The sequence below is a fragment of the Streptomyces fragilis genome, assembly GCF_003112515.1.
Lineage (GTDB): Bacteria > Actinomycetota > Actinomycetes > Streptomycetales > Streptomycetaceae > Streptomyces > Streptomyces fragilis.
In genome coordinates this window covers 336,010-393,680 of record NZ_BEVZ01000006.1, presented here as the reverse complement: position 1 = coordinate 393,680, position 57,671 = coordinate 336,010, and the positions used below count along the sequence as shown (strand labels likewise).

The window sequence follows — 57,671 nt, the reverse complement described above, 5'->3', positions numbered from 1 at the left end:
GGAACCGATCGCCGGCGACCTGCCCCGGCTGCGGCAGGCCCTCGGTCACCGCTTCGACGAGATGCTCCTGGTCGGGCGCCGGCACCTGCGCTCCAACAACAGCTGGATGCACAACCTCCCCGCCCTCACCGGCGGTTCCAACCGCTGCACCCTGCAGGTCCACCCCGAGGACGCGGCCCTGCACGGGATCGCCGACGGGCAGACGGTCCGCGTCAAGGGAGCCGGCGGCGAGGTCACCGCGCCCGCCGAGCTCACCGACGCCGTGCGCCGCGGCGTGGTCAGCCTGCCGCACGGCTGGGGCCACGACCGGCCCGGCACCCGCACCCGCCACGCCTCCGCCGACCCCGGCGCCAACGTCAACCAGCTCCTCGACGGCACCCTGCTCGACCCGCTCTCCGGCACCGCCGTCCTCAACGGATTCCCCGTCACCCTCTCGCCCGCCGGCTGACCCGCCCCCTGCCGCCCGCGCCGCCGCGATCGGACCAACCGGACGGGCTGCCCACCGCCCCCCGTGCGAGGGTGGAAGCCGTTCGTCCAGGCCGGGGCAGGAGGCGGGGTGTACCGCGCGACACGGGAACAAGGCCGCCGGATGCGCCCGCCGGGGCGCACCGGGAGGCGGGTGCGGTGAGCGAGCAGCAGGACGACGCGGTGCCCTTCGCCGACCTGCGCAAGCGCCTCGACTCCGAGATGGACGAGATCGCGCGGCACCTGCGGGCGCTCGGCTCCACCAAGAACCGGCTCCAGGGACTGCTGGACGCGGTGCTCGCCATCACCGGCGAACTCGAGCTCGACGAGGTCCTGCGGCGCATCGTCGCCACCGCCATGGAGCTGTGCGACACCCGCTACGGCGCCCTCGGCGTGCTCGACGAGACGGGCGAGCGGCTCGAGCGGTTCATCACCGTGGGGCTCACCGACGAGGAGTACGAGGCGCTGGCCGGCATCGAGTTCCCGCACGGCGAGGGCGTCCTGGGCCTGCTCATCCAGAACCCGGAACCCCTGCGCCTGGAGGACATCTCCGGCCACCCCGCCTCGGTCGGGTATCCGCCCGGCCACCCCGCCATGCGCAGTCTCCTGGGCGTCGCCATCAGCGTCCGCGGCGAGATCTACGGCGACCTCTACCTCTCCGAACGCCTCGACGGCCGGCCGTTCGAGAGCGAGGACGAGGAGGTCCTGGTCGCGCTGGCCAGCGCGGCGGGCATCGCCGTCGAGAGCGCCCGCCTCTTCGAGCAGGTCCGCGACAGCGCCGAGACCTTCCAGCGCCTGCTGCTCCCCACCCTGCCCGACCTCAGCCCCTTCTCCGCCGCCACCGTCTACCGTCCCGCCGCCGAGCCCCACCACCTCGGCGGCGACTGGTACGACGCGCTGCGGCTGCCGGACGGCGCGCTGGGCGTCGTCATCGGCGACGTCTACGGCCACGACCTGCACGCGGCCGCCACCATGTCGCAGATCCGCAACATGTTGTGGGCCCTGTTCTACGACCGTCGCAGCCCGCCCAGCGACGTGCTGCGCCAGCTCGACGTCACCCTGGCCGCCGGCACCGTCCAGCCGGTGACCACGGTGATGGTGGCACGGGTGGAACCCGCCGGGGACGCGTGGGACCTGCACTGGTGCGCGGCCGGCCACTTCCCGCCGCTGGTGATCCTGCCCGGCGGGCAGGCCGAGTACCTGCTGCACGAGCCGGGCCTGCCCCTGGGCGTCGACCCGGCCGAGCCCCGGCCGGACCACCGCAGGAGCCTGCCGCCCGGAGCCACCGTCGTCTTCTTCACGGACGGCCTGGTCGAGCACCCGGCCCACTCCATCGACACGGGGATGGACGCCCTGCTGGAACTGGCGCTCACGCACGCCGCCCTGCCCGTGGACGAGCTGGTGGACGCGCTCGCGGACCACCACCCGAGCGACGGGCACGACGACATGGCCATCCTCGCGCTGCGCCTGCCCGCTGCCGGCTGAGCGGTCGCTCGCGGGAGCCGGCCGGCGGGCGGGGACGCCGGGTCACACCAGGACGGCGGGCGGGGACGCCGGGTCACACCAGGGCGGCGGGCTCCACGCGCACACCACGCACACCGCGCCGCAGCAGCGCCGCGCCCGCGGCGGCGACGGCCAGCGCGGCCACCGCCGCGACCGCGGGGAGCGCGTAGCCGTGCCCGGGACCGTGCCGCTCCACGAACCAGCCCGCCACCGCGCTGCCCAGCGCGATGCCGCCCAGCAGGGCGGTGGTGGTCAGCGTCATGCCTTCGTTGAGCCGCTCCCTGGGCACCAGCTCCTGGACGAGACCGGTCCCGGTGATCATCGTGGGGGAGGTGGCCGCCCCGGCCAGGAACATCAGCGGCACCAGGGCGCCCAGCCCGCCGGCGAACGTCAGGGGCAGCATCAGCACGGCCATCCCGGCGACGCCGGCCAGGAAGCGCCGCACCGGCCCGCCCCGCCAGGCGACCACGCCGAACAGCAGCCCGGACACCGCGGATCCGGCCGCCTGCAGACCCAGCACCACCCCGGCCAGCGAGCCGTGTCCCACCGACTCGGTGAACGCCACGGTGACCAGCTCGAGGGAACCGAACACCGCGCCGGTGCAGAGGAAGGTGAGGGTCATGACCTGGATGCCCGGCTGCCGCAGCGGAGCGGTGGAGCGGCCGTCCGCCGCGGAACCGGGAGCGGCGGCCCGCACGGGCGGCTCGGTACGCCTTTGGGCGGCGAAGAGCAGTGTCCCGGCCAGGGTGAGCACCAGGGAGCAGACCTTGCCGGCCCAGGGGGCGACGGAGGTCGCCAGGCCGACGGCCAGGACCGGGCCCACGACGAAGCACACCTCGTCCAGCACCTGCTCGAAGGAGTTGGCCCGGTGCATGGCCACGGCGTCGCCGTCGTGGATCTCGGCCCACCGGGCCCGTGCCATCGCCCCCACGTTCGGCGCGGTGGTGGACAGGACGCTCGCGGCGATCAGCGCCCAGGCGGGAGCCCGCAGCACCGCGCACACCACCAGCACGGCCGTCCAGGCGGACGACCACACGGCGGCCGGCACCGCCACCCGTGCCTGACCGAACCGGTCGACCAGCCGCCCCAGCCACGGCATGGTCACCAGGGTGGTGATCAGCGAGGCGAAGGTGACCAGGCCCGCCAGGGCGTACGACCCGTGCGTCGACGACACCATCACCACCGTGGCGACACCCGACATGGCGAGCGCCAGCCGGGCGAGGAAGCCCGCACCGGTGAACGCGGCGGCTCCCTCGGCGGCGAACAGGCGGCGGTAGGGGGCGGGCACGAGGCGCGGACGCACGGCGACTCCGGTGGGGGCGGGACAGGACCGCGTGATCATGCCACGTGGTCCTGGACCGGTCGACCGGTATTCACGCCGCCGGGGGCGCCACCTCCCCTCGGCGCGGTCGTCGCCGCCCCTCCGTCGTGGTCGTCGCCCGCGGTCGGCGCTCGCGGTCGTTGCCCGCGGTCGGCGCTCGCGGTCGGCGCCCGTGACCCCGTCAGTCCCCGTCGACCAGCCGGACGGCCCCCGTCGGGCAGGTCGCCGCGGCCTCCCGCACCGCGGCGGCGTGACCCTCGCCCGGCTCCGGATCCAGGAGGATCACCCGCCCGTCCTCCTCCTGCTGGTCGAACACCTCCGGGGCCACCAGCACGCACTGGCCGGCGCCGCAGCACAGGCCCTGGTCCACCGCCACCTTCACGCCCGCCGCCCCCGCTCCCGGCGTCCCCGGCGTCACCAGCGGACCGGGAGCTGGGTCAGGGGAGTGACGATCAGACCGTCGTCGAGCTCCAACTCGTCCGCCGGGACTGCCAGTTCCAGGCCGGGAAGCCGCCGCAGCATCACCTCGAGCACCACCTGCATCTCGGTACGGGCGAGAGCCTGGCCGACGCAGGAGTGCGGGCCGACACCGAAGGCGATGTGCGGGTTCGGGCTGCGGTCCAGCACCATCTCGTCGGCCCGTTCGAAGACCGTGGTGTCCCGGTTGGCGGCCGCCATGCTCAGCATCGCCGTGGTCCCGGCGGGCAGCACGGCGTCGCCGACCGCCACCTCCTCGTCGACGAACCGGGGCAGACCCAGACCGAGCTGGGCGTCGAACCGCAGCGCCTCCTCGACCGCCGTGCGGATCAGCGAGCGGTCGGCGAGCAGGGCCTCCCAGCGGGAGCGGTCGGCGAGCAGCGCCGCCGTCATCTTGCCGATGCTGTTCGCGGTGGTCTCGTGCCCGGCGGCGAGCAGCCCCTTGGCCGTCCCGAGCAGCTCGGCGCCCTCCATCCGGTAGCCCGCGCCGTCGGTCTGCACGATCAGGTTGCTGATGATGTCGTCCTTGGGGTCGCGCCGCTTGGCCTCGATGTGGCCGAGCATGTAGGCGTCGAACTCCGCGGTCGAAGCGGCGGTCTCCTCCCTGGAGAACCGGCTGTAGTTCATCATCGCGTGCGACCAGTGGGCGAACCTCTCCCGGTCCTGGTCCGGCACGCCCAGCATCGAGCAGATCACCCGGACCGGCAGCGGGAACGCCAGGTGGGCCACGAGGTCGGCGGGCGGGCCGTGCTCCACCATGACGTCGACGAGTTCGTCCGCCATCCGCTCGATCTCCGGCCTCAGCGCCGTCATCCGCTTGGCGGTGAACCAGCGGCTGACCATGCGCCGCCACTGCCCGTGGGCCTCCCCGGTCGTCGCCATGCCCTGGGAGTCGCCCTGGCTGAACACATCCGTGCCGTCCGCGCTGAGACTCACCGCCCCCTCGGCCGACAGGTCCCGCGAGAAACGCGGGTCACTCATGACCGCGCGGACGTCCGCGTAGCGGGTCAGGAGCGTCATCTCCCCGCCGCCGACGGCGATCCGCGCGTGCGGACACCTCTCGCGCAGCTCCGCGAACTCGGCCGGCGGCTCCAGCGCCGACCGGGAGGGGAACGGATAACTCAGCGGTGCGGCGGCGTCGTCGACCGACATGGCGGGCCTCCTGAAACGGGACGGGATCAGGTGTCGCGTCACCCTAGGAACGCCGGTCCGGCCCGGCCAGAAGGCGTCCCGTGCCGCGCGGCCGGTTCCCGGCAGCAGGCGGCCCGCCCGACGGGGGCGGAACCCGGCGGTCCACCGCGCCCGGCCGCGCTGACCGGCGCGGACGACCCGAGGGGCGCGGCGGCCGCGCCCCCGCCGGCGCGGCCCACAATGGCGGGAATTGGCGTCCCGTACGGACGCGAGCGGCTCGGTGCGGCCCCCGAGCCGCCACCGCGCGGCCCCGGGCGGCCACCGCGCGGTCCCGGGCGGTCACGAGCAGCCGCAGCGCGGCCCCGAATGGCCACGAGCAGCCACCGTGCGGCCCTCCGAGGCACCCCTCCCCGTCCGGCCCCGGGCGCCCATGAGCGGCCGCGATGCGGCCCCCGGCCCCCCGCGCGGCTCAGCCCTTGTCCGCCCCACCCGTCAGCCCTTCCGCCAGCAGGCGTTCCGCGGCGAAGAAGAGCAGCACCACCGGAATCGTCAGCACCACCGAACCGGCCATCAGCACCGTCTTGGGCACCTCCACCCCGTCGGCGAGCTGCGCCAGGCCGAGGGAGACGGTCCACCGCTGGGGATCCGCCGCGAGGAACAGCAGGGCGAACAGGAACTCGTTCCAGGCGATCATGAAGACGTACAGGCCGGTGGCCATCAGCGACGGCACGGCCAGCGGCAGCACCACCTCGCGCACCGCCCGCAGCCGGGTGCAGCCGTCCAGCGCGGCGGCCTCCTCCACCGAGACCGGCACCGTGACCAGGTAGTTCTTCAACATGTACACCGAGACCGGCACCGTCTGCGCCACGTAGACGACGGCCAGCCCCACCAGACTGGAGGACAGCCCCAGCCTGGCGAAGATCACGAACAGCGGGACCGCCAGCAGGGTCGCCGGGAACAGGTAGACCGCGAGGAACAGGGCGCTCACCTGGCGGCGGCCGAAGAACCGCAGCCGGCTCACCGCGTACGCGCCGGGGACCGACGCGAGCAGGGTCAGCGCCACCGTCCCGAGCGACACCAGCCCCGAGTTGAGCAGGAACCGCAGGAAGCCCTGCCCGCCCGCGTCCGCGGACCGCAGGACGTCGCGGTAGGTGGACACCGTGAAGTCCTGCGCCGACACCCACAGCGACCCGGGCTCCAGCAGGAGCGCGTCGATCGGCTTCACCGACAGCAGCAGCATGTAGAGGAACGGCACCAGGGTGATCAGCGCCAACGCCACGACCACCAGCGGTCGCACCACCGCGAACAGCCGCTCCTCCCAGCGCGCCCGGGAGACGCTCACGACTCCTCCTCCCGCGCCCGGTCGCCGAAGAACCGGAAGTAGACCCCGAGCAGCACCATCAGCGAGGCGGCGAGCACCAGCGCCTGCGCGGCTGCCGCGCCCACGTCGTAGCGTGCGGTGAGGAAGTCGTAGACCCGCACGGCCGCCACGTCGGTGCCCGCGCCGCCGCCGGTCAGCAGATAGACGTCGTCGAACTTGTTGAACGTCATGATGAACCGCAGCACGCACAACAGGGCGAGCACCGGCGTCAGTTGGGGCAGCAGGACGTACCGGAACCGCTGGGTCGGCGTCGCCCCGTCCACGGTGGCCGCCTCCTCCAGGTCCGGCGGGACGGCCTGCAGGCGGGCCAGGACGAACAGGAACGCGAAGGGGAAGTACCGCCAGCTCTCGAAGGCGATCACCGTCAGCAGCGCCAGGGGCACGTCGACGTGCGCGCCCAGCAGGCCCACCTCGTAGCGGCGGGAGGTGAGGAAGGCGATCGGGTCGTCCCAGCCGAGGAAGCGCCGCCCCCAGTCGTTGACGATGCCGTACTGCGGGGAGAGGGCCACCTTCCACAGGAACGTCGCGGCGACCACCGGGGCGACGTACGGCAGCAGCATCGCCGCCCGCAGCGGTCCGCGGCCGCGGAAGGGCCGGCGCAGGGCCAGCGCGGCGACCAGCCCCAGCAGGACCGAGCCCGCCGTCCCGCCCACCGTGTAGACCAGGGTGACCAGCAGGCTCTCCCAGAAGCCGCCGGTGCCGAACACCTCGGAGAAGTTGTCCCACGTCCAGTGACCCAGCAGGCCCATGCCCTGGATGTCGACCAGCCGGGCGTCCTGGAAGGCGAGCAGGACCGTCCACAGGATCGGCAGGGCGACGACCACCAGCACCACGAGGACGGTGGGGGAGACGAAGGCGATGCCGGCCCGGTTGGCCCGCCGGCTCGCGGTCGACGGACGGCGGGCGGACGGACGGCGGGTGGACGCACGGCGCCCGGACCGGCGACCGCTCGACCGGTGGCGGCCGGCCGGACGGCGCCCGTCTCCGGGCGTGCGCGACGCCGGCTGAGGGCCGGACGCCGGCCGCGGGTGGGACGCCGGTGGGGGACCGGATGCCGCCGATGGACTGGGCGCCGGCTGCGGATCGGACGCCGACTGCGGACCGGACGCCGACTGGGGCCCGGACGCCGGTGGAGGATCGGACGCAGGCGGGGGACCGGACGCAGGGCTCACCGCGACCTCCGGGCCCCGGCGGCCCGCTCCAGCGACGCGCGCAGGGAGGCGACCTCCTCGTCTGCCTGGGCGGCCGCCTCGGCGGGAGAGAGCTGCCCCGCGGTCATCGCACCGATCGCCTTGGACACCGGCAGCTCCCCGCCCGCGGCGCCCACCAGGGCGCCCTCGCCCTGCGCGATGCCCCAGCGGCGCATCCGGTGCACACCCTCCACCAGCCGGTCCAGCAGCTCCGGTGGATACACCTCGTCGATGGGCCTGCGGGCGTCCACCCCCAGCTCGCTGCTCCGCCAGGCCCGCAGATAACGGTCCGGCTCCTCGGCGGTGCCCCGCCGGACCGGGATCTTGCCCTCGGGCGCCATGCCGAACCAGCCCTCGTACCCGGCGCCCATCATGTACTCGACGAACCGGCGTGAGGCCTCCTCCTCGGCGGTGCGGGTCACCGCCCAGGAGGTCACCTCACCGAACTGGGCGGGCTCCGCGGCGTCAGGACCCCGCAGCGAAGTGACGATCCCGCTGTTCCTCGCCAGGAACCCGGGGTCCTTCGCGCACTCCGGGCAGCTGGGCAGGGCGTCGGCCCGCAGACCGGCCATCTCGTCCAGGACGAACGACGACCAGATCACCATCGCACTGCGCCCCGCGAAGTAGGTGGCGCGGGTGGAGTCCACGGTCTGGGTCCCGGGCGCCCCGTAGTTCCGGGCGAGCCGGTCGTACACGGCGAACGCCCGCGCGCAGGGCTGTGACGCCAGGGCCACCCTTCCCGCCTCGACGAGCCGGCAGTCGTTGGCCAGGGCCAGGCTCTCGAAGCTCTGCGAGGTGAAGACGTCGGCGGGGTCGGTGGCCGCGGACATGCCGTCCCGGCCGTCGCCGGTGAGCCGTCTCGCGGCGTCGAGCACCCGCCCGTAGGTGTCCGGCGGGGGCAGACGCCGCCGGTCGAACCGGTCCTTGCGGTAGACCAGCAGCTGCAGCCAGGCGTCGGAGGGCACCGCGAGACGGGTGGCGCCGTCGGAAGCCAGTGCCAGGGCGTTCGCGTCGAAGGTGCCGGGCCCCAGCGTCGCGACGACGCGGCCCGCGACGCGGGTGTTCAGCAGTTCGTTGCCGTACATCTGCCAGATCTGTCCCAGCGTCGCCGCCCCGATCACGTCGGGGAGGGTGCCGGAAGCCGCGGCGGACATGACCAGCTGGGGCATCTGCGCCTCGGCGACCCCCACCAGCTCTACCTCGATCCCGGTGTCGCGCCGGAACCGGTCGACCACCTTCTCGGTGGCGGCGATGCGGTCCGGCAGGCTCTCCTGCGACCACACGGTGATCCGGCGGTCCGGCCGGCCGGGCCCGCTCTCCCCGGCACAGCCGGCCGGCGTCCCGAGGAGCAGGGCCGCCGCGGCGGCGAGCGCGGCCGTCCAGGGCCGCCGGGCCTCGCGCATCTGTGACCTCATCGCCTTCCCCTGCGCCGGACCGGTGGCCCGGTATCGCCTGCCGGTCCATCAGGAGTAAGCGCGGGCCCGACCGCACGCAACCGGACGGGCGGTGAACGGGCGGCCTGCCCGCGGCACCGGTCCGTTCGGTCCCGTCCCGCTTGCGTGCGGCGGCACCGGAGGATCGGATGGGTGGACGGGCTCGGACACCGACACCGACACCGACGGCGGGAGGCGGAATGCGAGGCAGCCGGCACCTCCGCGCGGCCGCGCGGGCCGCGGCGCTCTCCCTGGGCCTCGCCGCGCTCGGCGCCTGCGGCGCGGTGGAGGAGCGGCGCGACGCCGCGGAGGCCGAGGCCACGCGCTTCGAACTCGACCGAGACGCCGGGCGGCACGCCCTGCTGTGCGCGGCGCTGGCGCCGGGCACCCGCGACGAGCTGGAGCAGACCGCCGGGAGCGGATGCCCCGGAGCGATCCGCCAGGCCATCGAGGAGGACGACCTCCCGGCCGCCGGAGCGGTCCGCGCGGTGGACGTGTGGGGCGACCAGGCCCGCGTTGTGCTGGAGGGCGACACCCTCTTCCTGTCGCAGTTCCCGGGCGGCTGGAAGGTGACCGCCGCCGGCTGCGCGTCACGGCCCGACCAGCCCTACCGCTGCGGACTGAAGGGCGGGTGACGTCCGGTGCGGCTGCTGTTCACGACGACCCTGCTGATCGTCTTCGGAGGGCTCGCCTACTTCACCGCGCTGGGGCTGATGCACCGATGACGGTGTCCCGCGGCGCCGGGCGCTTCCTGCGGGAGAACAGCCTGGGCCTCGCGTTCCTCCTGGGCTTCCTGCTCACCCTGCTCGGCCAGCTGATCGCCGGCCGCGCCGAGATGAACAACGACCTGGTGTCCGCCCAGCTGCCTCCCGTCGGCTACCTCGCGTACGCCACGTCCTCGGACTTCGCGGTGGACGTCACCGAGAACTGGCAGTCGGAGTACCTGCAGAACACCTGCAATGCCTGAAGCGGAAGGGCCTCTGATGAGGACACCGCCAGCACCGCGACCATGCCGCGTGATCACCTGGGGCGAGAGGCGGTGTCATCGCAGCCGTGGAAGTGGCTGGCCGGGGCTTGGTCGCACGGGGCGGTCGCGATGGGCAGAGCGAGGTGAGGCCCGCCAGCATGTCCACCGGCACGTCGGCGGAGAGCCCGACGGCCCAGGCCGGTTGGCGGGTGGTGGCGCGGCGCCAAGCTGTCCAGGAGCGGAGGGCCTGTTCGGGGCGGGCGGGCACGTGGGTGTTGAACTGGAAGCCGTACGAGCCGGCGGCCTCGTCGTCCGCGCCGACCGGGGCGCGCAACAGGTCGGGAAGGTGGTCGGCGGGGCCGTAGGCGTGGGAGAGGGCGGGTCAGGGACGACTGTCCAGGATGCCGAATGCACGTTCGACTTCCATGGCGGTCATGGTGCCAGCATGCTCCGACACCTCACGGGACGCCGCCACCTCCGTCGTGTCCGCGGACCGGGGCTTCTTCGGCTCACGCCCCTTCAGCCGCGTCAACGCAGGGGCACGTAGCCGGTCGGCTGGAGCCCGCCGCGGGCCGCTGTGTCCGCTGCATCGAGTTCTCTCTGGCCAGTGCCGGCACATTCTTGGTCTGCCGGCTGTGCAGCGACGGCAAGGGGCTGAGCAGGAGCTGTGGAGTGGTCGGCGGCCGAGGGAAGCCTGGGCCGGGAGAAGACCCCCGGATCATCTTGGTGCCGGACTGTGGCAGCGGGCGGTGCGGCCGAGCGGAGTGCGACCTCACTCCGCTCGGCGCGACCTTCACGCCGCGGTCAGGGCCCTGGTGGTCCGAGCAGGGAAGCACCTGGAGGAGATCACCACGGCCCGAGCCGAGTAGGGCGCCCGGCCCGAATGGCCCTGGAAGGGGGCCGGCTCGCCAGGGCGGGGCCACATCAGGGCCGGTGGGGCCGGTCGTCAGCGCCGTGCCGCAGTGATCATGACCAGTAGGGGAACGAGACGGGTGGGCGGGATCCGATAGCGACCGCGTTCCTCGGTCTCCAGCCAGCCGGCGGAGACGAGTTGCCGCAGATGGTGGTAGATCTGGCCGGTCGTGCCGAGCCCTTCCAGTTCGCTGAGCTCGGCGACCGCGGTGCGCCCCCCGGCCAGCGCCTGGATCAACCGCAGCCGCACCGGATGGCCCAGAGCGCCCAGCGCGTACGCTGCCTCCGACCAGTCGGAACCCAGAACCGCGTCCGTGGCGTCGGACCGTTCCCACTCCACGAACTTCCCGTCCGGGCCGGACACGGACCCAGCGAACAGCACTCCACCGTGCGCCGCTTCCTGCAGGTGCTCCCGAAGCTGTGGCAGCGCCCGGTAGGCATCGGTCGGCACCTCGTCAGGACCCGGGTCTCGGGAGCCGGTCTCCAGCATGGCCTCGAGCGCAGAGAGCCGACGTGACACGTCCGCGACCTGTACTGCCAGCGCCTCCCATGGCGGACCGTCACTCATCCGTCCAGCCTATCAGCGCTCTTCCACGACGAGGCTCCTCGGACGCATGTCGATCCAGGTCGCCTCGATGTGCCGGAGGCAGGCATCGCGACTGTCGGGCCCGAACGTACGGTTCCAGCCAGCCGGTACGTCGGCGAACCGGGGCCACAGGGAGTGCTGGCCCTCGTCGTTCACGAGTACCAGGAAGATGGCGTTCTCATCGTCGAACGGGTTGGTCATGGGTGGCCTCTCTCTTCGATTCGTCGTTCCGTAATTCCGCGTCGAGCAGATCGGCCACCAGCAGCCCGGGCCGCGTGGCGATGGCGTCCAGCAGGCGGGTCAACTCGCGCAGAAGATCGTGGGCGATGCCGGGTTCCAGTGCGCCCGGCCGGTGGTCGAGGCGTAGATGCAGGGACTCGTCGTCGGCGAACGCCACCAGGGTCAGCGGGTAGTGGGTGGCGTCGCGGCCCGTCACGGAGGTCACGCGGAGTCCCGAAGCGGGCCGCGTGACCGAGGCCCGGTCCAGCGGATAGTTCTCGAACACCAGATGGGTGTCGAACAGCTCCCTGTGTCCCACGGCGCGCTGGATCCCGCTCAGCCCGATGTGGTGGTACGGCAGGAGACGGGACTGCTCGTCCCGCAGCCGGCGCAGGGCCTCGCGCGCCGTCTCCGTGCCGTCGAGGCGCAGGCGCACCGGTATGGTGTCGATGAACAGGCCGATCATCGAGGTCATCCCGGGAAGGTCCGGTTGGCGGCCCGACGCGGTCGTGCCGAACACGACGTCCCGTGTCCCGAGGCGACGGGCCAGCAGCATGCCCCAGGCGCCTTGGAGAACGGTGTTGAGGGTGATTCCGTCGCTGCCCAGACCGCGCAGGGCCTTGGTGCCGGCCTGGGACAGGACGGCGCTCAGCGTGGTGGCGGGCCCGGTGTCCCCGGGCACGGTCCGGGTCAGGCGCCGTGGTGCGGGCAGGCCACGAAGGGCGGCTCGCCATGCGGTGCGGGCGGCGGGCTCGTCCCGAGTGGCCAGCAGGGCGAGGTGGTCGCGGTAGGGGGTGACCGGTGGCAGTGCCGCCGGTTCACCTCCGCAGGCATACAGGTCGAGCAGTTCTCCCACGAGCAGAGGCATCGACCAGCCGTCGATCACCAGGTGGTGGTTGGTCAGAACGAGCCGGTGCTCGTCGGGGCCCCACCGGGTGAGAGTGAAGCGGAGAAGCGGCGGGCGGTCGGGGTGGAAGCGGCGGCCGAGATCGGTCTGGTTCAGCCGGTCGAAGACCCGTTCCCGGCGTTTCGCGGACACCGGGGTGAGGTCGAGGTGCCGCCATTCCGGGACGGGTGCGGCGGGAACGACCTGAACGGGGCGGCGCAGGCCGTGGTGGACGAACGCGGCGCCCAGGTGAGGGTGGCGGGACAGCAGGGCGGTGGCCGCTGTGCGCAGGACGTCCTGGTCCAGGGCGCCCTGGAGCCGGAGGACGCACTGCGCCTGGTAGACGTCGGGAACGTTCGGCGCGTACAGGGCGTGGAAGAGCAGTCCCTCCTGAAGCGGGGTGAGCGGGAGCACGTCCGCCAGGTCGGGGTACGAGTCCTCCAGCAGGTCGATCTCCCGCTGGTCGAGCCGGACGAGGGGCAGATCGGAGGGGGTGCGGCCGCCGCTGCCCCGGGTCCGAGCGTGCAGGACGAGGGAGTCGAGAGCGGCGAACCACAGGTCGGTGAGCAGACAGACCTCGGCCTTGGTCAGCTGACCGGCGGTCCAGCTCACCGAGGCGGTGAGCCGGGGTCCCTCGGGTCCGTCGGTCGTCAGCGCGTCGATGTCAAGGACGTGCGCCCCCGGGCGGCCCTTGGGGTCGGCGCGGGGCGTGGCCTGTTCCCCGGTGATGCTCCAGTCCGTGTCGGTCGCGGTGGCGAGGCGGCCCAGGTAGTTGAAGCTGAGCTGGGGAGGGGGCCGGCCGTCGAGTACGGGCCGGGCCACCGGGTCGAGGTGGCGCAGGATGCCGTAGCCGACCCCGCGGTCGGGGACCGCCCGCAGCGCCTCCTTGACCTGCTTGAGCGCGTGGCCGAGAGCGGTTCCTGCACTCCGCACGTCGCTCCAGGAGCAGTCTGTGGGGGGCAGCCGGACCGGATACAGGGCGGTCAGCCATCCCACCGTTCGGGACAGGTCGGTCCCGGGCAGGTCGGGGCGGCCGTGGGACTCCAGGTCGACGGTCAGTCCGTTCGGCCCTGGTGGCCTGCCTCGGCGGCGGTTCCACTCCTCGACCGCGAGGGCCAGGCCGGTGAGCAGGACGGGCTCGACGCCGCAGTGGAAGGCCGCGCCGACCTCGGTGAGCAGGGGCAGGGTCCGGCCTGGGGGCAGGGTGGCGGATAGCGCGCACGACTGTCGGTCCGCGCCGGGCGGGAGCGGGTCGGCGAGTGCGGGCACCGTGGCTGTCGCCGTTTCCGACCACAGAGGTAGTTCCGTGCGCCGGGTTCCGTCCGTTCCCTGGGCTTCCAGTGTGCGGGCCCAGTCCGGGAACCGCACGGGTGGCGCGGTGAGAGCGGGGTTGTTCCCGGCGGTGAGTGAGCGGTCGGCGGCGGCGAGGTCGGACAGGAGGATTCGCCAGGAGACGCCGTCGACCGCCAGGTGGTGGACGACGAGCAGCAGCCGTCCGGTCAGAGCGGGTCCCCGGTCGAGGAATTCCGCGGCCAACAAGTGCCCGGTCGTCGGGTCGAGTCGGTTGCGCGCCTCGTCCAGAGACCCGGCCGGCAGGACGGGCGGCCGTCCGTCGGTCGTGTCGGGGATCCGGCGCACCCGGTCGGCCACGCGGATCCGCCGGGCCGGCAGGACGTCGAGTCGCCAGTCATCGCCGGTGGGGTCGAGACGCATCCGCAGGGCAGCGTGCCGGTCGACGACCGCTTGGAGGACGGCGGTGAGCCGGTCGGTGGTCAGTCCGGCCGGGGTACGGATCACCATGTGCTGGCTGAACGTGCTGATGTCACCGCCCTGTTCGCGCCACCAGCGGATGATGGGGGTCGGCGGGAGCGGTCCGGCGCCGTCGTCCGGGCCTGTGATGAAGGGGTGCGCCGGGGCTTCCACAGTTGTGGCGCGTTGGGCGAGTCCGACGACGGTGGGTGCGCGGAGGACGTCGTTCACCGTGATGCTCAGACCGGCCTCGTAGGCGCGGCTGACCAACTGGATGGCGATGATGCTGTCGCCGCCCGAGTCGAAGAAGCCGTCGTGAAGGCTGATCGTCGGGGCGCGGAGCAGTTCGGCGAAGAGCGCGCGCAGGATGCGTTCCGGTTCGTTGCGGGGTTCACGGCTGCCGTCGGGTCGGGAGGCGCCGGGTGAGTGGGACCCAAGGGTGGGCCGGGGCAGGGCGGCGCGGTCCAGCTTTCCGTTCCGGGTGAGCGGCATCGAGCCGAGCACCGCCCAGGCCGCTGGAATCATGTAGTCGGGGAGGGTCCCGGCGAGGTGCCGCCGCAGTGTCTCAGGGTCGGCCTGCGTGCCTTCGGCGGGGACCACGTAGGCGGCCAGGTGTTTCGGCCCCGGCCTGTCCTCGCGTACCGTCACGACGGCCTGCTCCACGCTGTCGTGTTCGACGAGCGCGGCCGCGACCTCGTTCGTCTCGATGCGGAAGCCCCGGAGCTTGACCTGCCCGTCGGACCGTCCGGTGAACGCCAGGATGCCGTCCGGCAGCCAGCGAGCCAGGTCGCCGGTCCGGTACATGCGGGAGCCGGGCGGGCCGTAGGGGTCGGCGACGAAGCGTTCGGCGGTCGCCGCTGGGCGGCCGAGGTAGCCCCGCGCGACGCCGGGCCCGGCGAGGTAGACCTCTCCCGTCACCCCGGCGGGCACCGGTTGGAGCCAGGCGTCCAGCACGTAGCACCGGCCGCCGTCCAGCGGCCGGCCGACGGGGATGCCACGGCGGCCGGCGCCGTCGGCCAGGTCGGCGTCCGTGACCTGGTGCCAGGTGGCGCAGGTCGTCGTCTCCGCCGGGCCGTACCCGTTGACGATCCCGGTGTCCGGGCAATGTCGCCGGACGGCCCGGACGGCTCGGGGCGAGACGACGTCGCCACCGGTCCAGACGACGTCGAGGCGGCTCAGACAGGCCGGATCCTCCTCGGCGACCAGTTGGAAGAGTCCGGCGGTCAGCCACAGGCTGGTGGGGCGGGCCTCGGTGATCAGCCGACGCAGGGTCCGCAGGTCCAGGTCACCGGGCGGGGCTACGGCGACCTCGCCGCCGTTGAGCAGGGGCACCCACAGTTCCATGGTGGACGCGTCGAAGGAGTGCGGGGAGTGCATCACCATGCGGTGGGCGGTGGTGGGCTCGTAGCAGGAGTCGGCGGCGAGGGCGAGGATGCCGCCGTGGGTGACGGCGATGCCTTTGGGCACGCCCGTGGTCCCGGAGGTGAAGATGACACAGGCCAGCTGTCCGGCATGCCGGGGCCCCTCCGGTGGCGCGGAGTCCGGCGGTGCCGGCGCGGCCAGGGCTGCGCCGGCGTCGAGGATCGCCGGTCCCTTCGGGAGCGGCTCGTCGGGAGGGGGCAGGCCCGGGCCGACGACAAGCACGGCGGCACCGGCCTCGGTGATGAGGCGCGTTCGCCGCGCGCGGGGCGCCCGGGTGTCGAGCGGTACGTAGACGCCTCCGCTCTTGAGGATCGCGAGAACGGTGACGGCGTACAGCACGCCGCGTTCCATGAGCACGGCGACGCGGGTCTCCCGGCCCACCCCGGCAGCGACGAGATGGGCGGCCAGCTGGTCGGACCTGGCCTCCAGTTCCGCGTACGTCAGCGTCTCCGTGTCCGAGCGCAGCGCCACGGTGTGCGGAGCGCGCCGCGTGTGGGTGGCGATCCGCTCCGGGATCCCGCGGGGGGAATCGCCGTGCGGGCGGTGCCGGGCCGGGGTCGAGCCCCACCGGAGCAGGAGTTCGGCACGTTCTTCCGGGGCGAGCAGTTCGGCCGTGCCGATGGGAGTGTCCGGAGCATCGGCCAGCCGGGTGAGCAGCCGGACCAGGCGTTCGCCCAGGGCGCGGGCGGTCTTCGGGGTGAAGAGGGCAGTGCGGTACTCGAGTACGCCGTCCAGGCCCTCGCGGGCACCCTGAGGGCCACGGCGCTCGTACAGGCTGAAGGCCAGGTCGCACTTGGCCGTGCCGGTGGCAACCGGGGTGATCTCGGCGCTCAGCCCGGGCAGGTCGAGCCGTTCGGGCGGTGGCGGAGTGAGGACCAGCATCACCTGGAAGAGCGGGGGGCCGCTTTCGGGGCGGTGCGGGGCCAGCGTCTCCACGACGCGTTCGAACGGGACGTCCTGGTGGGCGAAGGCCGCCAGGTCCCCCGCGCGGACCCGGCCGAGCAACTCCCGGAACGTGGGGTTCCCCGAGGTGTCGGTGCGCAGGACCAGCGTGTTGACGAAGAAGCCGACCGACGCGTCGAGCCGGGGATCGGGCCGGTCGGAGACGGCGGTGGCGATCGGGATGTCGTTTCCGGTGCCGAGGCGGGTGAGGAGGACGGCGAGCGCCGTGTGGACGACCATGAACAGGCTGGCGCGCTCGCCTGCGGCGAGCCGGGCGAGGCGCTGGTGCAGCTCGACAGGGACATGAAACGCGGTGGTGGCTCCGTCGTCCGTCGGCGGCATCGTTCGGTCGGCGGGCAGGACGACACGCGACGGCAGACCGTCCAGTGTGCGCGTCCAGTAGGCGAGTTGATCCTGGTCGGGGTAGGGGCCGTTTGCGGAGCCGGAGTCCACGGTGCGGTCGAGCGCGAAGTCGGCGTACTGGTAGGGCAGCGGTGGCAGACCGGTGGGCGGCGCACCGCCCAGCCGCGCGGCGTAGGCGGTTTCGAGGTCGGCGGTGAGTGTGGCGAGCGAGTCGTGGTCGCAGGCGATGTGGTGGAGGAGCAGCAGCAGCGTGTGGGGGCGGCCCGGTCCGGTGCTGAACAGAGTCGCCCGCAAGGGGGTCTCACGGTCGAGCCGGAAGGGGCGCCGGGCCTCCCGGGCGAGCAGGGCCGGCAGGCGGTCCGGGGCGGCGGCCGATTCGACAAGACGGGGTCGGCCCTCTTCGGGCGACAGTATCCGCTGGTAGGGGTGGCCTTCCTCCTCCTCGATGACGGTACGCAGGATTTCGTGCCGGTCGGTCACGTCGCCCAGCGCGGCCGTGAGGGCCGCGCGGTCCAGGGCGCCGGTGAGACGGACCGACAGGGGCACGTTGTAGGCGCGGTCGGTGCCGGTGTGGCGGTGCAGGAACCACAGACGTCGCTGCCCGTGGGACAGCGGGATGCGCTCCGGGCGGGCGGAGGGCGGCACGGACCCGGCGCGGGCGGGCGTGGGAAGGCGGGCTGCGAGGGCGGCGACGGTGGGATGGTCGAAGATGTCGCGGACGTCGATGTCGGCGTGGTGGCCGGAGCGGAGTGCGGCGGCCAGCCGGGCGGCCCGCAGGCTGTCTCCCCCGAGGTCGAAGAAGTTGTCGTGGGGCTGTACCCGGGTCGCTCCGAGGAGCCGGGTGAACAGGCCGGCGACGTGCCGCTCGAGCGGGGTGGCGAAGACCGGATCCTGCTCGGGGCGCGCGGTGTCGTGGAGCGGGAGGCGGTCCGGTGCGGGCAGGGCGGCGCGGTCGAGTTTGCCGTTCGGGGTGAGTGGCAGCGTGTCGACGAGCACCAGTCGGGCCGGCAGGAGATGGGCGGGCAGGCGGGCACGCAGGGCATGGCGCAACCGGCCGGGAAGGTCGTCCGCGGGTTGGGCGGGGTCCGGGACCACGTAGCCCACCAGGCGGGGCTCGCCGTCCGGGAACGGCACGGCGGCGACGGCGGCGCCCGCCACGCCGTCGAGGGCGAGCAGTGCCGCCTCGGCCTCGGCGGGCTCGACGCGGTGGCCGCGGATCTTGAGCTGGTCGTCGGCGCGCGCCAGGTACTGGAGTTCTCCGTCCGGTGTCCACCGGGCCAGGTCGCCGGACCTGTAGAGGCGTGCGCCGGGCGGGCCGAAGGGATCGGCGACGAAGCGCCGCGCGGTGAGGCCGGGCTGTCCGAGGTAGCCCTGGGCGACGCCTGGGCCGCCGACGTACAGTTCGCCAGGTGCCCCCGTGGGAACCGGACGCAGGCTGTCGTCCAGCAGGTGGAGCCGGGCGCCGGGCAACGGGGCTCCGATCGGGCTGCCGTCGTGGTCGGCGTCGGCGGCGGTCAGGTCGCGGCGCGTGGTGTGGACCGTGGTTTCGGTGATCCCGTACATGTTGACGAGCGTGGGCGCGGTGTTCCCGCCGTGGCGGCGGTACCAGTCGCGCAGCGTTCGCGGCCTCAGTGCCTCTCCCCCGAACACCACCCATCGCAGGGCGAGTTCGCGGCTGCGGGCCGGGTCCTCGGCGTCGACGCGGTCCAGGGCGGCGAAGGCGGACGGGGTCTGGTTCAGCACGGTGACGCGCTCGCGGACGAGGAGGTCGAGGAAGGCGCGGGGCGAGCGGGTCACGTCGTGCGGGACGACGACGAGGCGCCCGCCGTGCGCCAGCGCTCCCCATACCTCCCACACGGAGAAGTCGAAGGCGGGGGCATGGAAGAGCGTCCACACGTCGCTCGCGCCGAAGCCGAACGGGGAGGCCGCGTCGGTCAGCAGGGCCACCGGGCCTTGGTGGGGGACCACGACGCCCTTAGGCCGGCCCGTCGATCCCGAGGTGTGGATCACGTAGGCGGGGTGCGCGGGCAGCAGCGGGCTCACGCGGTCCGCGTCGTCGAGGTTGCCCGCCGGGTCCGTGGCCGAGGGCAGGGTGATGAGATCGTCGGGCGTCAGCACACGGACCGGCCGGGTCTCGGCCAGGACCAGGTTGGTCCGTCGGTCCGGCCAGTCCGGGTCGAGAGGGACGAGGGCGGCGCCGGACGTGGCCACCGCGACGATCGCGGTCACCAGGTCGGCGGAGCGCGGGAGTCGCACGGCGACGGTGCGGCCGGGCCCGGCCCCGTGGCGAACCAGGGCCCGCGCCAGGCGGTTGGCCCGCGCGCCGAGTTCGCGGTAGGTCAGGGCGGTGTCGGAGTCCTGGACCGCCACGGCGTCGGGAAAGCCGGACGCGGCCCGTTCGAAGAGCTGCGGAAGCGTGGCGGGGGCGGCGGCCGGCCGGCCGTCGGGGCGGGGTGCCGAGCGGCGGCGTTCGGCCGCGGAGAGGGGGTCGCAGTCGCGGAGGGCGTCGTCCTGACCGGTGGTGAGCCCATACAGCAGCCGGGCGTAGCGGCGGGCCTCGGCGGCCGCCTCGGCGGGGCCGTAGCGGGTGGGGTCGGCGTCCAGGTCGATGCGCAGGCCGCCGCGGCCGTTGTCCGGGTACAAGGTGACGGACAGGTCCTGGACGGGGCCGACGGCGACGTTGCGCATCACGGCCGGCCGGCCGGCGAAGTCACGGCCGTAGCTGAACGGCAGGACGTTCACCGCCAGCCCGTACAGAGAGCTTCCGGAGCCCGCCAGGCCGAGATCGCTCAGCTGGTCCTCGTACCGGTGGCGCCGGTGCGGGAGGACGGCCCTCATCTCGTCCGCGGTGGCGCGTACCAGGTCGCGGGCCGGGCGGTGCGGGTGGACGGCCATGCGCAGCGGAAGGATGTTCGACGCCGTACCGGCGGCCAGCAGCGACTCCTCCCGGTCGCGTCCCGGGACCGGGAGCCCCAGCACCACCGCCCCGGGGGCTCCCGCGCCGGCCCGGACGTGCGCGAGGAGTGCCCCGGCGGCCGTGGCCATCACCGGCCAGTCCACGCCGAGCCGCCGGGCGGTCGCCCGCAGCCGGGCGAATCCCCCGGCGGGCAGGCGGGTGCCGCCGCGCGCCGCCACGCCACCGGTGGTGGCCGGACGCACCGTGTCCGCCCCCATCTGCCGGGCCTTCCAGAAGGCACGGTCCGTCAGAGCCTGGTCCGAGGCCCGGTAGGCGCGTTCGGCGCTGAGCAGGGTGTCCAGCGGATGCGGGGTGGGCACCGGCCGTTCTCCGCGTTCCAGCGCGGCGTAGAGCCGGCCGACCCGGCGCACCAGCAGGGCGCTGCCCAGGCCGTCGAGCACCAAGTGATGGCAGGCCAGGTACCAGCAGTAGCGGTCGTCCGCCAGGCGCAGCAGCGCCGTACGGAAGAGGGGCCCGGTGCTGAGGTCGAACGGCCGCGCCACGTCGGTCCGCATCCAGGCCATGGCTGCGGCGGCCGGGGTCGGGTCGGCGCGCAGGTCGGCCCGGGTGACGTTCCACGGTGGGAAGGGCCCGTCCCACTGTCGAGGTTCGCCGTCGTCGGTGACCGTGAAACGGGCCCGAAGCGGCGCGGTCTCGGCCACGGCCGCCGCGAAGGCCGCCTCGAAGAGGCCGGGGTCCAAGGGCCCGGTGATGTCGAGGGACAGTCCCACGTGGTAGCGGCCCGGGGTCGCAAGCCGATCGCCCAGCCAGATGCCGCGCTGAGCCGTGGTCAGCGGCAGCGGCGCGTTTTCGTGCCCGGTCACCGGGGCGTGTCCGGTTTCGTGTCCGGTCCCCGTAGCGGCAGCATTTCGGCGATCTCCGCCAGCGGGCCGGGACGTCCCATCTCCGCGTGAGGGCAGTCCACGGGACGCACGTCGGGCTTCCCGCCGTCGACGTACGGTTCCCACTGCCGCGCGGCCGCCTCGGCGGAGGTTTCGAGAGCGGTGAAGACCAACAGGTCACCGGTGTACCGGGAGGGGGTGTGGTGGTGGGCGAGGACGGCGTTGTTGGTGTAGACGCGGCAGAGCGTCTCGATCATCGTCTCGTCGAAGGTGGCCAGCAGTCCCGGGTAGGCGCGGGCGATCTCCAGGAACCGCGGATAGGTCATCTCCTCGTCGGCCCAGAGGGCGGGGTCATATCCGAAGAACTGCAGGACCGTCCGCATGACGTGGTCGGGACCGAAGCGGAGGGAGGGTGCTTCCGGTCCGTCGCCGCATCGGTGGTCGTCGCCCCGGTCGTCCGGGGCGGGGGGGATGGAGTCGAGGACGGCGAGCAGTCCGACCTCCTCGCCCGCACTCTGGAGCTGCACGGCCATCTCGTGTGCGACGGTTCCGCCGAACGACCAGCCGAGCAGGTGGTAAGGACCGGTCGGCTGCACAGTGCGGATCTGGGCCACGTAGTCCGCCGCCATCTCGGCGATCGAGGCCGGCAGGACACGTGATCCGTCCAGGCCGCGCGCCTGCAGCCCGTACAGCGGCTGATCGGCGCCGAGCGGCCCGGTGAGACCGGCGTACGACCAGGCGATCCCGGCTGCGGGGTGTACGCAGAACAGCGGCGGGCGGTTGCCCTCCTCGCGCAGCGGCAGGAGCACCCCGGTGTCTCCGTCGAGGGCCGAGGGGGAGGCCGTCGGCCCGTGGTCCGCGACCAGGATGTCCGAGCCGCCCTCCACGAGCAGGTCGGTGGACAGGAGAGAACCCACGACACTGTGGGGTGTGTGCGCGCTGCGGGTCAGCAGGGCGACGAAACGTCGGGCCAGGTGGTCGGCCCGGTCCGGGTCGATCAGGTGGGGGTGGTACTCGACCTGGACGGTCACGATGTCGTCGCGGTGGGCGAGGACCACACCCAACGGGTAGTGCTGCCGGTCGTCGCCGGAGGCGCGAACGAGTTCCAGACCGGGCGCGGGCCGGCGCAGGGACTCGCCGTCGAAGGGGTAGTTGGCGAAGGACATCATCGTGTCGAACATGTCGCCGCTGTCGGTGATGCGGCGGATGTCGGTGAGGCTGATGTGCTGGTACGGCAGGAGTCCGGCCTGCTCGTCCTGGACTCTCGCGAAGAGGTCGCCGAGCGACTCGGCCGGGTCGATCCTCACCCGTGTGGGCACGGTGTTGATGAACAGCCCCACCATCTTCTCCACGTCCGGCAGTTCGGCCGGCCGTCCGGAGACCACCGATCCGAACACGACGTCCGGGTGACCGGTCTCCTCGCAGAGCACGATCGCCCAGCAGGTCTGGAGCACGGTCGCGAGAGTCAGGCCGTGTCGCCGGGCGGTGCCCACCAGGGCACTGGTCACGTCCTTGTCGAGGGAGAACCACAGGTGCCGTGACGGCAGTGGCTTGCCGGGGTGCCGGTTCCCGATTCTCGTGGGGGTGAAGTCCGCGAGCGCGGTGCGCCACGCGTCCTCGGCCGCCTCGCCGTCGACGCGGGACAGCCAGCGTATGTACTCGCGGAACGGTGTGCCCGCGGGCAGCGCGTGCGGGGTCCCCGTGACCAGCGCCCGGTAGTGGGTGAACAGCTCCTCGATCACGACGGGCAGGGACCAGCCGTCCAGCAGGATGTGATGCGTCGAGAGCACCAGCCGCCGCCGGTCGCCGCCCAGGTCGACGAGCAGCACCCGCATGAGCGGGGCCCGGGACGGGTCGTAGGGCCGTGTGCGCTCCTTGACCAGGAGCCGGTCGGTCTCCCGTTCCTGTTCCTCCTCCGGCAGATCGCTCAGGTCCGTTTCCTGCCAGGGCACCTCCACACCCGGACGGAGGACCTGGACGGGCTGGGGAAGCCCGGTGTGGACGAAGGCGGCGCCGAGGTTGCGGTGGCGGTCCATGAGGGCACGCAAGGCAGCCCGCATGGCGCTGGTGTTCAGGTCACCCTCAAGCTCCAGCCAGAACTGGACGGTGTACAGCGCGTGTGCCGAGTCCTCGGAGCCGCCGTTCCCGGGGCTGTTCAGCGAGCCGAGGAGTAGGTGGTACAGCATGCCCTGCTGGAGGGAGGAGAGCGGCAGTATCTCGTCCAGGCCGGGGTACTCGCGTTCCAGCAGTTCGATGTCCCGCTGGCCGAGTTCGACCAGGGGGAAGTCCGACGGCGTGCGACCGCCGGAGCCCGGTTCGGCCGCGTGCGCGGCCAGCGCGTCCAGTACCTCGAACCAGGTGTCGGCCAGCTCGTCGACCCGGTCGTCGTCCACGGCCCCGTTCGCCCAGGAGAACGCGATGCGTAGCACAGGGCCTTCCGCGGTGTCCTCGGTGAGGGCGTTGACGGACAGCGGGTGGTCGAGCGGCATGCCGGCGTCGGCGCCCGCCGTCATGCCCGTCTCGGGAGCGGGTGTCCAGTCCTCCTCCCCGCCCTCTGAGGGCAGCAGGAAACGGCCGAAGTAGTTGAAGCCGATGTCCCTGGGCTCCGCGGCGGCCAGCCGACGCCCGGCCTCCTGGGGGCCGAGGTGGCGGAGCATGCCGAAGCCGATGCCCTTGTCCGGGACGGCACGGAGCTGTTCCTTCACCCGGCGCAGGGCGTCGCCGAGTTCGGCTCCGGAGGGCAGCGTCTTCCCGTCCGGCGGGATGCCGGGGGCCATGCGTACCGGGTACATGCTGGTGAACCAGCCGACCGTGCGCGACAGATCCGCTCCGGGCACCACCGGCTCACGGCCGTGGCCCTCCACGTCGATCACCACGTCCTCGTCGGTGTCGAGGCAGCGTTGCACAGCCACGGCGAGCGCTGTGAGCAGCACGTCGTTGATCTCGCAGTGGAAGGCCAGCGGGATGGTGGTGAAAAGGTGCCGGGCCCGCTCCGCGCCGTAGACGACGGTACGCGAGCGTGCGGTGACCGTGGTGTCGCGGGAGGGATCCAGGGGGCGCCGGGCGAAACGGGTCCGAGGGGCGGCGAGCATCCGTTCCCACAGAGGCAGTTCGGCCAGCCGCTCCGGGGTACGGGCCTGTTCGGTCAGGGCCCGGCTCCAGTGCCGCAGAGACGTCTCGACCGGCCGGAGGGCGACCGGCCGGCCGGCCTCGGCGTCCTGGTAGGCGCCCACGAGATCGGGCACCACGACCCGCCAGGACACGCCGTCGCAGGCCAGATGGTTGGCCATGAACAGGAGCCGGCCGGGCCGGTCGGGGCCGGCGTCGAACCAGACCACTCGGGCCATACGCCCGTCGGCCACGTCGAGTTCTCGCTGCGCCCGCGCCGTCTCCCGGGACAGAAGCCGTAGGAGCCCGTCACCGGACGTCCCGTCGGCGGGAACACGGCGCACGCAGTCCGTGGCGAGAACGCTGCCGACCGGCCGGACCTCCAGGGACCAGCTGGGCGCAAAGCGGTCGAGGCGGAGGCGGAAGGCGTCGTGGTGGTCGATCAGTGCCTGGACGGCGGTGGTCAGCCGGTCGACGCGCAGACCGCCGGGGACCCGGAGCAGCACGGCCTGGTGGAAGCCGTCGACGGGCCCTCCCTGGTCGCGCAACCAGTGCATGATCGGGGTGAGGGGGACGTCACCCACGGCCGCCGAGTCCTCTCCGGTGGCCAGTCGCCCGGTCTCCCGGGCGACGCGGGCCAGGGCCTGGACGGTCTTGTACTCGAAGATGTCCTGGGGGATGAGGACGAGGCCGGACTGCCGCAGGTGGCTGACCAGCTGGATCGACATGATGCTGTCGCCGCCGAGGTCGAAGAAGCTCCGGTCGCGCGGGACCCGGGTCTCGCGCAGCACTTCCGCGAAGGCGGCCGCGACCAGATCCTCCCGGGAGACCGGCGAGTCGGGCGTCACCACGGCTGCGGGCTTGGGCGTCTCCATGGCTGCGGGCCGAGGCATCTCCATGGCTGCGGGCTCGGGCGTCGCCACGGTGGCGGGCAGGGGCGGCGTCGAGGCGGTGACGGGCTCGGGCGGGGCAGGGGACGGGCGGGGTGACGGCGCGGGGAGCGGCGCGGGGTCGGTGTCGCGGGCGAGCTTGCCGTTGGGTGTGTACGGAAGCGCGGCGGCGAGACGGAGTTCGGCCGGTACCAGGTGTGCGGGGAGGCGCTCGGCGAGCCATGCGCGCAGCTTCTCCGGCGCGGGCGCCGCGGAGGTGTCGGAGGGAACCAGATAGGCGACCAGCCGGGCGTCCCGCGCGTCGTCGGTGCGGACGACGGCCATCACCTCGGTGACCTCGGGATGGCGGGTCAGTACCGCCTCCACCTCACCCGGTTCGACGCGGTATCCGTTGACCTTGATCTGTTCGTCCATCCGTCCGAGGAAGTCGAGCTGTCCGTCGTCCCGGAGGCGCACCAGGTCCCCTGTGCGGTACATCCGCGTGCCCGGCGGCCCGAAGGGATCGGCCGTGAAGCGTCCGGCGGTCAGCCCCGGACGCCCGAGGTAGCCACGGGCCAGCCCGTCGCCCGCCAGGTACAGCTCTCCCGTTCCGTTCGGCCCGACCGGGGTGAGTGCCTCGTCGAGGACGTGGAGGCGAACGTGGCCGAGCGGCCGGCCGATCGGCGGCGCCGCTCCCCGCGGTGCGCCGTCGGCCCGCCATGCGGTGGTGTACACGGTGGCCTCGGTCGGCCCGTAGACGTTGATCAGCTGGGTGCCCGGCATCGTCGTGGCCACACGGGCGGCCAGCGCGGCGGAGAGCGCCTCGCCGCCCAGAGCCAGAGTCTTCGCCGAGAGGCTGAGGTCCGTACGCTCCAGCAGCTTGCCGAGCACCGAGGGAATCGCGCAGACGAGGCCGCCCGACCAGCGAGGCGGTTCGTCGTCCAGCAACGACAGCAGGTTTCCGACGACTTCGACCATGCCTCCGGTGGCCAGCGGTGCGAAGACCTCCGTGACGGAGACGTCGAAGCTGAACGAAGTGGCGGCCAGGGCGTGCTTGAGCGCGTCGGTGCCGAACTCCTGCTCGACCCAGGCGAGCAGCGGCGGCAGGCTCCGGTGCGCCACGACGACGCCCTTGGGCGTGCCCGTCGACCCGGAGGTGTAGATGACGTACGCCGGGTGACCGGGTTTGAGCGGATCGGCCCGGTCGTCGTCGGTGATGTGGTGCGACGCGGTCGACGCCAGTTCCGTACGCGTCGGTGTGTCGTCGAGGACCAGTACGGATTCGCCGGACGCGCCGAGGTCCCGTCCGGCGTGCGCGGAGTCGGTGAGCAGGCAGGCGGGCCGGGCGTCCTCGACCATGAGGCGGAGACGCTCGTCGGGGTAGGCCGGGTCGAGCGGCAGGTACGCGGCGCCGGACTTCAGGACCGCGAGCATCGCCACGATCGTGTCGGCGGAGCGGGGCAGCAGCAGGCCGACCAGCCGTTCGGGGCCCGCTCCGCGGCCGATGAGGAGCCTGGCCAGCCTGTTGGCCCGCTCGTGCAGCTCACAGTAGGTCAGTTCGCCGGCCCGGTCCCGGACGGCGACGGCGCCCGGGGTGCGTCGCGCGGCCGCGTCGAGGAGCGAGGTCAGAGTGTGCGCCTGCTGTGTTCGGCCCGCGGTGGACAGCTCCCGGACGGTTTCGGCGGTGGGCCCCTCGGTGCAGGGCGGGGCGAGGACGGCGACAGGGTGGCCCGGTGCGGAGACGGCCGCGGACAGCAGGGTACGCAGGTGCCGGGCGCGGGTGGCGAGTTCGGCCTCGGCGTCGGGGCCGGCCGGTCCGAGGGCGACGAGGAGGAGGCGGCCGTCCCGGTCCTCGTCCAGCAGGAACCTCGAAGCGGTGGACGGCTGGACGCCGAGGGACCGGGCGGTGGCCCGGTGGTCGCCGAAACGCAGGAGCGGCGTCGCTTCCCGTACGTCGGCGATCACCTCGTACAGCTGGGAGCCGGGACGCGTCGCTCCCAGGGCACCGCACACTTCGGCGTGCCGGAACCGCTGGTGGCGCCGGACCCGGCGCGACTCGCGCCCGGCCTGGCGGACGAGGTCCGCGAACGGTGCGTCCGGCCGTACGTCGAGGCGCAGCGCGGCGATGTCCCCGGCCGCGCCCGGTACGCGCTGAAGGGCCCGTTCGAAGCGGCCGTCCACAGGCAGACCGAGGACGACGTCGGCCTTGCCGGTGGTCCGGTACTGATGGGCGGCGACGGCGGCGAGCAGGACCGCTCGTGGATGGGTGCCGCAGTAGCGGGCCGTGGCGCGCACCCGCTCCGCGCCCGCGTCCGGCAGCGGGACGGTCACTGCCACTGTCGTGGTTTCCATGGCCGCGGCGGTGGCCGGGACGGTCGGGGTGAGGCCCGCGAGACGGTCCCGCCAGAAGGCGGCGTCGTCCTCGGGCGCGGCCGAGGACCGGTAGGCGGTCTCGGCCCCGGTGAGCCGCGCGAGAGCGGGCAGCGCTCCCGCGGCCGGAGACTCGCCCGCCGCGAGCGAGGTGTAGACCTCGGCTGCGCGGCGGCCGATCAGCGCGCATCCCCAAGTGTCGAGGACACGCCGGGGATGCAGGTGGAACCAGGTGAAGCGGTCGTCGGCCAGGCGGAGCAGAGCCTGTGAGGACTGTTCCGCCCCGCTGCCCGCCGCGAGCTCCGCGCGCAGCCATGCCTCGCGGGCGGTGGCCGGGTCCGCCTCGTCGGCCAGGTCCACCATGGTCAGCGGCACACCGCCGCCGTCGGTGAACTCCGTGTGGACGGACGTGGTACCGGTCGCCCGCAGCCGCACGGCCTCCGCCTCGTCGGTCACCTGGCGGATCGCCCGCTGGAACAGGGCGATGTCCACCGGGCCGTCGATGTCCACGGCCTCCGCGACGAAGTCACCGGCCGTCGTCCATGCGATGTCGTGTTCAGACACGGGTGTCAGCTCCTGCCGGCCGCGAGGGACGTGTGGATGTGTTCGACGGATACGGATGGAAACCCCGGCCGGCCTTCCTGCCGACGTTTCCCCCGGCGACCAGGCGTGACAGCAGGGGGGTCGGCCGGAACCGTTCGTCGCCGGTGAACCGGCCCAGTACGACCAGGGTGTCGAGCACGGTGTCGAGACCGATCAGATCGGCGGTGCGCAGCGGTCCCGTGGCGTGCCCGAAGCAGTCCTGGAAGATACGGTCCACGGTGGCCGCGTCGGCGGTACCGGCCTCCACGACGGCCGCCGCCTCGTTGACGGTCAGCATCAGCACGCGGTTGCTGACGAAGCCCGGGCCGTCACCGACCACGATCGCCTGTTTCCCCAGGACCGCCAGGACGTCCAGGGTCCGCCGGAGGGTCTGTTCGCTGGTGGCCGGGGAGGTGGCGACCTCGACGGTGTCCTTCAGCGGCGCAGGGTTCATGAAGTGGGTTCCGACGACGCGATCGGGGCGGCCGGTGAAGGAGCCGAGGTGGCCGATGGGGATCGCCGAGGTGCATGAGGCGAACACCGCGTCGTCGGGGCAGATCCGGTCCAGGGCCCGGAAGGCCTCCTCCTTGACGGGGACGCGTTCCGGTGTGCAGTCGACGACGAAGTGGGCGTCGGCCAGGGCGGCCGGCTCGGCCGCCCAGAGCAGCCGTTCCTCGACCGGGCCGGAGTCGGCCCCGCGCAGCAGCCGGACGGCTCGGGTCCAGGCGCGCACGCGTTCCGGCCCGTCGGCCCGCGCCGCCGGATGCGGATCCACGACCACGACGGGATGGCCGGCCGCGGCGAAACACTGGGCGACTCCCACGCCCATGGTTCCGGCCCCGACGACGCCCACCGGGATTCCGGTGGTGCTCGACGGCTCGCTGTCCTTGCTCTCACTCACGTGAGGGGTTCCTTCCCGGTCGGTGCGTGCTCGTGGTGTCATGCGGCGGACGCGGCTGCGGCACGCGCCAGGGTGACGAGGTCGTCGGCAAGGGCCACCACCGTCTCCTCGTCGAACAGTTCGGTGCGGTACTCCACGGTGATCCGGTCGTCGGTGATGCTCCAGTGCAGGTCGGGAGCGGGCCCGTCGACGCGTCCACCGGTGCCGTACGGATCGGCCGTGACGTCGAACGGGCGCGACACCTCGGGGGGCGGGGCCGGCGCCTGCGCGCACAGCCCGGCGATCCGTGCGGTCAGCTCCGTCAGGGACGGTTCGTCCGCCACGCCGACCCGTAGGGGGAGGAGCGTCGCGTCGGGCCGCATGACTCCGAGGAGCAGTTCGTCGGACTCGGCCCGGTCGGTGAGCAGGGTGACGAGGGCGGCCAGCAGTCCGGCCGCCCCGAGGCCCGGTGCCCACCCGTCAGCCAGCGGAAGCCCGTGGCGGTCCGTCGCACCGTCGCCGCCGCCCTGAGGCCGCGGCCGGTCGGTGGGCAGATCGAACGGACGCAGCCCGGCCGGGGTGTCCGACGCGTGCGCCGCGGGCGGGCCCGGCAGCGCGGAGAGCGGGGCGTCCGGGTCCTCCGTCACAGCCCACAGCAGGTCGACCCACGACTGCGCGATCGCCGCGATCGTGCTTCGGTCGAACAGATGGGTGCTGTACTCCACCACGACGTCCAGGTCGTCGGCGCCGGCGCGTTCCCCGACGACCACCGAAAGGTCGAACTTGGACGTTCCCGGCGGCAGGCCCGGGAACAACGGACCGCCGTCCTCGTCCACGGCCGGTCCGAACAGGCTCTCGCCGACGACGAAGTGCGGCGGCAGCGTCTGGTGCACGTACATGACGTCGAAGATGGGGTTGCGCGAGGGGTCGCGCTCGGGGGCCACTTCGCGTACGACGGCGTCGAAGGGGAGCTCCTGGTTCTCCAGCCCTTCGATCACGTCGGTGCGCGTGTGCCGCAGCAGCGCACGGAACCGCGGGTCGTCCGACAGGTCCGAGCGCAGCGCGATGGTGTTGTTGAAGAAGCCGAGGAGGCCCCACAGTTCGGGACGGGTACGTCCGATGGTGGGGGTACCGACCACGATGTCGCCCTGGCCCGACCACCGGGACAGGGTCATGCTGAGCCCGGTGAGCAGCACGGTGAAGAGCGTGGCGGACTCCTCCACCCCGACCGCGCGGAGCCGGTCGACCAGCTCGGGCGGAATGGTCAGGCCGTGGGCGGCGCCCACGTAGTCCATCCGGGCGGCGCGCGGGCGGTCGGTGGGCAGCGTCAGCACCGGGGGCTCGGCGAGTCGTTCCTTCCAGTACCGCAGCTGGCCGTCGAGCAGCCCGCGCTCCATCAGTTCGCGCTGCCAGTGCGCGTAGTCGCGGTACTGCACGGGCAGCGGCTCGAAGCGGTGCACCCGGCCTTCGCGGCGAGCCGTGTAGAACTCCATCAACTCGCGCATCAGGATCTGCGGCGCCCAACCGTCGTTGACCGCGTGATGGGTCAGCCAGCAGAACAGGTGGTCGTCGGGGGCGAGGCGGATCAGGGTGACCCGGACCAGCGGGTCCCGTTCGACGTCGAGCGAGCGGTGGGACTCGGTAAGGATGACCTGGCGGGCCGTTCGTTCCGCGTCGGGACTGCCCGTCAGGTCCTCGTAACGGAAGAAGTCGCCGAGCGAGGGACGGACGGAGAGCCGCGCCCGGCCATCCACGGAGACGAAGTTGGACCGCAGGGCCTCATGGCGTTCGGCCAGGTCCTCCCACGCCAGACGCATGGCCTCCGGGTCGATCGGGCCGCGGTGACGCGACGCGCCAGGCAGGTTGTAGAGGGTGGTGCCCGGGTCGAGCTGGTGGTGGAACCACATGCGCTCCTGGCCGTACGAGAGGACCCGGGCGTCGGACCGGCGGATCGGCGGGAGTGCGTCCTCGTCCGTTCCGGGGCGAGCCGCCGGCACCGGATCGGGCGTGGCGGCCGGGTCCGGGAGGGATGCCCGCCGGGCCTCCACGGCGGCCGCCAGGTCGGCCACCGCCGGGTGGTCGTAGACGTCGATCATGCGTAGCTCGACCCCGTAGCGCTGCTCGACGCGTCTGAGTAGGAGCAGGGCGATGATCGAGTTGCCGCCGAGGGCGAAGTAGTCGTCACCGGGAGCGACGGAGTCCGCGTGGAGCAGCTCGGCGAGGGTCTCCCGAAGCCAGGACAGCACCGTGGGCACGGGCCCCTCGCTGCCGGACGCCGGTGGCGTCGGCGGCGCCTCGGGGACCGAACGCTCCTGGGGAGCGGGCTGTGCCCGGGGAACGGGGAGCTGGACGGGAGCGGGGGGTGCCTCGGCCGCCGCGTGCACGGCGGCCGGGGCCGTGAACGCCTCGCCGGGGCGCCGTGCCCAGCAGGGCACGCCTCGGAACGGCGGGCCCGGCAGCGGCACGCGGCGCGCCGCCGGGGTCTGCGCGCTCCAGTCGGGGTTGTGGCCCAGCTCGTAGAGCCGTGCCAGGACGCCGAGTATTCCGTCCGTCGCGGGTCCTGCGGTGAGCACATCCGCTCCGGGCCGCCCGGCGAGAAGCTCCGTGAGCAGGTCGCTCAGCTCTCCGCGGCCGCCCAACTCCACGAACACGACCGGTCCGAGGGCGAGTTGCTCGTCGGCGGCGGCCCGCAGGCGGTCCGGGCGCAAAGGCTCGGCGGTGACGTCGCCGTTCGCGAGGCTCCTGATGTCGTCGTCGGTGAGCGTGCCGTTGAGATGGCGGACCGCGTAGCGGGAGAGGCCGGAACTGATCAGCCCGTCCGGGGTGATCGCCGCCCGGCCGAGCGCGGCGTGGGCGGCCAGTTGACCTTGTACGGAACGGGCGTGACCGGCCGGCATGCGCAGCGCGGGGGGCAGCGGGGCCGACTCGGTGATCCCGGCGGGCGGTTCCGCGTCACCGGACAGGAGCAGAACGACACGCGGCCGGGTGGTCGGCGGGGTCGCCCTGCGCCAGGTCACCGCCGCCGCCAGCTCGGCCGCCAGGTGCCGTGTCCGGTCGGCCACCACGCCCAACCGGAAGGCGTGGTGCTCACGGCCGGTGTTCAGCGTCCACGCGACGTCGTCGATCGCGAGATCGCCGGAGCGGAGTTCGACCGAGAGCTGTTCGCACATCTGGTACAGGTCGGCCTCGGTACGGCCCGACACACCGACCACCCGAGATGCTCCGTCGGACGGTCGGCCGGGCGTCGCGGGTGGTTCCTCGACCACACAGTGCGCGTTGACCCCTCCGAGGCTGAAGGAACTGACCCCCGCCCGGCGCGGGCCGGTGGTCCGCCACGGGCGCAGGGAGGTCACCACCTCCAGATCGGCCCCGGCGAGATCGACCTCCGCCGCGGCCTGCCGGAAGTGCAGAGACGGGTACAGCTCCCCGTGCCGCACGCTGAGGATCGCCTTGACCAGTCCGGCGACACCGGCCGCGTGGTCGAGGTGACCGAGGTTGGTCTTCAAGGAGCCGATCGGGAGTGTTCCGCCCCTCCCACGCCGGGCCAGGGCCAGCCCTTCCACCTCGACGGCGTCGCCCAGCCGGGTGCCCGAACCGTGCGCCTCCAGGTAGCCGGCCGTGCTGATGTCGAGACCGGCCCGGTCCCAGGCCCGTGCGATGACGTCGGCCTGGGCGCGGGCGCTGGGAGTGGCGATGGTCGCTGAGTGGCGGCCGTTGTGCGCGGTGGCGGTGCCCCGGATCACCGCGTGTACGTGGGTGCCCTCGTCCAGGGCCCTTTCGAGGGTCGTGAGGAGCAGTACCGCGCCGCCCTCGCCGGCGCCCGCGCCGTCGGCCGCCGCGTCGAAGGCCCGGGAGCGGGCGGTGGGTGAGGCGATGCCGGGGAAGTCGCCGACCGCCGCTGTCGGGGCGATGACATGGCGCAAGCTCACGCCGCCCACGACGGCGTAGTCCGCGTCCCCGTCCCTGAGTTCGCGGCAGCCCTGGTGGACGGCCACGAGTGATCCGTTGCACCCGGTGTCGACGCCGTAGCACGGGCCGGTCAGGGCGAAGAGGTGGGCGATGCGGGCGGGCAGTGCGAACGGCATGTTGCCCATCAGACTGAGGGTGCCCGGCTCGCCGACGAACGGCAGGTATCCGTTGCTGGGTGAGCTGAACACGACCGCCGTCCGGCTGTCGCGCAGTGCGGCGGGAGTGTACCCGGCGTTCTCCAGCGCCTCCTGGGTGAGGTGCAGGGCCAGCCGGTGCTGGGGGTCGGTGACCTCCGCCTCGTGACGGGAGAGGCCGAAGCGCTCGTGGTCGAAGAGGTCGATCCGCTCCAGGTATCCCATGTCCGGGTATTCGGGCTCGGGGTCGAGGCCGGTGGAGGTGATGCGATCCGGGGGGACCGGCCGTACGGAGTCCCGTCCGGCGCGCAGGTTCGCGCGCAGGGCCGTGAGGTCGGCCGCCTCGGGCAGGCGTGTCGCGATGCCGATGACCGCGATGCCGCCGGTGGCGCCACCGGTTTTCTGCGCCTTCACGCGGAACACTCCTTCGTCACAGCTCGTAGGCGACCGGGGCAGGGCGGGCGGTCGTCGGCGGGGATGGCGGGTCGGTGTCGTCCGAGGCGTCCGTGGCCCGCTCTTCGAGGGCACGGGCCTGGGCCGCAATGGTGGTGAGGTCGAACAGTTCCCCGACGCGCACGGCTCCGGGCCAGCGTTCGTCGAATGCGCGGAAGAGCTCGATCACCTTGAGCGAGTCGCCGCCGGCACCGAAGAAGTTGTCGTCGGGGCCCGCGTCGTCGTGGCCCAGCACCCCGGTCCAAATGCTGCGGACGGTGCGGTGGAGATCGGTTCGGCCGTCGTCCTTCGGCCCGGGTACCGGCTTGCCAGGGTCGGGGACGAGTGCGGAGAGCGACTGGCGGTCGACCTTGCCGGTGGTGGTGAGCGACATCCGGTCCAGGGGAACGAACCTGGTCGGCAGGGCCTGTTCGACGATGTGGCGGAGGCAGTGCCGCCGCAGTTCGCGGGGCTCGGGGGCCGTGCGCCCCGGCGTGGGGGCGAGGAACGCGGTCAGGGTCGGCTCGCCGCCCTCGGAGCGCGTACAGATCACGACGGCCTGGTCGACCGCCGGATGTGTTTCCAGGGCGGCTTCGACGTCCCCGAGCTCGATGCGGGCGCCGCGGATCTTCACCTGCTGGTCGGTGCGGCCGTGGTAGTGCAGCGCGCCGTTCTCGTCCCGGTGGGCGAGATCACCGGTGCGGTACATGCGTGCTCCGGCGGGGCCGAACGGGGAGGCGACGAACCGCTGGGCCGTGAGCCCGGGTGCGTTGGCGTAGCCGAGGGCGACGAAGGCACCGCCGATGTACAGCTCGCCCTGTTCGCCCGTGCCCACCTCACGGAGGCGGCCGTCCAGTACGTGGGCCATGGCGCCGGGCCAGGGTCGCCCGATGGGTACGCGCTCCGTGTCGGGGTCGGGCCGGTCCTCCGCCGTGCAGGAGACGACGGTCTCGGTGGGCCCGTACTCGTTGACGAGCCGGGCGGCGGGCAGGTGCGCGCGATGGCTTCTGACCAGCTCGGGCGTGCAGACCTCGCCGGCGACGACGACGACCTGAAGGCTGTCGGGCAGCCGTTCCGGGCCGGACAGCAGCAGCCGGTAGTACGAGGGCACGACGACGAGGTGGGTCGGCCGGTGGCGGTCGGCGAGCCGGAGGAACTCGGGGGCGAGACGGAGTTCACGCGCGGTTGGCAGAAGCAGGGTGTGTCCGTGGGAGAACGACCAGAACATGCCGGCGAGCATGCCGTCGAAGGAGAGGCGCATGGCCATCAGGAACATCGAAGGGCCCGTGCCGTAGACGGCGCCGCGCGGGCGTACGGAGTCCGCGAGCTGACCGCGGCTCACCACGACGCCCTTGGGCGGGCCGGTGGATCCCGAGGTGTAGATGAGGTAGGCAGGCGTGGTCTCCGGGACCGGGCTCGCCGTCGGCCCGGCGGCCGGGCGGGCTCCGGCTTCGGCCAGGCAGGCGAGGTCGAGATCCTCGGCCGGCAGAAGGGGCGGCGGGTCGGCGAGGCGGCCGATGCCCAGGTCGTTCCGTGTGCCGATGACGACGGCGCACGTGGTGTCGCCCAGGAGTGCGCGGAGCCGGGCTTCGGGCAGATCGGGTTCCAGTGCGGCCCAGGCCGCTCCCACCCGGAGCGCCGCGAGAACGGCGACGACGGCGAGGGCGCTCTGTTCGAGCCGGATGCACACCGTGGTGCCGGGGCGTGCGCCTGCCGCGCGGATCAGTTCGGCGAGGCCGGCGGAGGCATCGGCAAGCCGCCGGTAGGTGATCGAGGTGTCGTCGATGATGAGCGCGGTGGCCAGCGGGCTGTGGTCGGCCTGTGCGAGGAACGCGTCGAGGAGCGGCTTTGCCGAGGGCCCTGTCACTGCGGCCTCCTCACGCGTCGTGGACCAGCAGCCGGACATGGCTGCCGGGTTCGCGGAGCGGGTGGTCGGCAGGCACTTCGAGAACCATCGGCGTTTCGTCGCCCGGTGCCGTCGTGACGGGTACGTATCCGGCGAAGCGCAGGGTGACGAGCATGGTGCGGTTCACGGCGGTCGGCACGAAGTGGGTGACGGGGCGGCGGCCCTCGGCACGGGCCTGCCGTACGAGGTGGGCCAGCATCAGCTCTCCCGCGCCCCGGGAGGCGACCCGGCAGGACATCAGCATCAGTCGCAGCACCGATTGCGTCGAGGTCAGCTCGGTGACGGAGAGGCCGACGATGCCGTAGTCGCCGAACCTGTCCTTGAGCCGTGCCAGCCGCACCTGATGGTCGGGCGCGGTGCTGAGGCGGCGCAGTTCCTCCTCGCTGTAGATCAGGCCGGTGCTGTTGAGCTGGTGGGTGCGTACGGTCAGTTCACTGGCCCGCGCGAGGTCGTCCTCGGTGGCCGGGGCGATCTCCATGACGAGGCCGAGCGAGGCGAGGAACTCCCGCCGGTCGCCTCCGGCCTCCTCCTCCGCCTGCCTCCGGCGCCACTCGGTGCGGTAGAGCAGGCGCCGGCCGGTCGCCTCGGCAGTGACGTGCGCGGGGCGGAATTCGGCGCGGTCCGGAAGGTGCTCCGCGAGGTGGGCGGGGTAGCAGCGGACCATTGGCAGGGCGGCGGCGACCTCGGCCCGTTCGGCGGGGTCGTTGTCGATGAACGCGATGGTGTCGAGGCCGATGTTGAGGGTTTCGGCGATCCGCCGGACGGCCGTCGACTTGTCGCCCCAGCCGATCCGAGCCGCGCAGAACCATTCGCCGAGTCCACAGGCGTCGAGGTGGGCGGTGGCCATGTCATGGTCGCCGCGGCTGACGGCGGCGTGCAGGATGCCGCGGGAGTCCAGGGTCTTCAGGGTCCGCTCGGCGTGCGGGAAGGGCGGGGGTGTGTCTCCCTCCAGGACGACGCCGTCCCAGAGGGTGTCGTCCAGGTCCCAGACCAGGCACTTGACGGCGGGCGGTTCCTGGGGGGCAGTCATCCGACCGCTCCGAACCGGCGTAAGAGCTGATCGGCTATATGGGCTTCGGTCACTTCCTGCGCTCCTTCGATGATCTGCATGATCTTGGCGTCCCGGTAGTGCCGTCCGGCGCGGCTGTCCGGGGCGCATCCCGCGGCGCCGAGGATCTGTACGGCGTCCCGTCCGGCCGCGGCGCAGGCGTCGGCGGCCGCGTACTTCGCCATCACCGTCTCGGTGATGCCGCGCCCCGGTCCGGCGGTCCGCGCACGGCCGGCGAGCGCGGCGAGTTCGCGCGCGGCGGCGGCTCGTACCGCGGTCCTGGCGAGGAGCGCGGCGACCGAATGGTGGTGGCCGATGGGCACACCGGCCTGGAATCGTGCGGCGGCGTGTCCGGCGGCGTCGGCGAGACACGCTTCCGCCATGCCGACGCAGCCCCAGGCAACCGTGTAGCGGCCGTGGTCGAGCGCCGTCGCGGCGACGTGCGACAGACCGGCTCCGGGCGGGGCGATCCGGTGGTCGGCGGGCACCCGGACCGCGTCCAGCGTGATGTGGGCGATTCCTGCCGCGCGCATGCCGAGCTGGCCGGTGACGGGCTCCCGGCGTACTCCGAGGCGGTCGGTCTCCACGAGTACGGTGGTGAGCTTGCCCTCCTGCCGGCCCAGCACGAGCAGGACGTCGGCCGACTGCCCGAACGTGACCCACTTCTTGCGGCCGGTCACGCGGAGCTGGTTCCCGGACTCCTCGATCACCGTGGACACCTCGCCGAGCGCGCTGCCCGCGCCGTCCTCGGTGGCCGCGAACCCGGCCGTGAGGGTTCCGTCGGCCAGGTTCGGCAGCCACTGGGCGCGCTGTGCGCGGGTTCCCCAGCGCAGCAGCGCCGCCGCCACCATCGACTGGACGGTGAGCAGGCCGCGCAGGGCACTGCACACTCCGCCCAGGTGGGCGGCGACCTCGCCCAACTCGCCCGGTGTCAGGTCCCGTCCACCGTAGCGGGCGGGCTGATCGGCGGCGAGGAGGCCGGTCCTGGCCACGGTGCGCAGGACGTCCGAAGGGACCCGGCCGTCCGTGTCCCACTGCCCTGCCGGTATCCGCGCCGTGGCGGCCAGCTCTGCGGCGGCGGCGACCAGGGGCGAGGGCCCGGTCCCGTCGCGCGCCTCAGTTGTCGCCGGCATGGAGAGGGGTGGGATCGTCGGCGCCCGTCTTGCGGTGGACGAACTCGGTGATGCGGCGTGCGGTGCGGAAGCTGTCGAGGTCGAGATCCTCCACCTCGACAGTCAGCGAGAAGGTGACCTCCACGTAGGTGACCAGTTCAAGTGCGAACAGCGAGTCGACGAGCCCGAGGGTGAAGTAGTCGTCGTCGGGCCCGACGGCCCTGCGGAGCGCGGCGCTCAGGAACCGGGTGATTTCCTCGGTCGTTTCCGCGGGTTCACGGCTCATGCGATGCCTCCCGGCCCGCGCTGCGGGCCAATCTCGACCAACAGGACGCTCCACGCCGCGACCGGACTCACGTTGACGAGGACGGCCAGGTCACCTTCGGCCAGCTCCTTGCGGGCCAGGGCGGTGGAGAGGTTCAGGAACGTGTCGTTGGCGCCGAGGTGTCCGAGGCGGCGGAGGTTGTCCCGGCAGGACGGCAACAGCTTGATGTCCAGGGACTCCTCGGTGAACGCCAGGCCGGCAGCCGAGAGGTTCTGGCTGACATAGCCCGCGACGTCGGAACGGGTGAGCCCGTTGCGCGCCAGCAGGTCCGCGACCAGTCCTGCGAGCCGATTCCTGGTCTCCATGGCGAGCCGGAAGGAGTATCCGGGCGGGTCCGCGCACTCCTCGCGCCACTGTGCGGTGGGGCGGTCGCGGTACTCCAGACCGAAGAGGTTCCAGTAACGGCCGTTGGTGTGCTGGACGGCGTCGAGGAGATGGGCCGGCGCCTCCCTGTGGGGGCGGCCGAGGAGGAGGGCGAGGCCGCTGTCGCCGTTGACCGTCACGGGATGCCGGTAGCGCCGCTCCGCGGCGGGCTTGCTGCCGTGGACGACGAGCATGGGGCCGAGGCCGGGGTCGGCGGCCAACAGGCCGCGGGCCGCGAGCAGCGCCGGGGTGGAGGACACGCAGCCGAGCCCGCCGACCGAGAAGGTGAGAGCCGGATCGGCGCCGATGGCTTGTTGGAGTCTGGTCGCGTCCGAGCTGATCAGGGCCTCCGGAGCGCGTGGTTCGACCAGGATCAGCGCTCCGAGCGCGGCGGCCGGGACCCCAGCGGTCTCGAGGGTGCTGCGCGCGGCCCGTTCGGCGAGGTCCGCGGCGGTGAGCCTGTCGGCGGCCACGGTGTCGATGCCGAGTCCGAGACAGGTGAGGCGCTCCGCCTTGCCGAGCTCGGCCAGCTCGGGAAGTTCGGCGACGGTCCGGCGACGGTCCGGGATGAACCGGCCAACGGCATCAATCGCGATCTTCGGTGCGATGGTACGGAACGTGCCCTCGGCGCCCATGTGCGCTCCCAGCGTTCGACGCTTCGTCAGCGGAACCCTAGGATTGATCTACGGAATTGCGCAAGTACGTAATATGTCATCCGTCTGGAGTCCGACTCCGGAATGCCAGGTTCCCTGTCGGCCACCATGCGGGCCGCACGCCTCGCTCTTCGTCAGGGATTCGTCGCTGGCGGTTCGCCCACCCCCCACTTCCTCATGTTCGTCGGCCGGCATGTCCCCGGACATCGCCTTGGGTCGGGCCATGCGGCCCGCCTTGGCCGTTCTGGGGGCGCAGTCGGTCAGAATCGGTCACCCCACTGCCAGTGCATCGATTCCCCCCCGTCGGCTCCGACGATTGAACGCGCAGGTCAGGCTAAATCGGAGGATCGCCGCAGTGGTCGGGTGCTGCACCGGAAATCCGGCCAGAGTGGCTGTGCAGCCTGTTTTCCTGGTTGGCGTGAGGTTAGCGTGAGAACGCCTCTGGTGATCGATTCCCGAGGTGCAGATGCTGCAGGCGCACAGATGGCCGCTCGATTCTCGGTGTACTCCAGGGGCGGACCCGTATCCAAGGACTGCGCACTTTCACCGGAGCGGGAAACTGCGGACCAAGTTCCATGTCGCGCACGGTTCCCGACGGGTGTATGTCACTGCCGATGCGGCTCACAATGTTTCCCGGCGGGCATTTCGAGGCGTGCCCGGATCCGCACCCTCACCTGAAAATCGCCGAGCGAGAGTCGGAGCGCACCAAGCCTCAACCAGGAGATGGGAGAGAAGTAAATGGAAATGAAGATCGCGGCGTTCATGAACGAGCAGGACCTCGGTTCGCTGGAGCGGGGTTATCAGGACGACGCTCCGGCGCCGGTCCTGGCCACCCCGCTGGCCGCCGTCGCCACGTGCTGGTACGTCGGCGGAGCTGTCGCCGGCGCCGCCGTCGTGGCGGGCGCCTACGTCACCGGCCGAGTTGTCGGCTGACCCGTCACGCGGGATCGGCTTTGGTGATCTCTCCGAAGAAAGGAAGCGCAATGAGCAAGATCGTCAGAAGCGTTGCCGCCGTCACTCCTGAGGTGCTGACGGAGGATGTCCACGGTGACTCCGGCTCGATGATGCCCATCCAGGCCACCCCGGCTCTGGTGGCCTTCGGTGCGGGCTTCGCCGGTGGTGCCGGCATCTCGTGGGTCTGCGTCCAGGCGTACGAGGCCGGCGCCAACGACTGACCCGCCCTGCTCAACCGAGCACGACCTCTTCAGGATTCCGGTGGGCCTGAACGTGCCCTCCGGTAACTGATTCCGGAGGTGAGGAGGGCTGTCGGGCCACGGCGGAATCGCGGCCCGGCAGCCCTTTCGTGAGGGTACCTTCAACTGCTTCAACGTAGAGGAAATCTTCAGTATGAAGTTGATAAAGAAACTGGCCTCTTCCTTTTTCTCTCCGATTCCGGTGTCCCGGGATCGGGCGATAGGCGTATCGGAGCGGCTTGCGGCGCTTTCCAGTCTGTCCTCCTCCCTGGAGTACCTGAGCCAACGCCGAAGTCTGGATCCGGGAGGGCTCAACGACTGGGAAATCATGAAGAAGAATCCCGAGAGTCGGGTCCCGGCCATTCAGAAGCTCACCAATGCCGTGAGTGGCAGGCGGGTCACCTTGGCCCTGCACGGCGCGCGCGTCGCCTGCAGCGTGGGGATGCTTCTCCCGGGGAACAGCAAGTGGCGGGCGGTGGGCAGTCTCTATCTCGGCGCGACCACGACGCTGCTGCAGGCTCGCCATCGCTACGGTTCCGACGGGGCGGACCAGGTCGCCACGCAGGTGCAGGCGGTCACGGGCTTTGCCAGACTGTCGGACAGCCCCCAGGTCAAGGACGCCTTGATGTGGTACTTGGCGATCCAGGCCACCATGTCGTACGCGGCTTCCGGCTGGGTGAAGATGGCGGGGACGAAGTGGCGCGACGGCTCGGCACTGCCCGGGGTGATGCGGACCCGGACGTACGGCTGGGAGCGCGTGTACCGGCTGACTCAGCGGTACCCCCGGACCAGCAAGGCGACGCAGCACGCGGTTCTCGCGATGGAATGCCTCTTTCCGGTCGTCTACTTGGCCGGGGGGAGGCTTACCCGGCCGATGATCGGCGCGGCCGGCGGTTTCCACGTCGCCAATGCGTTCGTCATGGGTCTGGGCCGTTTCATGACGGCTTTCCCGGCGATGCACCCCATGATCGCTTACACGACCGCGCCGCGGACCTTTCCGGAGGTCGCCGACCGGGACGACCGGATGGTCAAGACCGCGCTGACACTGCTGGCGGCCGGTGTCACCGGGGCCGGCGTGCTGGCGACGCAGCGACGCGCTCGGGCCGTGGCCGGGTGGCCGACGACACGTTCCCTCACCACCCGCTGCGGCAACGTGCTGAAGTACGACGTCGGCGGACAGGACCTTGCCGACCGTCCGGTTCTCGTCTTCAACCATGGACTGGCATCGACCTCTGAGCACTTCTCATGGATGGTCGAGCGCCTGGCATTCGACCTCGGCCAGCCCGTGGTGACGTACGCCCGCGCCGGTTACGGTCCCAGCCGGCGGCTGAAGGACGCCCGGTACACCATCGAGGAGTCCGTCGACGACTTGGAGGACTTGATCCGTCAGGCCCTGCCGACCGATCGCAAGGTGGTGCTCATCGGGCACTCCCTGGGTGCGGAGCTGAACCGGCGTGCCGTGGACCAGCTCGGTGACCGGGTGGCCGGCATCGTCTACCTCGACCCCACTCACCCGGGGCAGCTGCTGCGGTCCAGCAGACAGCAGAAGGGCAGCGACGTCTTCACCGAGTCGCTGACGCACATGGTGCGCTGGACGAAGCTGGGATTCGGAGCGCTGATGCAGCGTCCGCGATGGGTGGACAACCTGCCGTCCTCCTACCGGGAGAAGGTGTTCGCTCTCTACACCGATTCCCGGCTGTGGACAGCGGCGGCCAGGGAATGGCAAGTCGTCCGAGAGGAGCTGGAAGCCTTCACCGGGAGCCTGGCCCCGATGCCGGTCCCGGGCCTGGTCGTCGCCGCGCAGACAACGGTGGACACCGATCCGGAGCAGTTGCTGATGTACCACGACCTTGTCCGCGCCCATGAGGCAGCCGACCAGCACGGGGACGTCACCGTCGTGGAGCGTGCGGGACACGACACGATCCTGACCGACGCGCGCCACGCGCGGACCGCGGCAGACCTGATCGCGACTTTCGTCGACCGGTACTGCATGCCGCAGACGGTACCGGCGGCCCAGGAATCAGGCGGGACACCCACAGGAAAGGCTGAGGAGACGAAGTGAACGCCACCGCATTCGTAAAGGATGCCTTCACCGGTCCTGGCGCCGTGACCCGCTTCGCGGGTGCCGCCCTGCTGGTGACGACACTGGCAGCGCAGCATCCGCATACGGCCTTCGAGATCGCACGGGAAAAGGATGTGTTCTCCCTTGTCCCGAACTGGAAGTTCTTCGCGCCGAACCCCGCGACGCACGACTACCACTACCTCTACCGGACCCTCGACGAGGACCGAAGAACCTCTCCCTGGATCGAACTCGACCTGATCAAGAACCGAAAGATGTCTCAGGCGTTCTGGTTCTCGTCCAGACGCAGGGAGAAGGCCGTCTTCGACATCTGCAGCGCCATCCTCAAGAGCGTGGCCAAGGGCGACGACCCCGTTGGTTCACCGCCCTTCCGAGTCCTGGCCGAATTCATCAGGAAGCAGATCAGGGACACCCCGGACGTTTCCAGGGTGCGCGGCTTCCAATTCTCGGTGGTGCGCGCCGCAGGGCACGACGAAAGTGAAGACCCGGAGGTTCTCTACGTCTCCACCTACCAAGCGATGAATCCTGAGCCGCCGGGCCTTCTGCGAGCCCTCTGAGAACGACAGCTCCCGCTGCGGGGGTTTGACCCACACCTGAAACGGAGAACCCATGACGATCGCCGATATCGGCTACGGCAAGCAGTTCGAAGGCTGGTACGACCGCGTCTTCCAACAGGACGCCGCCACACGGGCCGCCGTCGAGGCGCTGGCCGGGTTCCACCCGGACCCGGCCGGCGGGACGCTGGAGTTCGGAGTGGGAACCGGCCGACTCGCGCTGCCGCTGTCACGCAGCATCGGCAGGGTCACGGGTGTGGACTCCTCGCAGGAGATGCTTGCGGCCCTGGAGAAGAAGGCGCATGAGGGTGAGGTGACCGCCGAACTCGGAGACATCCGGACCTACCGCAGCGATCGGCGGTACGGACTGGTCTACTGCGTGTGCTCCACGCTCGCTCTGATCCTCGACCCCGAGGGGCAGCGGGAGGCCGTTGCCCGGGCGGCCGAACACCTACGGCCCGGAGGCAGACTGGTGGTCGAAACACACAATCGCCCCGGCATCGTCGCTTTGCACGAGGGTAGGGCACGCACCACGATGTTCGTGCCCTACCCTGAGCCGAACACCGGCATAGAGATGCATGCCACCCTCATGATGGACAACCGGATCTGGCAGGTTTCCACAGTGTGGTTCGAGGCGGACGGCACCCACCGCATAGGCACGGAGACCGCACTCCTGCTCACGCCCGACGAGGTGGATGCCTACGCGCAGGACGCCGGGCTGCTGCCCGAAGGCCACTACAGTGACTGGCAGCGGACCGAATACGCCCCCGCAGCGGGCTTGTTCGTCGCCTCCTACTCCAAGCCGGCATGAATCTCCGGGAGATCGTCGGCCGCCACAGGGCGCTGCTGATCGCCGGAGTGGGCATGGGACTGGTCGGTGCGGCGGCCACCCTTGCCCAGCCCTGGATGCTGGGTCGGCTGATCGAGGCCGTGGCCCTGGACAAGCCGATCGCCGGCACCGTCACGCTCATCGCCCTGTTCTTCATTGCCGACGCGGCGCTGGGCGCCGGGCACGCCTACGCGATCGGCCGGGCCGGCGAGAACATCGTGTTCGACACCCGGCGCATCCTCGGCGGCCGGCTGCTACGCAGTCAGATCCCGCACTTCTCGCGTCTCCAACAGGGCGACGTCTTCTCCCGAACCGTGTCCGACACCTCCATCGCTTGCCTGGTTGTCGCACAGGCCATGGCGCAGATGGTCACTTCCGTCTTCATGGTGGTCGGCGGCATCGTCCTGATGGCCAGGCTCGACTGGAAGCTGCTGCTCACCGCGGTCGGTTGCCTGGGCCTGGCCAGCGGAGGCGCGCTGCTGCTCGCCCGTCAGGTCCGCATCGCCGCCATGAAGAACCGACAGAACGTCGGCGCGTTCGGATCGGGTCTGCAGCGGGTACTCGGTGCCATCACCACGGTGAAGGCATCGCGTGCCGAGGAGCGGGAGACCGAAGAACTGGCACGGCTCGCCGACAAGGCCCGACGCAGCGGAATCCGGGTCACCGGGTTCGGCTCGATGCTCACCCCGGTCATGAACGTCGGTACGCAGTTGTCGCTCGCCGTCGTCATTGCCTGGGGCATGGCCCGTGTCGCCACGGGATCGTTGTCCTCGGCCGACCTCACGTCGTTCGTGATGTACCTTTTCTACCTGGTTTCTCCGCTGGTGATGCTGTTCATGTCGATCGGCCAGATTCAGCAGGGCCGCGCCGCCGTTCAGCGTGTCATGGAGCTCGGGGCGGTTCCGCAGGAGGAAGAGGAGAGGGAAACGGAAGTCGGGCAAGGAAAGGAACGTGAGCCCGTCGCGGAGTCGGCCCCCGCGGTCTGCTTCGAGAAGGTCGGTTTCGCCTATCAGCAGGACGCCGAGGTACTGCGGGACGTTTCCTTCACCCTGCCGCCTCGCGGCCTGACCGCGATCGTTGGTGCTTCCGGCGCCGGCAAGACAACGGTCTTTCAGCTCATCGAACGATTCTTCCAGCCGGGCTCCGGCACGATCCGGGTCGCTGGTATCGACATCGCCGACCTCCGGCTCGCCGAACTGCGGTCGAAGGTCGGCTATGTCGAGCAGGACACGCCGCTGTTGCGTGGCACCATCCGAGAGAATTTGACGTATGCGAATCCCGATGCCGACGCGGACGACATCGCCCGCGCGCTGCGGCTCGCCAGCCTGGAAAGCTTCGTCGGTGAACTGCCCCAAGGGCTCGACACCGAACTCGGCGAACGGGGCGCGGGGTTGTCGGGAGGGCAGAGGCAACGGCTCGCCATCGCCCGTACATTGCTGCAGCGGCCGGAGGTGATCCTGTTGGACGAGGTCACCGCGCACCTGGACAGCGACACCGAGGCCGCGCTGCGGGATGCGATGACAGAAGCGGCCCGGGAGTGCGCCGTACTGGCCATCGCGCACCGGCTGTCCACCATCGCGCAGGCAGACCGCATCATCGTGATGGAGGAAGGAGGCGTGCGGGCGATCGGCACCCACAGGGAACTCATCGAGACCGACGAAGTGTACCGGCGACTCGCCGGCCAGCAATTCACCACCGAGGAAGCGTTGACATGACTCACGTCGATGTCGCCGTCGTCGGAAGTGGCCCGAACGGTCTCGCCGCCGCTGTCACGATGGCGCGTGCCGGCCTGACGGTACACGTCCATGAGCAGGCCGCCACGGTCGGCGGCGGCCTGCGAGGCGAGGCACTGTTCGACTCCGAGGTATGGCACGACGTCTGCGCCGCGGTGCACCCCATGGCAGCGGCGTCCGCGTTCTTCCGTGAGTTCGACCTCTCGGCTCGCGGCGTGTCGATGATGCAGCCGCCGATCGCCTACGCGCACCCGTTGGACGGAGGCGCCGCCGCCTTCGCTCACCACGACCTCGTGAGGACCAGCGACCAACTCGGCGCGGATGGGCCGCGCTGGCGACGGCTGATGGAGCCGCTGGTGCGGCACAGCATCGGCGTCACGGATTTCCTGCTGTCCGGCCAGCGGTCACTGCCGCGCGACTCCACCGTCCCCCTGTTGCTCGGCCCGCGGGTGATCGACCACCTTCTGAGGGTGAACGGGTTACGCACCGAGGCCGCCCGCGCACTGCTCACCGGGGCCGCGGCACACGCAGTGGGCGTGCAACCCAGCTTGCCCGCTGCCGCCATCGCACTGCTGCTCGGACATCTGGCGCACGGGACCGGTTGGCCACTTCCGCACGGCGGCAGCATTCGGATCGCGGAGGCAATGGCAGACGATCTACGAGCACACGGCGGTGTGCTGCACACCGGTCATCGGGTGACCGACCTGGCCGAGCTGGAGGCCCGGGTGGTCATGTTGGACACCACGCCGCATGGCCTGCTCGCCCTGGCCGGTGACCGCTTACCACCTCGCTACCGCCGCGCCTTGGCCCGCTTCCGCTACGGCCCGGGTGCCGCAAAGGCCGACTTTCTGGTCAGCGAACCCATCCCATGGACCAACGCCGAGGTGGGACGGGCCGGAACGGTGCATCTGGGAGGCATCCGCGCCGAGACGCTCGCCGCGGAGAACGCGGCGGTCCGTGGCGAGGCCGGCGAGGAACCCTTCGTGCTCCTGGTGGACCCGGCCGTGACCGACCCCGGCCGAGCGGCAGGCCGCCGTCGCCCGGTGTGGGCCTATGCACATGTGCCCAACGGCGATACCCGGGATCCGGTGCCACTGATCACCCGCCGCATCGAGCGCTACGCGCCCGGTTTCGCGGACACGGTCATCGCGGCGCGCGGCGTGGCGGCGGCCGAGTATGAGGTGTACAACCCGAACTATCCCGGTGGCGACATCGGAGCGGGAGCACTCACACTCACACAGGCGGTGTTTCGACCTACGCCTACCTGGAATCCGTACCGAACCCCTCTGCCTGGGGTGTACTTGTGTTCCGCGTCGACGCCACCTGGACCCAGTGTGCATGGCATGTGCGGCTACTTCGCCGCCCAGGCCGCCCTTCGCAGGGAGTTCCACCTGCCCTCGCCGTCCCTGGGACCCAGGGACAGAACCGTCGTTACCGACGAGACCAGGAGAACGTCATGAATGTTGATCAGCGTCCTACCGCCGCACAGGACTTCGCCGGCTACCTCCGTGCCTACCACGCCGACGCCGTGGACGGCACCGAGCCGATCGAAGAGGTGTGGGACCGGTACCACCTGCCTGACGGTACGCACCGTGTCAACGGCCGGATCTGGGACCGGGAGAAGATTCTCGGCAGGGCTCGCGCCCGCCGTTCTCTCGGGGCGCCGTACGAGCTGTACATTCACGAAGTGGTGGTGGAGGGGCACCGGGCGGCCGCCCGGTACACGTTCGGCACGCCCATGCTGTGGAAGGTTCAGAGCGCCACGGACGTGGCTGTCTTCGCCGAGATGGACGACGACGGCCGCGTGGCCCGCACCGTCATGCATTCCGCGAGCCGACCCGGCTGGTCAGGGTCGGGTGGAGAGTCGCCGTTCGACAGCGCGGCCGCTCCCGCCGCGGACACCGCCCCTGCCCCGCCGCCCGCCGTTGGAGCCGAGCCGACGCCGGCTCAGGACCCGGCGCACTACCTGCGGGCCTACTACGCCACCGGCTACAACCCGGAAGTACCGGTAGCCGAGGCATATGACCGTTTGCACACCCCCGACGCCCTTCACGAGATCGGAGGAAAGCTGATGCAGCGTTCCGGCGTTCTGAAGGCCATGGAGGAGGGGCGGAAACGGGGGCACGTCTACCCGGTGGAGGTGCACGAGACGCTGCGCGAGGGAAATCGCTTCGCGGCTCGATACGCCACCAGCAGGGACGGGAACCCGAAGCGGCAACAAGAGGTACTCGTCTTCGGGGAGTTCGCCCCTGACGGCCGTGTCCGTCGAGTCCGCTTCCTGCTGGAGCCCGGCTACGGCTCGGTGTAGGGCATCGGTTCGTCCGCCGTAGCAGTCCCGACGGGGGAGAAGCAGGTGTTGTCGGCGGGCACGCCCTCGTACTCCCGCCCGTCGTCGTCCTGGTACCGCCAGGTGAAGCGCAGGCCGCGGGCGGACGTGATGTCGGGGCCGTCCATGAGATGGAAGTGCACGTGGGGCTCCGACGAGTTGCCGGAGTTCCCGCACTCGGCGAACGGCTGCCCCGCGGACACGCGGTCACCCACGGCCACCTTCAGCGAGCCGCGTCGCAGGTGCGCGAACACCGCGTAAGCGCCGTTGCCCAGGTCGAGGACGAGGTGGTTGCCCAACAAGTGCCGGGGAAGGCCGAGCGAGCGCACGAACGCCTCACCGAGCACATACAGCACGCCGAACAGAGAACTGCGCGACAGATGGTCCCGCTGCCTGTCCGAGGCGGCCACCACCTGGCCGTCCGCCGGGGCGAGGAGCGGTGCGCCGAAGGACGGATACGACTCGGGGCGCCGCGCTACGGGCCACAGCCACACGGGCTCCGGTGCCGGGCGGCGGGCGAGGTCGATGGCGTAGGTCTGGGCGAGGTTGTGGGTGTGGCTGGGGACCTTGGTGGCGGGACCGTTCCGCGCCGTCCAATGACCCGCCACGGGGACTTGAAGCGCAAGCGGTGCCGCTTCGTCGTGTGGCGGACGCTGCGCGCGGGTCATCGCGCCCCGCATCAGCATCCCAGCCGCCAGAAGGGCGAGCCCGGTGAACCACAGCGGTCCGATCCCCTGGGCGTTGACGATGATGAACGCGGCACCTGCAGCCGTGACCGGGCCGTGCCATTTCCAAAATGACTTCAACTTGGGTCCTTCCGTTGGTGAGTTGGTGATGGAACCCAGCCTTTCAAATGCAGAGGGGCGCTGTGTGTTGTTTCATGGGAGGCGCCAGGTGATGCTGGTCCTGGGAGCGTTCAGGCTGTGGCCGCCAGGTCTGGGAAGCCCGGCGTGCTCGCCCAACCTGTACGAGCGGGCCGCCGACGAACACGGTGATTTGTCCCTGAGGTTCCGAGGCACACTTGCTGAAGCCGCGAGCGGACAAGACGGCGCAGCCTGTGCCGATTCCTCCGGCGTTCATGGAGCTACTGAGCTTGTCGTTTAACCTCATCACGGGGTGACGTGGTAGCCCCAGCCGAAAGTGGCGACATAGGCCCGTCGTACTGCTTCCCTGCCGCGTCCACCCCTGATGTGGATGACCGTGAGCGCGAGGATGAACCAGGCGGTAAAGCCTCCTGCAACGATCAAAGTCCAGCGAGCGCCGGAGAAGCTGGCGACAACGATCAAAGCAATGATCGTCACGGCCAGTCCGATGTGACCGCCGCCGACATCCGTACTGGACCTGTCGCCGCCTGTCATGAGAGTCCCCGTTGAAGATCACGCTGTCCTGCGTCAGAGCGGATTACGGGGCTCTGCCGATGGTGTCAGTGCCGCTCCGTCGACGGGGTTTGGTGCCTTGCTTGTGGTGGGCGGGACGGCTGTACGCCTTGCCGGTGGCAAGGACTCTGCCCACGTCGTGACGGGTGGCCGGGCAGCGGTTCTTCGAGCCCGGCGGCCTGCCTGGCCCGGGCCGGGTCGGTTAACGAGGCCAAGGGCCGCGCAACGGGTTTCAAGAACGAGCTCAAGTGGTCTCGGGAGCCGAGGTTCGTCCCCTACTCCCTACACCGTCCAGCAGGCCGTGGAGCGGCACATGGCGGAGTTCGGGACCTGGGGAGAGCACGGGTGGCTCTTCGAGAGCCCGAAGTGCAAGAACCAGCCCTTCAGCCTGAAAGGGTACGACACCCGCTGGAAGCGGGCGCTGAGAGATGCCGGCCTGGAGCACACCGGGTGCACCCCGAAGTCCCTGCGGCACTACTTCGCCTCGGTCTGCATCGCGGGCGGCGTACCCGTTTTCGAGGTGGCCAAGTGGCTGGGACACAAGGGGACTCGGGTCACCGAAGCGACCTACGTGCATCTGCTTGCAGACGCACACTTGAGGTCCACGGACGCCATCGAGCTGGCCATCGTGGAGAACGCCCAGCACGCTCAGGAGGCACGCTGGTCGTGATGACGGTCGGGACCGGTGCTGGCTTGGTGCTGAGAGTCGGCGTGTAGCGGTCGCATCAGCCCAGGTCAGAGCGGGTAGCGGGGAGTACCTGCAGTTCTTCCTCTACATCTTCGGCACGGTCTGGCTGCTGCAGCGCGGCTCGCCGGAGTCCAAGGAGATCGGCCGGGCGGGCACGGAGTCCGACCGTGAGCAACGGGTCGGCGAGCACGCCCGGGAGGACTCCCCGCGCTGGGCTTCTGCCCGGGGCTGGCGGGGACTGGTGTTCTCGCGCTCGCTGGGGCTGGTGATGGGCGGCATCTTCGTCCTCTGCTGGCTGGCCCAGTCGATCACCGGCACCGCCGCGTACAACGAGGAACGACTCCGCGAACTGGAGGGGCCGGTCGGCTGGGGCGGCTACGTCACCTCCGCCGACTTCTGGAGCCGCACGCTGCAGAACTGGCAGTCCGAACTCCTTGCGGTCGCGTCGATGGCCGTCCTCTCCATCTACCTCCGCCAGCGCGGCAGCCCGGAGTCCAAACCCGTGGGCGCCCCGCACGGGGCCACCGGCGTCGAGGGCTGAACGACGCCGCGGGGCCCCCGTCCTCCCTAAGCGAAACCGGATCTGACCGGGTGTTGTGCCGACTAGGTGCCCTTCTCGATCTGGGGATCCGGTCTCCGATCTGTCGGCCGTCCGGGGTCCGGACCGGTTCGGAGCGCGCGGCGGGCTCTCAGCGCTGGGCGCGCAAACCCTGGGGCGCCGACTGACCCCGCCTACTCAGGGATCACCCGCGGGCGCCACTCTTCCCGGTACTCGGGGGAGTCGTGGTACGTCTGGGCGAGGAGCCGGACGGCCACCCCCCGCGGCCCACCCCGCCTCGAAGTCGCGGCTCGCTCCTCGGGCATGCGGCTCGAGATGCGCAACCGTCGCATACAGCTCGGCGACAGCGCGCACCATGTCGATCATGGGGATCGTGCTGTCGAGCGTCACGTCCGTGCCCGGCGGCGCAAGCGACGCGATCATCACGAGGTTGTGTTCGTCTGCGTCGAGCTTCGATCGCACGAACCTGACGAGGTCTTCCTCCACGGCGACCATCTTGCCGCCGCCCGCCCGACACGTGAAGCAGCGGAGTGTGGCAGGCGGCAGATCAACACCCACCGAGCGGCCAACGCTCGCGGACCAGAGCCAGCCTGCGACGATGCTCCTCGACCCAGCCGTCAGCCAACCGCACCAGAACACTCACTGAAGTCAGTGATGCCGCCACATCTCTCACGGTCACCTCAATCGCGTCGAGGGTCTCCCCACGCGAGAAATACGGGCCGCTCATGGCGATCCGGACCTCAGGATTGCGCCCGTCGTCCATCCAGACCACACCCTGGCCTGAGGCAAGCCGATCAAGCGCCTCGGCCCACTCCTCGAGGTCGTCGTCGAGCAGAAACACCTCGCTCAGACGGCCATGCGCGAAGGCGCTCGCGGCCACGATCTCAACTTCGAGACAACCCTCGGGAACGCCGACGGTCGTGCTGCCCAGCACGCGAACCGTCACGCAGTTCTCGTCATCAGCGAAGCGGATGAGCTCTGTCACCTGCCCGTCGACCACACCAGTCCCTCCGGCTGTACCCGTTCGCAAAACTCACGGCACCGTACATGCTTGCGAAGCGCGGTGGCCGTCCTCCCCGGACATGCCTGGCCGTCGCCAATTTGAGGAGGGGCTGAAGTCCGCAGTCGCGCTCAGGGCTGTCTGCCTTGCCGGAGTCGTGACGGTCGTCGCTCGCTGCGCAGTTGTGCCGCGGGCGTCGTCGGTCGGGCCGGGCGGGTGCTGGGCCGCCTGTCGGCGTCACGCGGTGAGCCGGTCCGGCGCGGCGGGCGTCGGGCCGGTGGTGAGGCGGATGAAGTGTTCGGTGCGGATGATCGAGGTCGGGCTTGAACGCGCGGATGTGACCCACGAGGCGGCCGACCGCCTCGTCGAGCGGCGCGTCGACGAGCCGCTGCCCACCGGGCGCGGAGGCCGGGTTGCGGGCGTCGGCGTATCCGAGCAGCCGGGGTGTTCCCGCGCCGGCGGCGTGATGCTGGGCAAGGACGCCGCCGGCGAGCAGGGACTCGTCGTCCGGGTGGGCGAACACGCCCAGAAGCGAGCGAGGGTGAGCCGATTCGGTGGACACGTCGGCGGTCTCCGTCTGTGGTGTTGCTGGTCAGGCGGCGCGGCTGAGGCGGCCGGGGTCACGAGTTCTCGGACACCTCGGCGATGCCGTGCTCAGGGCTGAGTCCTTCCACAGCGAGGCGGAAGAGACGGTTGGCCTGGGTCTCGGGGTCCTTGTGGTGCTCGGTGGCCAGGGCGATGCCAACGGCGAGGGTCAGCAGGTCGTGAAATGTGACGTGCGGTGCAACCGCCTTGTCGCGAATGGCCCGCTCGAGCAGGGGAGTTCCGGCCGCTGAGATCCTGTTGCCACAGGAGTGCGGGGAGGGTTCCTCGGCGGGGGGCTCGTAGCTGAGGGTATCGGCGAAGCCGCGGGCTGAGACGGCGTAGAGGACGAGGGCGTGGAGCCACTCCAGGAGGGCGGTCCGTCCGTCCTCGATCGCACTTAGCCGGTGGGCTCGCTCGCACAGACCCTCGACGCGCTCGTGAAAGACGGCTTCGAGCAGGGAGCGGCGGGTGGGGAAGTGACGGCGCACGGTGGCCGAACCGACGCCCGCGGTGCGGGCGATCTGCTCCAGGGATGCCTCGGCGCCGTGCGCGGCGACCTCGGCTTCGGCGACGGCGAGGATGCGCTGGTAGTTGCGTCGAGCGTCCGAGCGCTGACCGGTCATGATCTCCTCATTGCGAAACGGCGGGCCCCGCCATATCTTAGCGGCAGGCAAAACGGCGGGTCCCGCCGTTTTCACCCTCCGGTCCGTGGGGAGCAGCAGCCATGCCCAGCAACAGCGGTACCGTCCTGGTCACCGGAGCCACCGGCCAGCAAGGCGGGGCCACGGCCCGTGCACTCCTGGCCGCCGAGGTGCCCGTACGTGCACTCGTACGCGACACGCGGTCGAAGTCCGCCCGAGCGATCGAGGCGCTGGGCGCCGAGCTGGTGCGGGCAGATCTCGCCGACCGGGACTCCCTCGGCCCAGCGGTCGAGGGAGTCCGCGCGGTGTTCTCGGTGCAGAGGCCACCCATGACCGAGAGCAGCGTGGACTTCGCGGGCGAGCTCGCCCAAGCCGCCAATCTGGTGGACGCGGCGAAGGCTGAAGGAGTGCGGCAGTTCGTGCAGTCCTCGACCAGTGGAGTCGGTGAGCACACCCGGGTCGTCGGCTGGGCCGAGGGCCGCTGGGCGGCGATGGCGGACTACTTCCATACCAAGCAGACGATCATGGAAGCGGTGCGGGATGCGGGCTTTGCCCGCTGGACGGTGATCAAGCCCGCGTTCTTCATGGAGAACTTGCCTTTGCTGGCACCCGCAGGCCCGCGCGGCGGACTGCTGACGGTACTGAAGCCGGAGACCGAACTGGCCCTGGTGGCCGTGAGGGACATCGGCACGGCTGCGGCGCACGCCCTTCAAGACCCTGACCGGTTCCATCAGGTGGAACTGGAACTGGCCGGTGACCTGCTCACGATGGAGCAGATCGTGCAGACCTTGTCCGCCGCCTGGGGCGTGCCCGTGACCGCGCCCTCCATGAGCATGGAAGAGGCCCTCGGCGCGGGCATGCCGACGTGGGGAGCCGGGCACGACTGGAACAACGCGGTCCTCCAGCCCGCTCGGCCCGAGTTCGCGCGGGAGTTGGGCATCCCGGTCACCACCTTCGCCGAGTGGGCGGATGCGCAGCTGACACCCGTGTCCGGATAAGGCGTATCCGGTGCTGTGACGCTCGGCAGCGTCCGCCGAGGCGGGCTGGGGCGAGAACTTGGCGTGGTTCTGCCCCGCCCCGCCGCGGTTGTTGCCGAATACGTCGGGCACCCGTTGGGCGGCGAGGAGGCGCCGCGGCGGGGACGATGCCCCGGCCGGGCGCCTCGGGCCCGCGGTCGCGCGCCGACGTTCCGGTAAGTACGGGGCGCGCCCCGCGCCGCTCCGGCGGGCCGGGCGACGATCGCGGGCGCGCGGCCGCTCAACCTGTCGGAAGCTCAGAAGATCTGAATGGACGTGATGTTCGGCGGCCGGTTGGGGTAGGTCACGATGTTCCAGCGGTTGATCCTGATGGCAGTGCCGTTGGCGTCGTTCATCTGGATGTCGTTGTTCCCGGTGGAGATCTTGTCCACCCAGGCGCCGGCGCCGAGGTTCATGGTTCCCGCGTTGGCGGCGCAGTATTCGAAGGGCCCGGAGGGGCCGGCGATCAGCGGGCGGCTGTAGTGGCCCCAGATGTGCAGCAGGTCGCCGCTGGTGCAAGGCGTCTGGTTCATGGCGTGCGCGGCATTCGTCGGCGTCGCGACGCTGAAGCCCGCGGCCAATAAGGCCACAGCGAACAGGCTTCGGGTGGTCTTCCTGATGGTGGACACGATGTGCCATCTCCTCGAGGGCTGGGGCCACGCCGCGTGAGCCGGCGGGTGCTTCCGAACGGTGAGGCGACTGCCCGGTCGGGCGTGACAGTCGGCCTCCTGCGTTTCGATCTTGACCCAGTGCCGTGTCGGCCAGGGACGGCGCACGGGGTTTGTTGCCTTCCCGTTACACGGATCCCTGTGCCCGGGGTCAGTCGGTCAGGGTGCGGGAGAGCACCTCGCGCTGCAGCGGGCGCACCAGGGCGTACAGCTCACGGCCGCGGGCGGTGGGCGCCACCCACACCCCGCGCCGGTCCTCGTGGCACACCGTGCGCTCCAGCAGCCCCTCGCGCTCCAGGCGGCCCAGCAGCCGCGAGAGCGCGCTCTGGCTGAGGTGGACCCGGTCCGCGATGTCCTGCACTCGGCAGGGAACGCCCGGGCCGTCCGGCGTCCCCGACACCAGGATCTCCAGCACCTCGAAGTCGCTGGCGCACAGCCCGTGGGGATGCAGTGCCCGGTCGATCTCGCAGACCGTACGGGAATGGAGCGCGAGGATTCCGCGCCACCGTTGCTCCAGCCGCGCACCGGCGGTGTCCGCTGCCATGGGATCCATCGTAGGTCGGCGCCGTCCGGCGGGGGAGACCCCGGAAGCGCCGTATCGGACGGGGCGTCAGCCGGTCCGCCGGGTCGGCGGCGTCCACGGCGCGGCACCTCTCACACGCGGCGTCCACGGCGCGGCACCTCTCACACGCGGCGTCCACGGCGCGGCACCTCTCACACCACGGCCGGCCCCTCGCCCGGGCGGTCCTCGACCAGGCCCACCGGGTTGCCGTCCGGGTCCCGCACGGTGGCGACCAGCTTGCCGCCGCCGACGTCCCGGACGTCCTGCACCACCTCCGCGCCCGCGGCCAGCACCGCGGCCAGCGTGGCCCGCAGGTCCTCGACGTGCCAGTACGGGACGGGCCCGGTCAGCCCGGCGTCGTGCCCGTGCGGGTCCAGCCCGATCTCCACCCCGGCCCCCTGACCGTCCACGGTCCGGAACCCGGTCCAGTTCGTGACGTCGACGTGCGGTTCGACGCCGAGCAGGGAGCGGAACAGGGCCTTGGCCCCGTCCGGGTCGCCGACGGGGTAGACGATCGTCCTCAGACGGGCCTCCATGCCCCCATGCTCCCCGCCCGGGCGGCGGCGCGCATCCGGCACGCGCCCTCCCGGACAGCCGTCGGCCCGGGCTGCCCGGCGGGGCCGGGCCGGTCACCCCGGGACGACCGCCACCGAGGTCCCGCAGTGCCGCAGCACCGTCCGCGTGACGCCGCCGATCCGCCCAGGCGCCCCGCCGCGTCCCACGACCAGCAGGGAGGCATCAGCCGCCGCGTCGACCAGCCGCGACGCCGCCGCGCCGAACCCGGTGCGCACCGTGACCCGCACCGTCGGGTGACGTGCCCGCCACGGGGCCAGCACCTCCCGCAGCGCCTGCCCCGCCTCCCGCTCCAGCTCGCGGTCCCGCGCCGGATCCGCCCCGGGCGGCCGCCGCCAGGCGTGCACCGCCTCCAGCCGGGCGTGCCGTCGCGCCGCCTCACCGAAGGCGAAGGCCACCGCGCCGGTCGCCGGCCGCCGCGGGTCCACGCCCAGCACCACGTGGGGCGAGGGGGCGCCGTCCCACGACGGCCCCGGCACGCCCGTGGAACCTGCGAGCTCCGGCACGGCCGGGGACCGCGCCAGCACCACCGGGCCGCTCGCCCCCGCCACCACCGCCAGCGTCACCGGGCCGAGCAGCCACACGTCCTCGCGGCCGTCGGGACCCCCGACGACCCGCGACCCCAGCACCAGCGGGCAGCCGTGCGACGCCGCGTCCAGCAGCGCGGACACCGGCGTCTCGCGCACCTGCTCGAAGGTGACCCGCAGCCCGGGCCGCCCGGCGGTCAGCCGCTCCGTGGTCTCCCGCAGCACCCGTTGCGCCCACCGGCGCCGCGCCGCCTCCACCTCCGGGCCGCCGCCGTGACCCTCACCCGCCGCCGCGAACGGCTGCCAGGGTCCCGCGTGCACCAGCCGCACCGGCCGCCCCCACAACTCGGCCTCCCGCGCGGCCCAGTCGGCCGCCGTGAGGCTCTCCGGCGAGCCGTCCACGCCGACGGTGACGGTTCGGGGCATGATGCGCGCTCCTGGGCTCTCCACGGGACCCGGCCGTCCTGTTCCGGCACGGCACGGTGGAACGATCACGTTGTCAGGGCCGGACCGCCCGGCGTAGGGCCGACCGGCCCCCTTTCCCCGACCGGCCCCCTTTCCCCGACCGGCCCCTCCGCCCCGACCCGTCGGTGACGGGGATAGGCTCGAGCACCGACATGAGTGACACCCCCGCCCCGGACACCCCCGCGCCGGACCCGTCCGGACCCGGCGACGCTGCATCCCGCACCGGGCCGTCGCGCGCCCCCCGGTTCCCCCGGGCCTGGCGTGCCGACGCCCCCGTCGTCCTAGCGGTCGCCCTCGGCGGGGCGGTGGGCGCGAGCGCCCGCTACGCGGCTGTCCTGCGCTGGCCCGCCGCCGCGGACGCCTTCCCGTGGGCGGTGTTCTGGGTCAACGTGAGCGGCTGCGCGATGATCGGCGCCTTCACCGTGCTGGTGACCGAAGGGGCCCGGACGCCGCATCCGCTGCTGCGCCCCTTCTTCGGCTCCGGGGTGCTCGGCGGCTACACCACCTTCTCCACGTACGCGCTGGACGTCCACCGGCTGCAGGACGCCCGGGAGCCGCTGCTGGGCCTCCTCTACCTCGCCGGGACGCTGCTCGCCGCGCTGGCCGCCGTCCTCCTGGGCACGGCGGCCGCCCGGCTCGGCCTGCGGGCGAGGAGGTCGCCGTGAACTGGCTGCTGGTGATCGCCGGCGCCATGGTCGGCGCCCCGCTGCGGTTCCTCACCGACCGCGCCGTGCGGCTGCGGCTGAGGCCGGACGCGGTCTTCCCGTGGGGCACCTTCACGGTCAACGTGGCCGGCTCGCTGGTGCTGGGCCTGCTGACCGGCGCCGCGGCGGCCGGGGCGTCGGGGGAGCGCCTGGGGCTGCTGCTCGGCACCGGGCTGTGCGGGGCGCTCACCACGTACTCGACCTTCTCCTGGGAGACGCTGCGCCTGGCCGAGGACGGCTCACCGGCCCTCGCGGTGGCCAACGCCCTGGGCAGCCTCGCCGCGGGACTGGGCGCGATGTACGCGGGCGTGGCCCTCGGCGACGCGCTGTGGGGCTGATCCGGATCCGTCCGGGTTCCCGCCCTGGCCCGGCCCCGTCCGGGGCGGTTCCCCGCCAAGCCGGGTGGGCGCCCGCGGAGTACCGTGGGAGCAGGGGGCCGAGGAGGTGCGGCATGACCACGGCCACCACTGTCTCCGCCCGGGACATCCCCCGAACCCCCGCCGTCCAGGCCCGGAGGGTCAACGAGGCGGAGGTTCGGGCCTCCGTGGACATACTGGGCTCACTGCCGCCCCAGGCGTGGTCGCGACCGACCGCCTGCACCGGGTGGACCGTGCGGGACATGGCCGCCCACGAGGTCGGCCAGTACGAGGAACTGGTGAAGCCCTGGCTGATGGTCACCCGCGTCCGGCGGGCGCGGGCCGCACACCCCGGCCTCGGCGCCCTCGACGGTCACAACGAGGTCCAGGTTGAGGACCGCGCCGACCTGCCGGGGGAGCAACTGGTCGAGGAACTGGACCGGTTCGGCTCGCGCGGGGTGCGCTCGCTCGGGCGGATGCCAGCCCCGGCACGCCGACGGCTGCGCACCAGCATGGTCTTCCCGGAGGGCCGGACGCTGCCCGAGGACTCCATCGAGTACCTGCACGACGTCCTGGTGGCCCGCGACCCGTGGATGCACCGGGTCGACATCAGCGACGCGACCGGGGCGGAACTGGTCCTGGGCGCGCACGACCAGGAGATCATGCGACAGATCCTGCTGGACCTGGCGCTGGGCTGGACGGGGCCGCCCTGTCAGCTGGAGCTCTCGGGTCCGCTCGGG

Annotated in this window: 42 protein-coding genes and 2 pseudogenes (2 of these 44 only partly in view); 18 read left to right on the top strand and 26 right to left on the bottom strand. The window is 71.9% G+C overall.

The window, feature by feature from the left end:
* Window positions 1-448: the final stretch of a molybdopterin-dependent oxidoreductase gene (locus Sfr03f_RS22595; protein ID WP_108955809.1), read on the top strand. 1,838 nt of this gene lie to the left of the window's left edge; only the last 448 of its 2,286 coding nucleotides appear in the window; its start codon lies off the left edge, out of view; its stop codon occupies window positions 446-448.
* A gap of 239 nt (window positions 449-687) precedes the next feature.
* On the top strand, window positions 688-1,950 hold the full coding sequence (locus Sfr03f_RS22590; protein WP_108956007.1) for a PP2C family protein-serine/threonine phosphatase: 1,263 nt from the start codon (window positions 688-690) through the stop codon (window positions 1,948-1,950).
* A gap of 73 nt (window positions 1,951-2,023) precedes the next feature.
* On the opposite strand, the gene Sfr03f_RS22585 is transcribed toward Sfr03f_RS22590, so the two are convergent.
* The 6 genes and pseudogenes from Sfr03f_RS22585 to Sfr03f_RS22560 form a co-directional block, all read right to left on the bottom strand.
* Window positions 2,024-3,310 (bottom strand): MFS transporter, encoded by a 1,287-nt coding sequence (locus Sfr03f_RS22585; RefSeq protein WP_218028175.1) that lies wholly within the window; start codon window positions 3,308-3,310, stop codon window positions 2,024-2,026.
* Window positions 3,311-3,470: 160 nt separating this feature from the next.
* A complete protein-coding gene (locus tag Sfr03f_RS22580) occupies window positions 3,471-3,671 on the bottom strand; it encodes a ferredoxin (RefSeq protein WP_108955808.1) in 201 nt (66 codons plus the stop codon).
* A 32-nt stretch (window positions 3,672-3,703) separates the two neighbouring features.
* Window positions 3,704-4,918 (bottom strand): cytochrome P450, encoded by a 1,215-nt coding sequence (locus Sfr03f_RS22575; RefSeq protein WP_108955807.1) that lies wholly within the window; start codon window positions 4,916-4,918, stop codon window positions 3,704-3,706.
* 448 nt (window positions 4,919-5,366) lie between these two features.
* Window positions 5,367-6,239 (bottom strand): carbohydrate ABC transporter permease, encoded by an 873-nt coding sequence (locus Sfr03f_RS22570; RefSeq protein ID WP_108955806.1) that lies wholly within the window; start codon window positions 6,237-6,239, stop codon window positions 5,367-5,369.
* Window positions 6,236-7,192: pseudogene (locus Sfr03f_RS22565) on the bottom strand (carbohydrate ABC transporter permease); the annotation flags it as partial. The gene Sfr03f_RS22570 and the pseudogene Sfr03f_RS22565, both read right to left, overlap by 4 nt.
* Before the next feature lie 254 nt (window positions 7,193-7,446).
* Complete coding sequence (locus tag Sfr03f_RS22560; protein ID WP_108955805.1) at window positions 7,447-8,883, bottom strand: ABC transporter substrate-binding protein; 1,437 nt, start codon at window positions 8,881-8,883, stop codon at window positions 7,447-7,449.
* Between the two features lie 218 nt (window positions 8,884-9,101).
* On the opposite strand from Sfr03f_RS22560, the gene Sfr03f_RS22555 reads away from it, so the two are divergent.
* Both Sfr03f_RS22555 and Sfr03f_RS22550 read left to right on the top strand, forming a co-directional pair.
* On the top strand, window positions 9,102-9,536 hold the full coding sequence (locus Sfr03f_RS22555; RefSeq protein WP_245967702.1) for a hypothetical protein: 435 nt from the start codon (window positions 9,102-9,104) through the stop codon (window positions 9,534-9,536).
* Between the two features lie 86 nt (window positions 9,537-9,622).
* Window positions 9,623-9,868 carry a DUF6766 family protein gene (locus Sfr03f_RS22550; protein ID WP_174721632.1) on the top strand — a complete coding sequence of 82 codons (246 nt, stop codon included), beginning with the start codon at window positions 9,623-9,625 and terminating at the stop codon, window positions 9,866-9,868.
* A 946-nt stretch (window positions 9,869-10,814) separates the two neighbouring features.
* Here Sfr03f_RS22550 and Sfr03f_RS22545 read toward each other — a convergent pair.
* Genes Sfr03f_RS22545 through Sfr03f_RS22495 form a run of 11 tightly spaced genes read right to left on the bottom strand, consistent with a single transcriptional unit; the run spans window position 10,815 to window position 38,478 of the window.
* The gene (locus Sfr03f_RS22545; protein WP_170145133.1) at window positions 10,815-11,348 is read right to left on the bottom strand and encodes an ArsR/SmtB family transcription factor; all 534 of its coding nucleotides are present in this window, start codon (window positions 11,346-11,348) and stop codon (window positions 10,815-10,817) included.
* Window positions 11,349-11,360: 12 nt separating this feature from the next.
* A complete protein-coding gene (locus tag Sfr03f_RS22540) occupies window positions 11,361-11,567 on the bottom strand; it encodes an MbtH family protein (protein ID WP_108955804.1) in 207 nt (68 codons plus the stop codon).
* The gene (locus Sfr03f_RS22535; RefSeq protein WP_159105708.1) at window positions 11,545-20,727 is read right to left on the bottom strand and encodes a non-ribosomal peptide synthetase; all 9,183 of its coding nucleotides are present in this window, start codon (window positions 20,725-20,727) and stop codon (window positions 11,545-11,547) included. The genes Sfr03f_RS22540 and Sfr03f_RS22535 overlap by 23 nt, the downstream gene beginning before the upstream one ends.
* Complete coding sequence (locus tag Sfr03f_RS22530) at window positions 20,724-27,656, bottom strand: non-ribosomal peptide synthetase (protein WP_108955802.1); 6,933 nt, start codon at window positions 27,654-27,656, stop codon at window positions 20,724-20,726. Before Sfr03f_RS22530 ends, Sfr03f_RS22535 begins: the two co-directional genes overlap by 4 nt.
* Complete coding sequence (locus tag Sfr03f_RS22525; RefSeq protein WP_245967701.1) at window positions 27,649-28,575, bottom strand: 3-hydroxyacyl-CoA dehydrogenase family protein; 927 nt, start codon at window positions 28,573-28,575, stop codon at window positions 27,649-27,651. The genes Sfr03f_RS22530 and Sfr03f_RS22525 overlap by 8 nt, the downstream gene beginning before the upstream one ends.
* A 38-nt stretch (window positions 28,576-28,613) precedes the next feature.
* A complete protein-coding gene (locus Sfr03f_RS22520; protein WP_159105707.1) occupies window positions 28,614-33,071 on the bottom strand; it encodes a condensation domain-containing protein in 4,458 nt (1,485 codons plus the stop codon).
* 16 nt (window positions 33,072-33,087) lie between these two features.
* A complete protein-coding gene (locus Sfr03f_RS22515) occupies window positions 33,088-34,956 on the bottom strand; it encodes a non-ribosomal peptide synthetase (protein ID WP_159105706.1) in 1,869 nt (622 codons plus the stop codon).
* A gap of 10 nt (window positions 34,957-34,966) precedes the next feature.
* Window positions 34,967-36,025 carry an HAD-IIIC family phosphatase gene (locus tag Sfr03f_RS22510; RefSeq protein ID WP_108955798.1) on the bottom strand — a complete coding sequence of 353 codons (1,059 nt, stop codon included), beginning with the start codon at window positions 36,023-36,025 and terminating at the stop codon, window positions 34,967-34,969.
* Window positions 36,022-37,176, bottom strand: a complete 1,155-nt coding sequence (locus Sfr03f_RS22505) for an acyl-CoA dehydrogenase family protein (protein WP_108955797.1) — start codon at window positions 37,174-37,176, stop codon at window positions 36,022-36,024. The genes Sfr03f_RS22510 and Sfr03f_RS22505 overlap by 4 nt, the downstream gene beginning before the upstream one ends.
* Entirely contained in the window at window positions 37,160-37,441 is a 282-nt protein-coding gene (locus Sfr03f_RS22500) for an acyl carrier protein (RefSeq protein ID WP_108955796.1), read from the bottom strand. The genes Sfr03f_RS22505 and Sfr03f_RS22500 overlap by 17 nt, the downstream gene beginning before the upstream one ends.
* The gene (locus Sfr03f_RS22495) at window positions 37,438-38,478 is read right to left on the bottom strand and encodes a beta-ketoacyl-[acyl-carrier-protein] synthase family protein (protein WP_108955795.1); all 1,041 of its coding nucleotides are present in this window, start codon (window positions 38,476-38,478) and stop codon (window positions 37,438-37,440) included. Before Sfr03f_RS22495 ends, Sfr03f_RS22500 begins: the two co-directional genes overlap by 4 nt.
* A 756-nt stretch (window positions 38,479-39,234) precedes the next feature.
* On the opposite strand from Sfr03f_RS22495, the gene Sfr03f_RS22490 reads away from it, so the two are divergent.
* The 8 genes from Sfr03f_RS22490 to Sfr03f_RS22455 all read left to right on the top strand — a co-directional run bounded on the left by Sfr03f_RS22490 (window position 39,235) and on the right by Sfr03f_RS22455 (window position 47,193).
* Window positions 39,235-39,429, top strand: a complete 195-nt coding sequence (locus Sfr03f_RS22490; protein ID WP_108955794.1) for a hypothetical protein — start codon at window positions 39,235-39,237, stop codon at window positions 39,427-39,429.
* 50 nt (window positions 39,430-39,479) lie between these two features.
* Window positions 39,480-39,671 carry a hypothetical protein gene (locus Sfr03f_RS22485; protein ID WP_108955793.1) on the top strand — a complete coding sequence of 64 codons (192 nt, stop codon included), beginning with the start codon at window positions 39,480-39,482 and terminating at the stop codon, window positions 39,669-39,671.
* 172 nt (window positions 39,672-39,843) lie between these two features.
* Entirely contained in the window at window positions 39,844-41,751 is a 1,908-nt protein-coding gene (locus tag Sfr03f_RS22480) for an alpha/beta fold hydrolase (protein ID WP_245967700.1), read from the top strand.
* Window positions 41,748-42,326 carry a hypothetical protein gene (locus Sfr03f_RS22475; RefSeq protein ID WP_108955792.1) on the top strand — a complete coding sequence of 193 codons (579 nt, stop codon included), beginning with the start codon at window positions 41,748-41,750 and terminating at the stop codon, window positions 42,324-42,326. Before Sfr03f_RS22480 ends, Sfr03f_RS22475 begins: the two co-directional genes overlap by 4 nt.
* 52 nt (window positions 42,327-42,378) lie before the next feature.
* Complete coding sequence (locus Sfr03f_RS22470) at window positions 42,379-43,134, top strand: class I SAM-dependent methyltransferase (protein WP_108955791.1); 756 nt, start codon at window positions 42,379-42,381, stop codon at window positions 43,132-43,134.
* Complete coding sequence (locus tag Sfr03f_RS22465) at window positions 43,131-44,867, top strand: ABC transporter ATP-binding protein (protein ID WP_108955790.1); 1,737 nt, start codon at window positions 43,131-43,133, stop codon at window positions 44,865-44,867. Before Sfr03f_RS22470 ends, Sfr03f_RS22465 begins: the two co-directional genes overlap by 4 nt.
* Window positions 44,864-46,345 (top strand): phytoene desaturase family protein, encoded by a 1,482-nt coding sequence (locus Sfr03f_RS22460; protein ID WP_108955789.1) that lies wholly within the window; start codon window positions 44,864-44,866, stop codon window positions 46,343-46,345. The genes Sfr03f_RS22465 and Sfr03f_RS22460 overlap by 4 nt, the downstream gene beginning before the upstream one ends.
* On the top strand, window positions 46,342-47,193 hold the full coding sequence (locus Sfr03f_RS22455; protein ID WP_108955788.1) for a hypothetical protein: 852 nt from the start codon (window positions 46,342-46,344) through the stop codon (window positions 47,191-47,193). Before Sfr03f_RS22460 ends, Sfr03f_RS22455 begins: the two co-directional genes overlap by 4 nt.
* On the opposite strand, the gene Sfr03f_RS22450 is transcribed toward Sfr03f_RS22455, so the two are convergent.
* The gene (locus tag Sfr03f_RS22450; RefSeq protein WP_308216780.1) at window positions 47,178-47,819 is read right to left on the bottom strand and encodes a M23 family metallopeptidase; all 642 of its coding nucleotides are present in this window, start codon (window positions 47,817-47,819) and stop codon (window positions 47,178-47,180) included. The two genes, Sfr03f_RS22455 and Sfr03f_RS22450, sit on opposite strands and share 16 nt — an antisense overlap.
* Before the next feature lie 501 nt (window positions 47,820-48,320).
* Window positions 48,321-48,569 carry a hypothetical protein gene (locus Sfr03f_RS22445; RefSeq protein WP_108955786.1) on the bottom strand — a complete coding sequence of 83 codons (249 nt, stop codon included), beginning with the start codon at window positions 48,567-48,569 and terminating at the stop codon, window positions 48,321-48,323.
* A 331-nt stretch (window positions 48,570-48,900) separates the two neighbouring features.
* Here Sfr03f_RS22445 and Sfr03f_RS22440 point away from each other — a divergent pair, with 331 nt between their 5' ends.
* Window positions 48,901-49,257, top strand: coding sequence for a tyrosine-type recombinase/integrase (locus Sfr03f_RS22440; protein WP_108955785.1), 357 nt, complete (start codon window positions 48,901-48,903; stop codon window positions 49,255-49,257).
* 82 nt (window positions 49,258-49,339) lie between these two features.
* A pseudogene (locus Sfr03f_RS22435) lies at window positions 49,340-49,816 on the top strand (DUF6766 family protein); the annotation flags it as partial.
* A gap of 191 nt (window positions 49,817-50,007) precedes the next feature.
* Here the strand turns inward: Sfr03f_RS22435 and Sfr03f_RS31730 are convergent.
* From Sfr03f_RS31730 to Sfr03f_RS22420, 3 genes are all read right to left on the bottom strand, one after another.
* A complete protein-coding gene (locus Sfr03f_RS31730) occupies window positions 50,008-50,139 on the bottom strand; it encodes a DUF6221 family protein (protein WP_369693481.1) in 132 nt (43 codons plus the stop codon).
* Window positions 50,140-50,381: 242 nt separating this feature from the next.
* On the bottom strand, window positions 50,382-50,834 hold the full coding sequence (locus tag Sfr03f_RS22430) for a DUF5959 family protein (protein ID WP_108955784.1): 453 nt from the start codon (window positions 50,832-50,834) through the stop codon (window positions 50,382-50,384).
* A 620-nt stretch (window positions 50,835-51,454) separates the two neighbouring features.
* The gene (locus Sfr03f_RS22420; RefSeq protein WP_108955783.1) at window positions 51,455-52,042 is read right to left on the bottom strand and encodes a TetR/AcrR family transcriptional regulator; all 588 of its coding nucleotides are present in this window, start codon (window positions 52,040-52,042) and stop codon (window positions 51,455-51,457) included.
* Window positions 52,043-52,143: 101 nt separating this feature from the next.
* Between Sfr03f_RS22420 and Sfr03f_RS22415 the strand changes: the two genes are divergently transcribed.
* The gene (locus Sfr03f_RS22415) at window positions 52,144-53,058 is read left to right on the top strand and encodes an NmrA/HSCARG family protein (RefSeq protein ID WP_108955782.1); all 915 of its coding nucleotides are present in this window, start codon (window positions 52,144-52,146) and stop codon (window positions 53,056-53,058) included.
* 275 nt (window positions 53,059-53,333) lie between these two features.
* On the opposite strand, the gene Sfr03f_RS22410 is transcribed toward Sfr03f_RS22415, so the two are convergent.
* From Sfr03f_RS22410 to Sfr03f_RS22395, 4 genes are all read right to left on the bottom strand, one after another.
* Entirely contained in the window at window positions 53,334-53,705 is a 372-nt protein-coding gene (locus tag Sfr03f_RS22410; protein ID WP_159105704.1) for a beta/gamma crystallin domain-containing protein, read from the bottom strand.
* A 190-nt stretch (window positions 53,706-53,895) separates the two neighbouring features.
* On the bottom strand, window positions 53,896-54,288 hold the full coding sequence (locus tag Sfr03f_RS22405) for a MarR family winged helix-turn-helix transcriptional regulator (protein ID WP_108955780.1): 393 nt from the start codon (window positions 54,286-54,288) through the stop codon (window positions 53,896-53,898).
* A gap of 170 nt (window positions 54,289-54,458) precedes the next feature.
* Complete coding sequence (locus Sfr03f_RS22400) at window positions 54,459-54,842, bottom strand: VOC family protein (RefSeq protein WP_108955779.1); 384 nt, start codon at window positions 54,840-54,842, stop codon at window positions 54,459-54,461.
* A 93-nt stretch (window positions 54,843-54,935) separates the two neighbouring features.
* Window positions 54,936-55,832: a universal stress protein gene (locus Sfr03f_RS22395; RefSeq protein WP_108955778.1), complete on the bottom strand. Its 897-nt coding sequence runs from the start codon at window positions 55,830-55,832 to the stop codon at window positions 54,936-54,938.
* Between the two features lie 191 nt (window positions 55,833-56,023).
* Here Sfr03f_RS22395 and Sfr03f_RS22390 point away from each other — a divergent pair, with 191 nt between their 5' ends.
* The 3 genes from Sfr03f_RS22390 to Sfr03f_RS22380 form a co-directional block, all read left to right on the top strand.
* Window positions 56,024-56,536, top strand: a complete 513-nt coding sequence (locus Sfr03f_RS22390; protein WP_108955777.1) for a FluC/FEX family fluoride channel — start codon at window positions 56,024-56,026, stop codon at window positions 56,534-56,536.
* Window positions 56,533-56,913: a fluoride efflux transporter CrcB gene (gene crcB / locus Sfr03f_RS22385; RefSeq protein ID WP_108955776.1), complete on the top strand. Its 381-nt coding sequence runs from the start codon at window positions 56,533-56,535 to the stop codon at window positions 56,911-56,913. Before Sfr03f_RS22390 ends, crcB begins: the two co-directional genes overlap by 4 nt.
* Before the next feature lie 113 nt (window positions 56,914-57,026).
* On the top strand, window positions 57,027-57,671 hold the 5' portion of the coding sequence (locus Sfr03f_RS22380) for a maleylpyruvate isomerase family mycothiol-dependent enzyme (protein WP_108955775.1). 168 nt of this gene lie beyond the right edge of the window; only the first 645 of its 813 coding nucleotides appear in the window; it begins with the start codon at window positions 57,027-57,029; its stop codon lies off the right edge, out of view.

What these genes read in the sequence shown, in the direction of transcription:
- Sfr03f_RS22590 (WP_108956007.1), top strand. Translation starts at nt 688, where the DNA reads ATGGACGAGATCGCGCGGCACCTGCGGGCGCTCGGCTCCACCAAGAAC.
- Sfr03f_RS22585 (WP_218028175.1), bottom strand. Translation starts at nt 3,310, where the DNA reads ATGATCACGCGGTCCTGTCCCGCCCCCACCGGAGTCGCCGTGCGTCCG.
- Sfr03f_RS22575 (WP_108955807.1), bottom strand. Translation starts at nt 4,918, where the DNA reads ATGTCGGTCGACGACGCCGCCGCACCGCTGAGTTATCCGTTCCCCTCC.
- Sfr03f_RS22560 (WP_108955805.1), bottom strand. Translation starts at nt 8,883, where the DNA reads ATGAGGTCACAGATGCGCGAGGCCCGGCGGCCCTGGACGGCCGCGCTC.
- Sfr03f_RS22555 (WP_245967702.1), top strand. Translation starts at nt 9,102, where the DNA reads ATGCGAGGCAGCCGGCACCTCCGCGCGGCCGCGCGGGCCGCGGCGCTC.
- Sfr03f_RS22550 (WP_174721632.1), top strand. Translation starts at nt 9,623, where the DNA reads ATGACGGTGTCCCGCGGCGCCGGGCGCTTCCTGCGGGAGAACAGCCTG.
- Sfr03f_RS22545 (WP_170145133.1), bottom strand. Translation starts at nt 11,348, where the DNA reads ATGAGTGACGGTCCGCCATGGGAGGCGCTGGCAGTACAGGTCGCGGAC.
- Sfr03f_RS22540 (WP_108955804.1), bottom strand. Translation starts at nt 11,567, where the DNA reads ATGACCAACCCGTTCGACGATGAGAACGCCATCTTCCTGGTACTCGTG.
- Sfr03f_RS22510 (WP_108955798.1), bottom strand. Translation starts at nt 36,025, where the DNA reads ATGACTGCCCCCCAGGAACCGCCCGCCGTCAAGTGCCTGGTCTGGGAC.
- Sfr03f_RS22505 (WP_108955797.1), bottom strand. Translation starts at nt 37,176, where the DNA reads ATGCCGGCGACAACTGAGGCGCGCGACGGGACCGGGCCCTCGCCCCTG.
- Sfr03f_RS22500 (WP_108955796.1), bottom strand. Translation starts at nt 37,441, where the DNA reads ATGAGCCGTGAACCCGCGGAAACGACCGAGGAAATCACCCGGTTCCTG.
- Sfr03f_RS22495 (WP_108955795.1), bottom strand. Translation starts at nt 38,478, where the DNA reads ATGGGCGCCGAGGGCACGTTCCGTACCATCGCACCGAAGATCGCGATT.
- Sfr03f_RS22490 (WP_108955794.1), top strand. Translation starts at nt 39,235, where the DNA reads ATGGAAATGAAGATCGCGGCGTTCATGAACGAGCAGGACCTCGGTTCG.
- Sfr03f_RS22485 (WP_108955793.1), top strand. Translation starts at nt 39,480, where the DNA reads ATGAGCAAGATCGTCAGAAGCGTTGCCGCCGTCACTCCTGAGGTGCTG.
- Sfr03f_RS22480 (WP_245967700.1), top strand. Translation starts at nt 39,844, where the DNA reads ATGAAGTTGATAAAGAAACTGGCCTCTTCCTTTTTCTCTCCGATTCCG.
- Sfr03f_RS22470 (WP_108955791.1), top strand. Translation starts at nt 42,379, where the DNA reads ATGACGATCGCCGATATCGGCTACGGCAAGCAGTTCGAAGGCTGGTAC.
- Sfr03f_RS22465 (WP_108955790.1), top strand. Translation starts at nt 43,131, where the DNA reads ATGAATCTCCGGGAGATCGTCGGCCGCCACAGGGCGCTGCTGATCGCC.
- Sfr03f_RS22460 (WP_108955789.1), top strand. Translation starts at nt 44,864, where the DNA reads ATGACTCACGTCGATGTCGCCGTCGTCGGAAGTGGCCCGAACGGTCTC.
- Sfr03f_RS22455 (WP_108955788.1), top strand. Translation starts at nt 46,342, where the DNA reads ATGAATGTTGATCAGCGTCCTACCGCCGCACAGGACTTCGCCGGCTAC.
- Sfr03f_RS22445 (WP_108955786.1), bottom strand. Translation starts at nt 48,569, where the DNA reads ATGACAGGCGGCGACAGGTCCAGTACGGATGTCGGCGGCGGTCACATC.
- Sfr03f_RS22440 (WP_108955785.1), top strand. Translation starts at nt 48,901, where the DNA reads ATGGCGGAGTTCGGGACCTGGGGAGAGCACGGGTGGCTCTTCGAGAGC.
- Sfr03f_RS31730 (WP_369693481.1), bottom strand. Translation starts at nt 50,139, where the DNA reads ATGCCCGAGGAGCGAGCCGCGACTTCGAGGCGGGGTGGGCCGCGGGGG.
- Sfr03f_RS22420 (WP_108955783.1), bottom strand. Translation starts at nt 52,042, where the DNA reads ATGACCGGTCAGCGCTCGGACGCTCGACGCAACTACCAGCGCATCCTC.
- Sfr03f_RS22415 (WP_108955782.1), top strand. Translation starts at nt 52,144, where the DNA reads ATGCCCAGCAACAGCGGTACCGTCCTGGTCACCGGAGCCACCGGCCAG.
- Sfr03f_RS22405 (WP_108955780.1), bottom strand. Translation starts at nt 54,288, where the DNA reads ATGGCAGCGGACACCGCCGGTGCGCGGCTGGAGCAACGGTGGCGCGGA.
- Sfr03f_RS22400 (WP_108955779.1), bottom strand. Translation starts at nt 54,842, where the DNA reads ATGGAGGCCCGTCTGAGGACGATCGTCTACCCCGTCGGCGACCCGGAC.
- Sfr03f_RS22395 (WP_108955778.1), bottom strand. Translation starts at nt 55,832, where the DNA reads ATGCCCCGAACCGTCACCGTCGGCGTGGACGGCTCGCCGGAGAGCCTC.
- Sfr03f_RS22390 (WP_108955777.1), top strand. Translation starts at nt 56,024, where the DNA reads ATGAGTGACACCCCCGCCCCGGACACCCCCGCGCCGGACCCGTCCGGA.